52 protein-coding genes (2 of these 52 cut by a window edge) are annotated in these 57,160 nt (G+C 72.0%); 7 read left to right on the top strand and 45 right to left on the bottom strand.

The genetic code is table 11. From position 1 onward, the window contains the following. The 7 genes from ACFP1Z_RS24505 to pyrR form a co-directional block, all read right to left on the bottom strand. Window positions 1–763, bottom strand: the 5' portion of a protein-coding gene (locus tag ACFP1Z_RS24505) for a quinone-dependent dihydroorotate dehydrogenase (protein ID WP_390319481.1). The gene continues 359 nt to the left of window position 1, outside the view; 763 of the gene's 1,122 nt are visible here — the first part of the coding sequence; it begins with the start codon at window positions 761–763; its stop codon lies off the left edge, out of view. 78 nt (window positions 764–841) lie between these two features. Beyond that, window positions 842–4,153, bottom strand: coding sequence for a carbamoyl-phosphate synthase large subunit (carB, locus tag ACFP1Z_RS24500; protein ID WP_390319479.1), 3,312 nt, complete (start codon window positions 4,151–4,153; stop codon window positions 842–844). Then, window positions 4,146–5,285, bottom strand: a complete 1,140-nt coding sequence (gene carA, locus ACFP1Z_RS24495; protein WP_390319476.1) for a glutamine-hydrolyzing carbamoyl-phosphate synthase small subunit — start codon at window positions 5,283–5,285, stop codon at window positions 4,146–4,148. Before carA ends, carB begins: the two co-directional genes overlap by 8 nt. After that, window positions 5,282–5,890 carry a PH-like domain-containing protein gene (locus ACFP1Z_RS24490; RefSeq protein ID WP_390319474.1) on the bottom strand — a complete coding sequence of 203 codons (609 nt, stop codon included), beginning with the start codon at window positions 5,888–5,890 and terminating at the stop codon, window positions 5,282–5,284. The genes carA and ACFP1Z_RS24490 overlap by 4 nt, the downstream gene beginning before the upstream one ends. Further along, on the bottom strand, window positions 5,887–7,173 hold the full coding sequence (locus ACFP1Z_RS24485; RefSeq protein WP_390319472.1) for a dihydroorotase: 1,287 nt from the start codon (window positions 7,171–7,173) through the stop codon (window positions 5,887–5,889). The genes ACFP1Z_RS24490 and ACFP1Z_RS24485 overlap by 4 nt, the downstream gene beginning before the upstream one ends. A gap of 83 nt (window positions 7,174–7,256) precedes the next feature. Then, entirely contained in the window at window positions 7,257–8,213 is a 957-nt protein-coding gene (locus tag ACFP1Z_RS24480) for an aspartate carbamoyltransferase catalytic subunit (RefSeq protein WP_390319470.1), read from the bottom strand. A gap of 102 nt (window positions 8,214–8,315) precedes the next feature. After that, on the bottom strand, window positions 8,316–8,960 hold the full coding sequence (gene pyrR, locus ACFP1Z_RS24475) for a bifunctional pyr operon transcriptional regulator/uracil phosphoribosyltransferase PyrR (protein ID WP_390319468.1): 645 nt from the start codon (window positions 8,958–8,960) through the stop codon (window positions 8,316–8,318). A gap of 222 nt (window positions 8,961–9,182) precedes the next feature. Here pyrR and bldD point away from each other — a divergent pair, with 222 nt between their 5' ends. Next, on the top strand, window positions 9,183–9,683 hold the full coding sequence (bldD, locus tag ACFP1Z_RS24470; RefSeq protein ID WP_004948690.1) for a transcriptional regulator BldD: 501 nt from the start codon (window positions 9,183–9,185) through the stop codon (window positions 9,681–9,683). Window positions 9,684–9,912: 229 nt separating this feature from the next. Here the strand turns inward: bldD and nusB are convergent, their stop codons facing one another. The 15 genes from nusB to rpsD form a co-directional block, all read right to left on the bottom strand. Beyond that, complete coding sequence (gene nusB / locus ACFP1Z_RS24465) at window positions 9,913–10,353, bottom strand: transcription antitermination factor NusB (protein ID WP_390319466.1); 441 nt, start codon at window positions 10,351–10,353, stop codon at window positions 9,913–9,915. A 2-nt stretch (window positions 10,354–10,355) separates the two neighbouring features. Next, window positions 10,356–10,922 carry an elongation factor P gene (gene efp, locus ACFP1Z_RS24460; RefSeq protein ID WP_390319464.1) on the bottom strand — a complete coding sequence of 189 codons (567 nt, stop codon included), beginning with the start codon at window positions 10,920–10,922 and terminating at the stop codon, window positions 10,356–10,358. Window positions 10,923–10,969: 47 nt separating this feature from the next. Then, window positions 10,970–12,091: a M24 family metallopeptidase gene (locus ACFP1Z_RS24455; protein WP_390319462.1), complete on the bottom strand. Its 1,122-nt coding sequence runs from the start codon at window positions 12,089–12,091 to the stop codon at window positions 10,970–10,972. A gap of 50 nt (window positions 12,092–12,141) precedes the next feature. Further along, a complete protein-coding gene (locus ACFP1Z_RS24450; protein ID WP_390319459.1) occupies window positions 12,142–12,807 on the bottom strand; it encodes an AAA family ATPase in 666 nt (221 codons plus the stop codon). A gap of 149 nt (window positions 12,808–12,956) precedes the next feature. Further along, window positions 12,957–13,442: a type II 3-dehydroquinate dehydratase gene (gene aroQ, locus ACFP1Z_RS24445; RefSeq protein ID WP_390319458.1), complete on the bottom strand. Its 486-nt coding sequence runs from the start codon at window positions 13,440–13,442 to the stop codon at window positions 12,957–12,959. Then, window positions 13,439–14,551, bottom strand: a complete 1,113-nt coding sequence (gene aroB, locus ACFP1Z_RS24440) for a 3-dehydroquinate synthase (protein WP_390319456.1) — start codon at window positions 14,549–14,551, stop codon at window positions 13,439–13,441. The genes aroQ and aroB overlap by 4 nt, the downstream gene beginning before the upstream one ends. 7 nt (window positions 14,552–14,558) lie before the next feature. After that, window positions 14,559–15,098, bottom strand: coding sequence for a shikimate kinase (locus tag ACFP1Z_RS24435; protein WP_390319454.1), 540 nt, complete (start codon window positions 15,096–15,098; stop codon window positions 14,559–14,561). After that, a complete protein-coding gene (gene aroC / locus ACFP1Z_RS24430; protein WP_390319452.1) occupies window positions 15,095–16,279 on the bottom strand; it encodes a chorismate synthase in 1,185 nt (394 codons plus the stop codon). Before aroC ends, ACFP1Z_RS24435 begins: the two co-directional genes overlap by 4 nt. Window positions 16,280–16,435: 156 nt before the next feature. Beyond that, window positions 16,436–17,272: a shikimate dehydrogenase gene (locus tag ACFP1Z_RS24425; protein WP_390319450.1), complete on the bottom strand. Its 837-nt coding sequence runs from the start codon at window positions 17,270–17,272 to the stop codon at window positions 16,436–16,438. Next, window positions 17,269–18,870 (bottom strand): endolytic transglycosylase MltG, encoded by a 1,602-nt coding sequence (gene mltG, locus ACFP1Z_RS24420; RefSeq protein ID WP_390319448.1) that lies wholly within the window; start codon window positions 18,868–18,870, stop codon window positions 17,269–17,271. Before mltG ends, ACFP1Z_RS24425 begins: the two co-directional genes overlap by 4 nt. A 124-nt stretch (window positions 18,871–18,994) precedes the next feature. Continuing rightward, window positions 18,995–19,459 (bottom strand): Holliday junction resolvase RuvX, encoded by a 465-nt coding sequence (gene ruvX / locus ACFP1Z_RS24415; protein ID WP_390319446.1) that lies wholly within the window; start codon window positions 19,457–19,459, stop codon window positions 18,995–18,997. Window positions 19,460–19,463: 4 nt separating this feature from the next. Then, window positions 19,464–22,133 carry an alanine--tRNA ligase gene (gene alaS / locus ACFP1Z_RS24410; protein ID WP_390319444.1) on the bottom strand — a complete coding sequence of 890 codons (2,670 nt, stop codon included), beginning with the start codon at window positions 22,131–22,133 and terminating at the stop codon, window positions 19,464–19,466. After that, on the bottom strand, window positions 22,133–22,459 hold the full coding sequence (locus ACFP1Z_RS24405) for a DUF6167 family protein (RefSeq protein WP_390319509.1): 327 nt from the start codon (window positions 22,457–22,459) through the stop codon (window positions 22,133–22,135). The genes alaS and ACFP1Z_RS24405 overlap by 1 nt, the downstream gene beginning before the upstream one ends. Window positions 22,460–22,467: 8 nt before the next feature. Next, window positions 22,468–22,902 carry a DUF948 domain-containing protein gene (locus tag ACFP1Z_RS24400; RefSeq protein ID WP_390319442.1) on the bottom strand — a complete coding sequence of 145 codons (435 nt, stop codon included), beginning with the start codon at window positions 22,900–22,902 and terminating at the stop codon, window positions 22,468–22,470. A 338-nt stretch (window positions 22,903–23,240) separates the two neighbouring features. Beyond that, window positions 23,241–23,855: a 30S ribosomal protein S4 gene (gene rpsD, locus ACFP1Z_RS24395; RefSeq protein WP_390319440.1), complete on the bottom strand. Its 615-nt coding sequence runs from the start codon at window positions 23,853–23,855 to the stop codon at window positions 23,241–23,243. A 185-nt stretch (window positions 23,856–24,040) separates the two neighbouring features. Here rpsD and ACFP1Z_RS24390 point away from each other — a divergent pair, with 185 nt between their 5' ends. Continuing rightward, window positions 24,041–24,760, top strand: a complete 720-nt coding sequence (locus ACFP1Z_RS24390; protein ID WP_390319438.1) for a DUF2470 domain-containing protein — start codon at window positions 24,041–24,043, stop codon at window positions 24,758–24,760. A gap of 28 nt (window positions 24,761–24,788) precedes the next feature. Here the strand turns inward: ACFP1Z_RS24390 and ACFP1Z_RS24385 are convergent, their stop codons facing one another. From ACFP1Z_RS24385 to ACFP1Z_RS24370, 4 genes are all read right to left on the bottom strand, one after another. After that, entirely contained in the window at window positions 24,789–26,147 is a 1,359-nt protein-coding gene (locus ACFP1Z_RS24385; RefSeq protein WP_390319437.1) for a replication-associated recombination protein A, read from the bottom strand. 85 nt (window positions 26,148–26,232) lie between these two features. After that, window positions 26,233–26,883 (bottom strand): vitamin K epoxide reductase family protein, encoded by a 651-nt coding sequence (locus tag ACFP1Z_RS24380; protein ID WP_390319435.1) that lies wholly within the window; start codon window positions 26,881–26,883, stop codon window positions 26,233–26,235. Window positions 26,884–26,964: 81 nt separating this feature from the next. Next, window positions 26,965–28,227, bottom strand: coding sequence for a histidine--tRNA ligase (gene hisS / locus ACFP1Z_RS24375; protein ID WP_390319433.1), 1,263 nt, complete (start codon window positions 28,225–28,227; stop codon window positions 26,965–26,967). A 10-nt stretch (window positions 28,228–28,237) separates the two neighbouring features. Continuing rightward, complete coding sequence (locus ACFP1Z_RS24370) at window positions 28,238–28,960, bottom strand: MBL fold metallo-hydrolase (protein WP_390319430.1); 723 nt, start codon at window positions 28,958–28,960, stop codon at window positions 28,238–28,240. 199 nt (window positions 28,961–29,159) lie between these two features. Here ACFP1Z_RS24370 and ACFP1Z_RS24365 point away from each other — a divergent pair, with 199 nt between their 5' ends. Both ACFP1Z_RS24365 and ACFP1Z_RS24360 read left to right on the top strand, forming a co-directional pair. Then, window positions 29,160–29,981 carry a peptidylprolyl isomerase gene (locus ACFP1Z_RS24365; protein ID WP_390319428.1) on the top strand — a complete coding sequence of 274 codons (822 nt, stop codon included), beginning with the start codon at window positions 29,160–29,162 and terminating at the stop codon, window positions 29,979–29,981. Between the two features lie 291 nt (window positions 29,982–30,272). Continuing rightward, window positions 30,273–31,502 carry a DUF349 domain-containing protein gene (locus tag ACFP1Z_RS24360; RefSeq protein ID WP_390319425.1) on the top strand — a complete coding sequence of 410 codons (1,230 nt, stop codon included), beginning with the start codon at window positions 30,273–30,275 and terminating at the stop codon, window positions 31,500–31,502. Between the two features lie 61 nt (window positions 31,503–31,563). Here the strand turns inward: ACFP1Z_RS24360 and ACFP1Z_RS24355 are convergent, their stop codons facing one another. The 12 genes from ACFP1Z_RS24355 to ACFP1Z_RS24300 form a co-directional block, all read right to left on the bottom strand. Next, window positions 31,564–33,999, bottom strand: coding sequence for a RelA/SpoT family protein (locus tag ACFP1Z_RS24355; RefSeq protein WP_390319507.1), 2,436 nt, complete (start codon window positions 33,997–33,999; stop codon window positions 31,564–31,566). A gap of 351 nt (window positions 34,000–34,350) precedes the next feature. Then, window positions 34,351–34,917 carry an adenine phosphoribosyltransferase gene (locus tag ACFP1Z_RS24350; protein ID WP_390319423.1) on the bottom strand — a complete coding sequence of 189 codons (567 nt, stop codon included), beginning with the start codon at window positions 34,915–34,917 and terminating at the stop codon, window positions 34,351–34,353. Continuing rightward, window positions 34,914–36,047, bottom strand: a complete 1,134-nt coding sequence (gene secF, locus ACFP1Z_RS24345) for a protein translocase subunit SecF (RefSeq protein ID WP_390319421.1) — start codon at window positions 36,045–36,047, stop codon at window positions 34,914–34,916. The genes ACFP1Z_RS24350 and secF overlap by 4 nt, the downstream gene beginning before the upstream one ends. 1 nt (window position 36,048) lies before the next feature. Beyond that, the gene (secD, locus tag ACFP1Z_RS24340; RefSeq protein ID WP_390319420.1) at window positions 36,049–37,866 is read right to left on the bottom strand and encodes a protein translocase subunit SecD; all 1,818 of its coding nucleotides are present in this window, start codon (window positions 37,864–37,866) and stop codon (window positions 36,049–36,051) included. A gap of 152 nt (window positions 37,867–38,018) precedes the next feature. Further along, window positions 38,019–38,570 carry a preprotein translocase subunit YajC gene (gene yajC / locus ACFP1Z_RS24335; protein WP_390319418.1) on the bottom strand — a complete coding sequence of 184 codons (552 nt, stop codon included), beginning with the start codon at window positions 38,568–38,570 and terminating at the stop codon, window positions 38,019–38,021. 169 nt (window positions 38,571–38,739) lie between these two features. Beyond that, a complete protein-coding gene (ruvB, locus tag ACFP1Z_RS24330; RefSeq protein ID WP_390319416.1) occupies window positions 38,740–39,831 on the bottom strand; it encodes a Holliday junction branch migration DNA helicase RuvB in 1,092 nt (363 codons plus the stop codon). Window positions 39,832–39,957: 126 nt separating this feature from the next. Further along, window positions 39,958–40,584, bottom strand: a complete 627-nt coding sequence (gene ruvA / locus ACFP1Z_RS24325) for a Holliday junction branch migration protein RuvA (RefSeq protein WP_390319414.1) — start codon at window positions 40,582–40,584, stop codon at window positions 39,958–39,960. Beyond that, the gene (ruvC, locus tag ACFP1Z_RS24320) at window positions 40,581–41,132 is read right to left on the bottom strand and encodes a crossover junction endodeoxyribonuclease RuvC (protein WP_390319412.1); all 552 of its coding nucleotides are present in this window, start codon (window positions 41,130–41,132) and stop codon (window positions 40,581–40,583) included. The genes ruvA and ruvC overlap by 4 nt, the downstream gene beginning before the upstream one ends. A gap of 123 nt (window positions 41,133–41,255) precedes the next feature. Next, on the bottom strand, window positions 41,256–42,008 hold the full coding sequence (locus tag ACFP1Z_RS24315) for a YebC/PmpR family DNA-binding transcriptional regulator (protein ID WP_390319410.1): 753 nt from the start codon (window positions 42,006–42,008) through the stop codon (window positions 41,256–41,258). A 114-nt stretch (window positions 42,009–42,122) separates the two neighbouring features. Further along, window positions 42,123–42,707 (bottom strand): pyridoxal 5'-phosphate synthase glutaminase subunit PdxT, encoded by a 585-nt coding sequence (gene pdxT, locus ACFP1Z_RS24310; RefSeq protein ID WP_390319409.1) that lies wholly within the window; start codon window positions 42,705–42,707, stop codon window positions 42,123–42,125. A gap of 77 nt (window positions 42,708–42,784) precedes the next feature. Then, window positions 42,785–43,699, bottom strand: coding sequence for a pyridoxal 5'-phosphate synthase lyase subunit PdxS (gene pdxS / locus ACFP1Z_RS24305; RefSeq protein ID WP_390319407.1), 915 nt, complete (start codon window positions 43,697–43,699; stop codon window positions 42,785–42,787). A gap of 117 nt (window positions 43,700–43,816) precedes the next feature. Continuing rightward, window positions 43,817–44,359 (bottom strand): LemA family protein, encoded by a 543-nt coding sequence (locus ACFP1Z_RS24300; RefSeq protein ID WP_390319405.1) that lies wholly within the window; start codon window positions 44,357–44,359, stop codon window positions 43,817–43,819. A gap of 332 nt (window positions 44,360–44,691) precedes the next feature. Between ACFP1Z_RS24300 and ACFP1Z_RS24295 the strand changes: the two genes are divergently transcribed. Beyond that, window positions 44,692–45,384, top strand: coding sequence for a VC0807 family protein (locus ACFP1Z_RS24295; RefSeq protein ID WP_390319403.1), 693 nt, complete (start codon window positions 44,692–44,694; stop codon window positions 45,382–45,384). Between the two features lie 51 nt (window positions 45,385–45,435). Here ACFP1Z_RS24295 and ACFP1Z_RS24290 read toward each other — a convergent pair whose 3' ends face one another. The 3 genes from ACFP1Z_RS24290 to pgsA are packed head-to-tail and all read right to left on the bottom strand — an operon-like array spanning window position 45,436 to window position 48,295. Continuing rightward, window positions 45,436–46,596 (bottom strand): glycosyltransferase family 4 protein, encoded by a 1,161-nt coding sequence (locus tag ACFP1Z_RS24290; protein WP_390319401.1) that lies wholly within the window; start codon window positions 46,594–46,596, stop codon window positions 45,436–45,438. Beyond that, on the bottom strand, window positions 46,593–47,582 hold the full coding sequence (locus tag ACFP1Z_RS24285; protein ID WP_390319399.1) for a phosphatidylinositol mannoside acyltransferase: 990 nt from the start codon (window positions 47,580–47,582) through the stop codon (window positions 46,593–46,595). The genes ACFP1Z_RS24290 and ACFP1Z_RS24285 overlap by 4 nt, the downstream gene beginning before the upstream one ends. Continuing rightward, window positions 47,579–48,295, bottom strand: a complete 717-nt coding sequence (gene pgsA, locus ACFP1Z_RS24280; protein ID WP_390319397.1) for a phosphatidylinositol phosphate synthase — start codon at window positions 48,293–48,295, stop codon at window positions 47,579–47,581. The genes ACFP1Z_RS24285 and pgsA overlap by 4 nt, the downstream gene beginning before the upstream one ends. A 164-nt stretch (window positions 48,296–48,459) precedes the next feature. Between pgsA and ACFP1Z_RS24275 the strand changes: the two genes are divergently transcribed. After that, window positions 48,460–50,667, top strand: a complete 2,208-nt coding sequence (locus tag ACFP1Z_RS24275; RefSeq protein WP_390319506.1) for an elongation factor G-like protein EF-G2 — start codon at window positions 48,460–48,462, stop codon at window positions 50,665–50,667. Between the two features lie 237 nt (window positions 50,668–50,904). Continuing rightward, window positions 50,905–52,563 carry a hypothetical protein gene (locus ACFP1Z_RS24270; protein ID WP_390319396.1) on the top strand — a complete coding sequence of 553 codons (1,659 nt, stop codon included), beginning with the start codon at window positions 50,905–50,907 and terminating at the stop codon, window positions 52,561–52,563. A 32-nt stretch (window positions 52,564–52,595) separates the two neighbouring features. Here ACFP1Z_RS24270 and ACFP1Z_RS24265 read toward each other — a convergent pair whose 3' ends face one another. From ACFP1Z_RS24265 to thrS, 4 genes are all read right to left on the bottom strand, one after another. Then, window positions 52,596–53,846: a YncE family protein gene (locus tag ACFP1Z_RS24265; protein ID WP_390319395.1), complete on the bottom strand. Its 1,251-nt coding sequence runs from the start codon at window positions 53,844–53,846 to the stop codon at window positions 52,596–52,598. Then, entirely contained in the window at window positions 53,843–54,652 is an 810-nt protein-coding gene (locus ACFP1Z_RS24260; RefSeq protein ID WP_390319393.1) for a polysaccharide deacetylase family protein, read from the bottom strand. The genes ACFP1Z_RS24265 and ACFP1Z_RS24260 overlap by 4 nt, the downstream gene beginning before the upstream one ends. 92 nt (window positions 54,653–54,744) lie before the next feature. Beyond that, complete coding sequence (locus ACFP1Z_RS24255) at window positions 54,745–55,305, bottom strand: HIT family protein (RefSeq protein ID WP_390319391.1); 561 nt, start codon at window positions 55,303–55,305, stop codon at window positions 54,745–54,747. A gap of 139 nt (window positions 55,306–55,444) precedes the next feature. Continuing rightward, window positions 55,445–57,160 carry the 3' portion of a threonine--tRNA ligase gene (gene thrS, locus ACFP1Z_RS24250; RefSeq protein ID WP_390319389.1) on the bottom strand. The gene runs 261 nt beyond the window's last position, so 1,716 of the gene's 1,977 nt are visible here — the last part of the coding sequence; its start codon lies off the right edge, out of view; it ends in the stop codon at window positions 55,445–55,447.

Genomic DNA, 57,160 nt, shown 5'->3' with positions numbered 1-57,160 from the left:
CGACGGTGGTGTTGGTGGCGATGATGCCGTCCAGGCCCAGCTCGACGGCGAGGTCGGCGACGGCGTCGATGTCCTCGTCGGCCAGATCGGGGGCGATCTTGACGAGCAGCGGCACCCGGCGGGTGGTGACGGTGCGGTCGGCGGCCTCGCGGACGGCGCTCAGCAGCGGCCGCAGCTGGTCGACGGCCTGGAGGTTGCGCAGCCCGGGGGTGTTCGGGGAGGAGACGTTGACGACGAGGTAGTCGGCGTGGGCGGCCAGGCGCTCGGTGGAGGTCACGTAGTCGGCGACGGCCTCTTCCTCGGGTACGACCTTGGTCTTGCCGATGTTGACGCCGACGGTCGTACGGAAGACGGGGGCGCGGGCGGCGAGCCGGGCCGCGACGGCGGCGGAGCCGTCGTTGTTGAAGCCCATGCGGTTGATCAGCGCGCGGTCCGCGACGAGGCGGAAGAGGCGCTTCCTGGGGTTGCCGGGCTGCGGCTGGGCGGTGACGGTGCCGATCTCGACGTGGTCGAAGCCGAGCATGGCCATGCCGTCGATGGCGACGGCGTTCTTGTCGAAGCCGGCGGCGAGCCCGAAGGGGCCGTGCATGCGCAGCCCGAACGCCTCGGTGCGCAGCTCCTTGTGGCGGGGGGCGAGCACGGCGGCGGCGAAGGTGCGCAGCACGGGGATCCGGGCGAGGCGGCGGATCCAGCCGAAGGCCAGGTGGTGGGCCTTCTCGGGGTCCATGCGCTTGAAGATCAGGTCGAAGAAGAGACAGTACATTTCCAGCCTTCTTGAACGGGGTGCGGGGCGGGGCTCTCGCGAAGAGGGGGACACCTTCCGGTGTCCCCCTCCTGCGCCTTACGCCTCGCGGGCGGCGGTCAGCGCTCCGGCGTGTTCCTGGAGGGAGCGCACGCCCACGTCGCCGCGGGTGAGCGCCTCGATGCCCTGGACGGCGGCCGCGAGGGCCTGGACCGTGGTCAGGCAGGGGACCGCGCGGGCGACCGCGGCCGTACGGATCTCGTAGCCGTCGAGGCGGCCGCCGGTGCCGTACGGGGTGTTGACGATCAGGTCGACCTGGCCGTCGTGGATGAGCTGGACGATCGTCTTCTCGCCGTTGGGGCCCTCGCCCTCGCTCTGCTTGCGCACCACGGTGGCGTTGATGCCGTTGCGGCGCAGCACCTCGGCGGTGCCGGAGGTGGCGAGCAGTTCGAAGCCGTGGGCGACGAGCTCACGGGCCGGGAAGATCATCGAGCGCTTGTCGCGGTTGGCGACCGAGACGAAGGCGCGGCCCTTGGTGGGCAGTGCGCCGTACGCGCCGGCCTGCGACTTGGCGTAGGCGGTGCCGAAGACCGAGTCGATGCCCATGACCTCGCCGGTCGAGCGCATCTCCGGGCCGAGGACGGTGTCCACGCCGCGCCCGTGGATGTCGCGGAAGCGGCTCCAGGGCATCACGGCCTCCTTGACGGAGATCGGCGCGTCCAGCGGCAGGGTGCCGCCGTCGCCCTCCTTGGGCAGCATGCCCTCGGCCCGCAGCTCGGCGACGGTCGCGCCCAGCGAGATGCGGGCGGCGGCCTTGGCCAGCGGGACGGCGGTCGCCTTGGAGGTGAAGGGGACGGTGCGGGAGGCGCGCGGGTTGGCCTCCAGCACGTAGAGGATGTCCCCGGCCATCGCGAACTGGATGTTGATCAGGCCGCGGACGCCGACGCCCTTGGCGATGGCCTCCGTGGAGGCGCGCAGCCGCTTGATGTCGAAGCCGCCGAGGGTGATCGGGGGCAGCGCGCACGCGGAGTCGCCGGAGTGGATGCCGGCCTCCTCGATGTGTTCCATGACGCCGCCGAGGTAGAGCTCGTGGCCGTCGTAGAGCGCGTCGACGTCGATTTCTATGGCGTCGTCGAGGAAGCGGTCGATGAGCACGGGGTGCTCGGAGATCAGGCCCGCGTGCCGCTCCAGGTAGCCGGCGAGCGAGGGCTCGTCGTAGACGATCTCCATGCCGCGGCCGCCGAGCACGTAGGAGGGGCGGACCATGACCGGGTAGCCGATCTCGGCGGCGATCTCCTTGGCCTGCTCGAAGGAGAAGGCGGTGCCGTACTTCGGCGCGGGCAGCCCGGCCTCGGTGAGCACCCGGCCGAAGGCGCCGCGCTCCTCGGCGAGGTCGATGGCCTCGGGCGAGGTGCCGACGACGGGCACGCCGTTGTCCTTCAGGGCCTGGGCGAGGCCGAGCGGGGTCTGGCCGCCGAGCTGGACGATCACGCCCGCGAGGGGGCCGGCCTGCTGCTCGGCGTGGACGATCTCCAGGACGTCCTCCAGGGTGAGCGGCTCGAAGTAGAGCCGGTCGGAGGTGTCGTAGTCGGTGGAGACGGTCTCGGGGTTGCAGTTGACCATCACGGTCTCGTAGCCCGCCGCGCTGAGTGCGAAGGAGGCGTGGACGCAGGAGTAGTCGAACTCCACGCCCTGGCCGATGCGGTTGGGGCCCGAGCCCAGGATGATCACCGCGGGCTTCTCGCGGGGCGCGACCTCGCTCTCCTCGTCGTAGGAGGAGTAGAAGTACGGGGTCCGCGCGGCGAATTCGGCGGCGCAGGTGTCGACGGTCTTGAAGACGGGGCGGATGCCCAGGGCGTGCCGGACCTCGCGGACGACGTCCTCGCGCAGGCCGCGGATGCCGGCGATCTGGGCGTCGGAGAAGCCGTGCCGCTTGGCCTCGGCCAGCAGCTGCGGGTCCAGTTCGCGGGCCTCGCGCAGTTCCTCGGCGGTCTCGTGGATCAGGAAGAGCTGGTCGACGAACCAGGGGTCGATGCGGGTGGCCTCGAAGACCTCCTGCGGGGTGGCGCCGGCCCGGATGGCGGCCATGACGGTGTTGATCCGGCCGTCGGTGGGCACCTTGGCCTTCGCCAGCAGCTCGCTCCGCTCGCCGGGCTCGGTGACGAAGTCGAACTGCGAGCCCTTCTTCTCCAGCGAGCGCAGCGCCTTCTGCAGGGCCTCGGTGAAGTTGCGGCCGATGGCCATGGCCTCGCCGACGGACTTCATGGTCGTGGTCAGCGAGGAGTCGGCGGAGGGGAACTTCTCGAACGCGAAGCGGGGTGCCTTGACCACGACGTAGTCGAGCGTGGGCTCGAAGGAGGCCGGGGTCTTCTCGGTGATGTCGTTGGGGATCTCGTCCAGCGTGTAGCCGACGGCGAGCCGGGCCGCGATCTTCGCGATCGGGAATCCGGTGGCCTTGGAGGCGAGCGCGGAGGAGCGGGAGACACGCGGGTTCATCTCGATGACGATGACCCGGCCGTCCTCGGGGTTGACCGCGAACTGGATGTTGCAGCCGCCGGTGTCGACCCCGACCTCGCGGATGACGGCGATGCCGATGTCGCGCAGGATCTGGTACTCGCGGTCGGTGAGCGTCATCGCCGGGGCGACGGTGATGGAGTCGCCGGTGTGCACGCCCATCGGGTCGAAGTTCTCGATGGAGCAGACGACCACGACGTTGTCGTGCTTGTCGCGCATGAGCTCCAGCTCGTACTCCTTCCAGCCGAGGATGGACTCCTCCAGGAGGACCTCGGTGGTCGGCGAGAGCGTGAGGCCCTGGCCCGCGATGCGGCGCAGTTCCTCCTCGTCGTGCGCGAAGCCGGAGCCGGCGCCGCCCATGGTGAAGGAGGGGCGGACGACGACCGGGTAGCCGCCGAGGGTCTCGACGCCGGCGAGGACCTCCTCCATGGAGTGGCAGATCACCGAGCGGGCGGACTCGCCGTGGCCGGTACGGGCGTTGACGGCCTCGACGACGGCCTTGAACTGGTCGCGGTCCTCGCCCTTGTGGATGGCCTCGACGTTGGCGCCGATGAGCTCGACGCCGTACTTCTCCAGGGTGCCCGACTCGTGCAGGGAGATCGCGGTGTTGAGCGCGGTCTGGCCGCCGAGGGTGGGCAGCAGCGCGTCGGGCCGCTCCTTGGCGATGATCTTCTCGACGAACTCGGGGGTGATCGGCTCGACGTAGGTGGCGTCGGCGAGCTCCGGGTCGGTCATGATCGTGGCCGGGTTGGAGTTGACCAGGATCACCCGCAGGCCCTCGGCCTTGAGCACCCGGCACGCCTGGCTGCCGGAGTAGTCGAACTCGGCCGCCTGGCCGATGACGATCGGGCCGGAGCCGATGACCAGGACGGACTGGATGTCGGTGCGCTTAGGCACGCTGGCCCTCCATCAGGGAGACGAAGCGGTCGAACAGGTAGGCGGCGTCGTGCGGTCCCGCCGCCGCTTCGGGGTGGTACTGGACGCTGAAGGCCGGCCGGTCGAGCAGCCGCAGGCCCTCGACCACGTTGTCGTTGAGGCACACGTGGGAGACCTCGACCCGGCCGTAGGGGGTGTCGGCGGCCCCGTCGAGGGGGGCGTCGACGGCGAAGCCGTGGTTGTGCGCGGTGACCTCGACCTTGCCGGTCGTACGGTCCTTGACGGGCTGGTTGATGCCGCGGTGGCCGTACTTGAGCTTGTAGGTGCCGAAGCCGAGGGCCCGGCCGAGGATCTGGTTGCCGAAGCAGATCCCGAACAGCGGGGTGCCGCGCTCCAGGACGCCGCGCATGACGGAGACCGGGTGGTCGGCGGTGGCCGGGTCACCCGGGCCGTTGGAGAAGAACACGCCGTCCGGCCCGACCGCGTACACATCGTCCAGCGTCGCGGTGGCGGGCAGGACGTGCACCTCGACGCCGCGCTCGGCCATCCGGTGCGGGGTCATGCCCTTGATGCCGAGGTCGATCGCGGCGACGGTGAACTTCTTCGCGCCGATCGCGGGGACGACGTACGGCTCGGTGGTGGCGACCTCGGCGGAGAGGTCGGCGCCGGTCATCTCGGGGGCCCGGCGCACCTCGGCGAGCATGGTGCCCTCGTCGGGCAGGGAGTTGCCGGAGAAGATGCCCACGCGCATGGCGCCGCGCTCGCGCAGGTGCCGGGTCAGGGCGCGGGTGTCGATGCCGCTGATGCCGACGACGCCCTGGCGGACGAGCTCCTCCTCCAGCGAGCGCTTGGCCCGCCAGCTGGAGGTGGTGCGGGCGGGGTCGCGGACGACGTAGCCGGCCACCCAGATCCGCCCGGACTCGGGGTCCTCGTCGTTCACGCCGGTGTTGCCGACGTGCGGGGCGGTCATGACGACGACCTGGCGGTGGTAGGAGGGGTCGGTGAGGGTTTCCTGGTAGCCGGTCATGCCGGTGGAGAACACGGCTTCGCCGAAGGTCTCCCCCACGGCCCCGTAGGCGCGGCCGCGGAAGATCCGGCCGTCCTCCAGGACGAGTACGGCGGGGGCCTTGGCCCCCCGGGTGGAGGTCGTCATCGTGCGCCTTCCGTGTCGTGGTGGTGCGAAGTGGTCCGGGTGGTCCGGGCGGTCAGGGCCTCGGCCCAGGCGGTGTGCTCGGCGGCCCGGTCGGAGCGGAAGCCGGAGTCGATCTCCCGGTCGCCGTGCGCCCAGGTGATCACCAGCAGTCCGCCCTCGGTGAGGACCTTGCCCGCGATTCCCTTGTCGAGGCGGGCGCCGCGCAGGGCGTCCGCGGGGATGAAGAAGTCCTGCGCGCCGGGGCGCACGACGTGCACGCCCTGGTCGGTGAGGGTCAGTTCGGCCCGGCTGCGGGTGCCCAGGCCGCGGGCGACGATGCGGTCGAGCCACTGTCCGGCGGTGGTGGAGCCGTGGTAGCGGCCGCTCATGGTGAGCAGCGGCTCGCCCGGGTGCTCCGGTGCGGCGGGCAGTTCGGGCAGGTCGCCCTGGAGGGTGCCGCGCCACTTCCAGCCCTCGCGCATCAGCCAGTACAGGAGCGCGACGAACAGCAGCAGGCCGACGACCCAGCCGAGGCGGGCCGCCCAGTCGGTGACGGCCTGGGACTTCTTCTCGTCCGCGAGCCCGGCCAGGGCCAGGGGGATCAGGGGTGATGTCAGAGGTGTCACGCGAGCTTCCCGTCCACGACCGTCGCCCGGCCCCGCAGGAAGGTGTGGGTGACGCGTCCCGGCAGCTCGCGGCCCTGGTAGGGGGTGTTGCGGCTGCGGGAGGCGAAGCCCGCGGGGTCCACCTGACCACGGTATGCGGAATCGACGAGGGTGAGGTTGGCGGGCTCGCCCGGGGCGATGGGCCGCCCGTGGCCGGCCAGGCGGCCGATGGCGGCCGGGCGGAAGGACATCCGGTCGGCGACGCCGGCCCAGTCGAGCAGGCCCGTGTCGACCATGGTGTGCTGCACGACGGACAGCGCGGTCTCCAGGCCCACCATGCCCATGGCGGCGGCGGCCCACTCGCAGTCCTTGTCCTCGTGCGGGTGCGGGGCGTGGTCGGTGGCCACGCAGTCGATGGTGCCGTCGGCGAGGGCGGCGCGCAGGGCCAGCACGTCGGCCTCGGTGCGCAGCGGCGGGTTGACCTTGTAGACGGGGTCGTACGAGCGCACCAGCTCGTCGGTGAGCAGCAGGTGGTGCGGGGTGACCTCGGCGGTGACCTGCCAGCCCTTGGACTTGGCCCAGCGCACGATCTCCACGGAGCCGGCGGTCGACAGGTGGCAGACGTGCACGCGGGAGCCGACGTGCGCGGCGAGCAGCACATCGCGGGCGATGATCGACTCCTCGGCGACGGCGGGCCAGCCGGTCAGGCCCAGTTCGGCGGAGACGATGCCCTCGTTCATCTGGGCGCCCTCGGTGAGCCGGGGCTCCTGGGCGTGCTGGGCGACGACCCCGTCGAAGGCCTTGACGTACTCCAGGGCCCGCCGCATGATCACGGCGTCGTCGACGCACTTGCCGTCGTCGGAGAAGACCCGGACCCCGGCGGCCGACTCGTGCATCGCGCCGAGTTCGGCGAGCTGCCTGCCCTCCAGGCCGACGGTCACGGCGCCGACGGGCTGCACGTCGCAGTAGCCGGACTGCCTGCCCAGCCGCCAGACCTGCTCGACGACGCCGGCGGTGTCGGCGACGGGGAAGGTGTTGGCCATGGCGTGTACGGCGGTGTAGCCGCCGACGGCGGCGGCCCGGGTACCGGTCAGGACGGTCTCGGAGTCCTCGCGGCCGGGCTCGCGCAGGTGGGTGTGGAGGTCGACGAGGCCGGGCAGCAGGACGTGTCCCTCGGCCTCGACGACAGTGGCGCCGTCGGCGGACAGGCCGGTGCCCACGGCGGCGACGGTCTCGCCGTCGATGAGGACGTCCTGGGCGTCGCCGCCGAGCGGCCGGGCGCCGCGGATCAGGGTCTTGGTCATGGTCGGTGCATCTCCTCGGGGGCCGCGCGGGCGGCGGGGGGCGGGCGTCGTGGCGGGGCGCGGACGGTCGGGGGCGGGACGGCTCACGGGGTGGCCGGCTCGGCGCCGCCGAGCAGCAGGTAGAGCACGGCCATGCGGATGCTGACGCCGTTGGCGACCTGTTCGACGGCGGTGCAGCGGCCGGAGTCGGCGACCTCGGCGGTGATCTCCATGCCCCGGTTCATCGGGCCGGGGTGCATGACGATCGCGTGCTCCGGCATACGGGCCATGCGGTCGCCGTCGAGTCCGTAGCGGCGGGCGTACTCGCGCTCGGTGGGGAAGAAGGCGGCGTTCATGCGCTCGCGCTGGACGCGCAGCATCATCACGGCGTCGGACTTGGGCAGCACCGCGTCGAGGTCGTAGGAGACCTCGCAGGGCCACTGCTCGACGCCGATCGGCACGAGGGTGGGCGGGGCGACCAGGGTGACCTCGGCGCCGAGGGTGGTGAGCAGATGGACGTTGGAGCGGGCCACGCGGCTGTGCAGGACGTCGCCGACGACGGTGATGCGGCGGCCGGCCAGGTCGCCGCCGAGCCCGGCGTCGGGGCCGACGAGGCGGCGGCGCATGGTGAAGGCGTCGAGCAGGGCCTGGGTGGGGTGTTCGTGGGTGCCGTCACCGGCGTTGACGACGGCGCCGTCGATCCAGCCGGAGTTGGCGAGCCGGTAGGGCGCCCCGGAGGCGCCGTGCCGGATGACGACGGCGTCGGCGCCCATGGCCTCCAGGGTCAGGGCGGTGTCCTTCAGGGACTCGCCCTTGGAGACCGAGGAGCCCTTGGCGGAGAAGTTGATGACGTCGGCGGACAGCCGCTTGGCGGCGGCCTCGAAGGAGATGCGGGTGCGGGTGGAGTCCTCGAAGAAGAGGTTGACGACGGTACGGCCGCGCAGGGTGGGCAGTTTCTTGATCGGCCGGTCCGCGACGCGGGCCATCTCCTCGGCGGTGTCGAGGATGAGGACGGCGTCGTCGCGGGAGAGGTCGGCGGCCGAGATGAGGTGGCGCTTCATCCGGTTTCTCCGTGGGTGAGGAGGTGTGCGGGGGTACGGGCGGGCAGCCGGTGGGCATGCCGCGCTACGGGCCCTGGGGCACCGGGTCCGTGTGCGGGGTGTCTACTGCCCGTCGGCCGGAGCGGCCGGACGCGCGCCGAGGAGCACGCTGTCGCGGCCGTCCTCCTCGGTGAGCTGGACCTTGACGGTCTCCCGCAGCGACGTGGGGAGGTTCTTGCCGACGTAGTCGGCGCGGATGGGCAGTTCGCGGTGGCCGCGGTCGACGAGGACCGCGAGCTGCACGGCGCGCGGGCGGCCGAGGTCGCCGAGCGCGTCGAGCGCGGCGCGGATGGTGCGGCCGGAGAAGAGCACGTCGTCGACGAGGACGACCAGCCGGCCGTCGATGCCGGGGCCGGGGATCTCGGTGCGGGCCAGCGCGCGGGCCGGGCGCAGCCGCAGGTCGTCCCGGTACATGGTGATGTCGAGGGAGCCGACGGGCAGGGGCCGGCCGGTGATCTCCTGGAGCTTGGCGGCGAGCCGGCGGGCGAGGAAGACGCCGCGCGTGGGGATGCCGAGGAGCACCACGTCGTCGGCGCCCTTGGCGCGCTCGACGATCTCGTGGGCGATCCGGGTCAGGACCCGGGCGATGTCCGGTGCCTCCAGCACCGGGCGGGCGGCGGCGGTGACGGCGGAATCGCCGGAGTCACCCGTGCCGGCCGCGGAAACTGCGGAGCGCCGGGAATGGCGCGCACCACGGTTTGCGTCCATACGAAACGGACCTCCTTCTCCGCCTCACGGGACGGACATTAAAGGACGTCGGAATTACCGGTTTCACGGTACCAGGGTCCGGGCGCGTCCCTCGCCACCACCCCTGACGGGGGACGTCAGGGACCATTCGGCTTGACGAAGTCAGATTACGCTGCGTAACCTCACAGTGAGTTACCAGCCGCGCGGCGCAGCCGCACGTCTTTACAGCGTCCGGGGAGCTTTATGTCCAGCGAATACGCCAAACAGCTCGGGGCCAAGCTCCGCGCCATCCGCACCCAGCAGGGCCTCTCCCTCCACGGCGTCGAGGAGAAGTCCCAGGGCCGCTGGAAGGCCGTGGTAGTGGGGTCGTACGAGCGCGGCGACCGTGCCGTGACCGTGCAGCGCCTGGCCGAGCTGGCCGACTTCTACGGCGTTCCCGTGCAGGAGCTGCTGCCGGGCACCACGCCGGGCGGGGCCGCCGAGCCGCCGCCGAAGCTGGTCCTGGACCTGGAGCGGCTGGCCCATGTGCCGGCCGAGAAGGCGGGCCCGCTGCAGCGGTATGCCGCCACGATCCAGAGCCAGCGCGGTGACTACAACGGCAAGGTCCTCTCGATCCGTCAGGACGACCTGCGCACCCTCGCGGTCATCTACGACCAGTCGCCGTCGGTGCTCACCGAGCAGCTGATCAGCTGGGGTGTGCTCGACGCCGACGCGCGCCGCGCGGTGCAGCACGAGGACGCCTGAGTCCGCCGCTGAAACATCGACCGCCGGGGGCGGGAGAATCCGAAAGGTTCTCCCGCCCCCGGCGGTTTTCGTCTGCCGCCGTGCGGCGGGCGGGCCCGGCGAGGTCCGGTGCGGTGCGGGCGGTGCCCCGAAGGGACGCCGGGGCGGGTGCGCCGCGTGGGCACCCGCCCCGGCGCACCCCCGCGGCTGACGCACCGGGCTTCCGCCGCACCGGACGTCCGCGGCGCGCTCAGCGCTCCGCGTCGTCCCGCCGCAGGGTCGGCTTGAGCTCCTTGAAGCGGCCCAGCAGTCCGTTGACGAAGGCCGGCGAGTCGTCGGTGGAGAACTCCTTGGCGAGCTGCACCGCCTCGTCGATCGCCACCGCGTCGGGCGTGCCGTCCTCCCAGATCAGCTCGTGGGCGCCCAGCCGGACGATGTTCCGGTCGGCGACCGGCATCCGGTCCAGGTCCCAGTCGACCGCGTACGTGGCGATCAGCTCGTCGATGCGGGCGGCGTGCTGCGCGTACCCCTCGACGAGCTGCATCGTGTACTCGGTGACCGGCGGCTGCCGGACGTCGTTCCGCGAGTGCCGGACCCAGTCGGCGAGGACGGTCTGCACGGTGGTGCCGCGCTGGTCGGCCTCGAAGAGGATCTGGAAGGCGCGCTTGCGGGCCTTGCTGCGAGCGGCCACGGTTAGCTGTTCACCCGGCCGAGGTAATCACCGGTGCGGGTGTCGACCTTGATCTTCTCGCCGGTCGTGATGAAGAGCGGCACCTGGATCTGGTAGCCGGTCTCCAGGGTGGCGGGCTTGCTGCCACCGGTGGAGCGGTCGCCCTGGAGGCCGGGCTCGGTCTCGGCGATCGTCAGCTCGACGGCGGCCGGCAGCTCGACGTAGAGGACCTGGCCCTCGTTCTGCGCGACGACGGCCTCGAAGCCCTCGATGAGGAAGTTGGCGGCGTCACCGACGGTCTTGCGGTCGATGTGCAGCTGGTCGTAGGTGTCCATGTCCATGAACACGAAGTACTCGCCGTCCATGTACGAGAACTGCATGCCACGCCGGTCGACGTTGGCCGTCTCGACCTTCACACCGGCGTTGAAGGTCTTGTCGACCACCTTGCCGGAGAGGACGTTCTTGAGCTTCGTGCGCACGAAGGCGGGGCCCTTGCCAGGCTTGACGTGCTGGAACTCGACGACGGACCAGAGCTGGCCGCCTTCGAGCTTGAGCACCATGCCGTTCTTGAGGTCGTTCGTGGAAGCCACGGTTGCGGAATCTCCTGGACTGAAGCTGGGACCCCGAAGGCACGCGCCTACAGCGCGAGCAGCTCCTTGGTCGTAATGGTGAGTAGCTCGGGGCCGCCGTCCGCCTCCGGGCGGACGACGAGCGTGTCATCGATCCGGACACCGCCCCGCCCCGGGAGGTGGACTCCCGGGTCTACGGTGACCGGCACGCAAGCGTCCAGTTTACCCATGGCCGACGGGCCGAGCTGCGGGTCCTCGTCATTTTCGAGGCCCACGCCGTGTCCGGTGCGCGGCCCGACCCGCTCCCCGTGTCCCGCGGCCTCCAGCACCGAGCGGGCCGCGCGGTCGACGGCCCGGCAGGCGGCACCCGGCGCGAGGGCCTCCCGCCCGGCCCGCTGGGCGGCGAAGACCTGGTCGTAGAGCTCGATCTGCCAGTCGGCCGGGGCGGTGCCGATGACGAAGGTACGGGCGATCTCGCTGCGGTAGCCGCGGTACTCCGCGCCCAGCGCGACGCTCAGGAAATCGCCCTCCTCGACCCGCCGGTCGGTGGGTGTGTGCCCGGCGAGCCCGGAGTTGGGTCCGGTGGCCACCTGGGTGGGGAACGCGGGCCCGGCCGCCCCGTGGTCGACGAGGCGGCGTTCCAGTTCCAGCGCGAGGTGCCGCTCGGTGCGGCCGACGAGGATCGACTCCAGCAGTTCGCCGAGCGCCTGGTCGGCGATCTCGGCGGCGATGCGCAGCGCGGCGATCTCCTCGCTGTCCTTGACCAGGCGCTGCTGCTCGACGGCGGTGCCCAGGTCGGCGGTGCGCAGCCGGGGGGCGACCGAGCGCAGGGCGCGGTGCCGGGCGACGGTCAGATGGTGCTCCTCCACCGCGAGGGAGCGGGCGCCCGCGGCGGTGGCGCGTTCGGCGGCGGCGACGGCGGGGTCGCCGTCGGGGCTGACGAGGGTGTGCACCCGCAGTTCCTCGTCGGTGCGGCAGCCGGGGCCCGGGGCGGCGGCGGCCGCGCCGAAGGGCTCGACGGGGCAGAAGAGCGTGTCCTCGGCGGGGCCGACGAGCAGCGCGGCGCCGCCGGGGGCGGCTCCGGCCAGATAGCGGACGTTGGCGTGCCCGGTCACCAGGGCGGCGGCGTTCCCGGCCGCCTCGCAGCGCTCGCGCAGCCGCGCCCGGCGTGCGGCGTACACCTCGGACATGCTGTTGAGCCTACGGGTCGGGCCGCGCGCGGGCCGTTCCAGCGCGTCCGTCAGGGGGCGGCGGGCGCCCGGCTCAGGGCGTGGGCGACGGCCTCGTCGAGGAGGCGGGCGGTGGTGGCGACGTCGTGGCGGGAGTTGTCGATGATGGGCAGCCCGGAGCCGTACCAGCCCGCCATGCGGCCGTGGATGCGGGCGACCTCCTCGTCGCCGAGGCGGCGGTTGCCGGTGCGGCGGGCGTTGCGTTCGAGGACGATCTCCAGGCCCGGCAGCAGGACCACGGGCAGCAGTCCGGGGCCGATGTGCCGTTTCCAGCCGCCGAGGCCGACGGCGGGCCGGTCGGGGAAGACGGCGTCGTCGAGGATGCAGGAGATGCCGCCGGCGAGGAAGCCGCGGGCGGCGAAGCCGCAGGTGCGGCGGGCGAGGCGGTACTGGGCCTCGCAGTGCTCGTTCCAGCCCGAGCGCGGGTCGGCGAAGCCGGAGCGCACCCACTCGCGCACGTCGTCGAGGCTGATGTGGGCGGTGGGCGCGGCCCGGTGGTCCGCCCAGTACCGCGCGACGGTCGTCTTGCCCGCCCCGGCCGGCCCGATGAGCAGCACCGCGACGGCGGTGTGCGCCGCGCGGGCGGGCGGCGGTACGGGCAGGCCGGGGACCGGGGCGGGGCCCGGTGGCATCGGAGGGTGGGGCGGCGGCAGCGGCGGTCCCCCTGCGGGCTGCATCCGGTGGCACTCCGTCTCGTGGCTGGGCCGGCGTGGCGGCGGCCGGCGTCGGGCACGGGGAGCGTACCGGAGGCGGTGCCGCCGCGACGGGCCGGCCGACCGGCGACGCGCCCGGCGCGCGGCCCGCCGTCGCGCCGGGCGGGGGGCCGTCAGCGCGCGCTGTCGCCGAGTTCCTCGGCCAGGGCGCGCAGGGCCAGCCGGTACGAGCCGATGCCGAACCCGGCGACGGTGCCGCTGGCGACGCCGGCGATGACCGAGGTGTGCCGGAAGGCCTCGCGCGTATAGGGGTTGGAGATGTGCACCTCGACGAGCGGGGCGGTGCGCTGGGCGGCCGCGTCGCGCATCGCGTACGAGTAGTGCGTGAAGGCGCCGGGGTTGATGACGACGGGGAGGCGGCCGTCGGCGGCCTCGTGCAGCCAGCGGATCAGCTCGCCCTCGTCGTTGGTCTCGCGGACCTCGACGGCCAGGCCGAGCTCCTCGCCGAGCCGGGTGCACTCCGCGACCAGTCCGGCGTAGGAGGTCGAGCCGTAGACGTCCGGTTCCCGGGAGCCGAGCCGGCCGAGGTTGGGGCCGTTGAGGACGAGGACCCGGCGCGGGGCGTCCTTCCCGCTGTCCCCACCGTTCATCCCGCTCATGCGGCGATCTCCGCGTGGGCGGCGAGCAGCAGGGCCGGGTCGGGGCCCTCCAGTACGGCGGGCTTGGCCAGGCCGTCGAGGACGATGAAGCGCAGCAGGTCGCCCCGGGACTTCTTGTCGATCTTCATGGTCTCCAGCAGCCGGGGCCACTGGTCGCCGCGGTAGGTGACCGGCAGGCCCACGGAGGTGAGGATCGCGCGGTGCCGGTCGGCGGTGGCGTCGTCCAGGCGTCCGGCGATCCGGCCGAGTTCGGCGGCGAAGACCATGCCGACGGACACGGCGGCGCCGTGCCGCCAGTTGTAGCGCTCGTTCTTCTCGATGGCGTGCGCGAGGGTGTGCCCGTAGTTGAGGATCTCGCGCAGGCCCGACTCCTTGAGGTCGGACGAGACGACCTCGGCCTTGACGCGGATCGCGCGCTCGATCAGCTCCGCGGTGTGCCGGCCCGCGGGGGTGCGGGCGCCCTGCGGGTCGTCCTCGATCAGGTCGAGGATGACGGGGTCGGCGATGAACCCGGCCTTGATGATCTCGGCGAGGCCGCTGACGTAGTCGTGGACGGGCAGCGACTCCAGCGCGGCCAGGTCGCACAGCACCCCGGCCGGCGGGTGGAAGGCGCCGACGAGGTTCTTGCCCTCGGCGGTGTTGATGCCGGTCTTGCCGCCGACGGCGGCGTCGACCATGGCGAGCACGGTGGTGGGCACGGCGATCCAGCGCACCCCGCGCAGCCAGGTCGCCGCCACGAACCCGGCCAGGTCGGTGGTGGCGCCGCCGCCGACGCCGACGATGACGTCGGTGCGGGTGAAGCCGGACTGGCCCAGCGCCTTCCAGCAGTAGGCGGCGACCTCGGCGGTCTTGGCCTCCTCGGCGTTGGGCAGCTGGACGGCGATGGCCTCGTAGCCCTGCGCGGCGAGGTCCTCGCGCAGCACCTCGCCGGTCTGCGCGAGCGCCTCGGGGTGCAGTACGGCGACGCGCCTGGCCTTGGCGCCGACCAGGGCGGGCAGCTCGCCGAGCAGCTGCCGGCCGACCAGGACCTCGTACGGAGCCGTGCCCGCGGAGCCGGCGACGTGGATGCGGGTGACGGATTCGCCCGGAGTGGGGGCGGCGTCGGTCATGGGTTCCTCACTGCGGATCAGTGGTGTCGGGTGCGGTGGCCGTCAGGCCGAGCGCGTCGAGCACGGCGTCGGCGACCTGCTGGGGGGTACGGCCGCCGGTGTCGACGACGGCGCGGGCCACCTCGGTGTACAGCGGGCGGCGGGCCTCCATCAGCTCGCGCCAGCGCTTGCGGGGATTGACCGCGAGCAGCGGGCGCGGCACGTCCAGGCCCACGCGGTGCACGGCGTCGGCCAGTTGGACGTCGAGGAAGACCACCGGCAGGCCCGCGAGCAGCTCCCGGGTGCCGGGGTCCATGACCGCGCCGCCGCCGAGGGAGAGCACTCCGGGGTGCTCGGCGACGGCGTCCCGCACCGCCGCGCGCTCCAGCTCGCGGAAGTGCGGTTCGCCCTCGTCGATGAAGATCTCCGGAATGGGCTTCCCGGCCGTCTTCTCGATGTCGGCGTCGGTGTCCCGGTAGCCGGTGCCCAGCCGCTTCGCGAGCAGGGCGCCGATGGTGGACTTGCCCGCGCCCGGCGGGCCGACCAGGACGACGGCGGGCGGGGTCACTTGACGGCCAGGTTCTGCAGGTAGCCCTGGACGTTGCGGCGGGTCTCGGCGACGTTGTCGCCGCCGAACTTCTCGGCCACGGCGTCCGCCAGCACCAGCGCCACCATCGCCTCGGCGACGATGCCGGCGGCCGGCACGGCGCACACGTCGGAGCGCTGGTGGTGGGCCTGCGCGGGCTCGCCGGTGGCCACGTCGACGGTGGCCAGGGCGCGCGGCACGGTCGCGATGGGCTTCATCGCGGCCCGTACGCGCAGCAGTTCACCGGTGGACAGGCCGCCCTCGGTGCCGCCGGAGCGGCCGGTGGAGCGGCGCAGGCCGTCCTCGGTGCGGACGATCTCGTCGTGGGCCTTGGAGCCGGGCACCCGGGCGAGCTCGAAGCCGTCGCCGACCTCGACGCCCTTGATGGCCTGAATGCCCATCAGGGCGGCGGCGAGGCGGGCGTCGAGGCGGCGGTCCCAGTGCACGTGCGAGCCCAGGCCGACGGGCACACCGTAGGCGAGGACCTCGACGACGCCGCCGAGGGTGTCGCCGTCCTTGTGGGCCTGGTCGATCTCGGCGACCATCGCCTTGCTCGCGTCGGCGTCCAGGCAGCGCACCGGGTCGGCGTCGAGCCGCTCGACGTCGGAGGGCTCGGGGTACAGCCCGTAGGGGGCCTTGGCGGCGGCGAGCTCGACGACGTGCGAGACGATCTCGATGCCGGCCGTCTCCTTGAGGTAGGAGCGGGCGACGGCGCCGAGCGCGACGCGGGCGGCGGTCTCGCGGGCGGAGGCGCGCTCCAGGATCGGGCGGGCGTCCTCGACGCCGTACTTCTGCATGCCGGCGAGGTCGGCGTGGCCCGGGCGGGGGCGGGTCAGCGGGGCGTTGCGGCCCAGGCCGGCGAGCTCCTCGGGGTCGACCGGGTCGGCGGCCATGACCTTCTCCCACTTGGGCCACTCGGTGTTGCCCACCATGACCGCCACGGGGGAGCCGAGGGTCAGCCCGTGGCGGACCCCGCCGAGGAAGGTGACCTCGTCCTTCTCGAACTTCATCCGCGCCCCGCGGCCGTAGCCGAGCCGACGCCGGGCGAGGGCGTCCGCGACCATCTCCGTGGTGACCGGAACGCCGGCGGGCAGCCCCTCCAGCGTCGCCACCAGTGCCGGACCATGCGATTCCCCGGCCGTCAGCCAGCGCAACCTGCTCAACGGGACTCCTCTTTCGCGCCTCTCGGGACATGCGGCGACCCGGCCCGGGGCAGCGTCCAGCATCAGCTGGGGTAGCGGCCCCGGCCTGCCACCCTACGATCCTCCCATGCCACGCGGGCTTTCCCGGCCGCCGGTCCGTCTCGGGCGGCGGCTCCGTCAGGTCGCGCTCCGGGCGGCCAGGGCCGCCTCGCCCGCGGCGCGCATGGCCGCGAGGGGGGCGGGGCGGTGGCCGGTCATCTGCTCGACCTGGAGCACCGCCTGGTGGACCAGCAGGTCCAGGCCGCCCAGGACGGTGCCGCCGCGCGCCGACCAGGCGGCGGCCAGCGGGGTCGGCCAGGGTTCGTAGAGGACGTCGAAGAGGGTGCCGGGCCGCTCGGGGACGGCGCTGGTGAGGGCGTCGGTGGCTCCGGCGGGGGTGGTGGCGACGACCAGCGGCGCGGCGAACGCCTCGGCGGCGCGGGACCAGTCGGCGGTGCGTACGGGCACGCCCAGCCGCTCGCCCCACTGCCGCATCTCGGTGGCGCGGGCCTCGCTGCGCACGTAGACGGTGACCTCGCCGGAGCAGATCCGGGCGAGGGCGGCCAGGGCGGAGGAGGCGGTGGCTCCGGCGCCGAGCACGGCGGCGGCCGGCACCCGGTGCACGCCGCGTTCGCGCAGCGCGGCCGCGATGCCGGGGATGTCGGTGTTGTCGCCGAGGCGGCGGCCCTCGCACGTGAGGACGACGGTGTTGACGGCCTCGACGGCGGCGGCGGTCCCGCTGACCTCGTCGAGCAGCGGGATCACGGCCCGCTTGAGCGGCATCGTCAGCGACAGCCCGGCCCACTCGCCGCCCAGCCCGGCGAGGAAGCCCGGCAGGCGCCCCTCGTCGATCTCGAAGCGGTCGTACGTCCAGCTCTCCAGGCCCAGTTCCGCGTACGCGGCGCGGTGCAGCACCGGTGAGAGGGAGTGGGCGATCGGCGAGCCGAGGACCGCGGCCCGGTGGCGTGGTGTCATTGGCCGGCCTTCTTCTTCTCCTGCTCGTAGCGCTGGCGGTTCTTGTTCTGCTCCTCGTTCGTCACCGCGAACAGCGTCTCGTTCTCGTTGACGGACACGAAGTAGTACCAGGGGCCCTGGGCGGGGTTCATGGCCGACTTCAGGGCCTCCAGACCGGGGTTGCCGATCGGTCCGGGCGGCAGGCCCTTGATGCTGTAGGTGTTGTACGGGTCCTTGAACTTCCGCAGCTCGTTGACGGAGCCGGTGTTGAGCGTGGACTGGCTCCTGGCGTAGTTGACCGTGGAGTCGAAGTCGAGCAGGCCGAAGGTCTCCTTGTTGTCCGGCTTGAGCCGGTTGTAGACGACGCGGGCGACCTTGTCGAAGTCGTGCTTGTACTTGCCCTCGGCCTGGACCAGGCTGGCGACGGTGACGAGCTGCAGCGGGGACTGCAGGCCGAGTTCGCCGGCCTTGGCCTCCACGCCCTGCTCGGCGTAGTTCTGGCCGGCGCGCGCGACCATCTGCCGCAGCACGTCCTCGGGCTTGCCGCCCTTGGCCGCGCTGTACTGCGAGGGGAAGAGGAAGCCCTCCAGCGGGTCCTTGACCCTGGGGTCGGCGGTGGCCCAGGCGGGCAGCCCCAGGTTCTTCGCCTGGCTGCGCGCGGTCTCCTTGGTGGTGCCCGGCGCGAGTTCGAGCTTCTTGTCGATGGCCGCGTAGACGTCGGCGGCCCGCATGCCCTCGGGGATGGTCAGGGCGTTGAAGGTCTTGGGGTCGGTCATCATGCGGACCACCGCCTCGCCCGACATCTCCTTGCGCAGGGTGTAGACACCGGCCTGGATGGCCTTGCCCCTGGGGGACTTGCCCGCGGCCTCGGTGAAGGCGCCGACGCTCTTGACCACCCCGGCGTCGAGGAGCACCTTGCCCATCTGGGTCAGGCTGGAGTCCTTGGGGATCTCGACCTGGATCTCGCCGCTGCCGTCGCCGGAGTAGTCGGGCGCGGGGCCGAAGCGGCTCTGGTAGAACTCGTAGCCGAGATAGCCGACTCCGCCGACGGCGCCGAGGAGCACGACGGAGACCAGCAGACAGGCCGTGCCGCTGCGGCGCTTGTTCTTTTTCTTCTTGCCGCGCCGGTCGCGGCCGCGCCGGGACGGCTCCTGCGGGGCCGGGGCGGGCAGCAGGGCGTCGTCGGCGGGGGCGTCGGAGAACAGGGAGATGCGTTCTTCGCCGGGGTCGGTGGGCCAGGGCTCGCCGTGGGCGGGCGCCTGCTGTTCCTGGTACTGCTGCTGTTCCCGGTCCTCGCGCTGGTGGGGCGGGTAGCCGGTGGCGGTGGTGCCGTAGGGGTCGGCGTGCCCCGCGTAGGGGTCGGCGGCCTGCTGCCCGTGCTGTTCCGGCAGTCCGTGCTGCCCGGTGACCTCGCCGTGCCCGTAGCCCTGCCCCGGGTGTCCGGCGTAAGGACCCCCCGCGCCCTGCGAGGGGTCCCAGCCGTAACCCTGCTGCTGCCCGTAGGGGGGCTGTTGCGACTGCTGCTGCGGCGCCTGCTGTCCGCCGTATCCCTGGTCCCCGTAGTGGGGGTCCCCGGGATGCCACGGGTGGGAGCCGGGTCCCCGGCCGTACTCAGTCATCAATCCCCTAGAGCCGCACAGCGGCAGCCGATGGGCGCTCCGCGGAGCGCGATTCCGATGCCTGGTTCTGCCCCGAAGACATTCGAACAGCTGCCATGTCGCGCGGAACGTTACCGTATAGCGATCAGATGACCACTTCGACAGGCTCGCCCGGGGGCCGTCCGGAGGTCTTCTCGGTCTCCAGGGCGTTCTGCAGGATGACCACCGCCGCGGCCTGGTCCACGACCGAACGGCCCTTGCGGGAGCCGACCCCGGAAGCCCGCAGTCCCTGCGTCGCCGTGACGGTCGTCATGCGCTCGTCGACGAGCCGGACCGGCACCGGCGCGATGCGCCGGGCCAGCTCCCTGGCGAAGGCGCGCACCTTCGCCGCGGCCGGCCCCTCCCCGCCCTTCAGCGAGCGGGGCAGGCCGACGACGACCTCGACGGGCTCGTACTCGGCGACGATCGCCGCCAGCCGCCGGTGGGCCGAGGGAATGTCGCGTCCCGGTACGGTCTCCACCGGCGTGGCGAGGATCCCGTCGGGGTCGCACGAGGCGACCCCGATCCGGGCGTCCCCGACATCGACGGCGATACGCCTGCCGCGTCGCACGGGCTCAGACCGCTTCCGCGACGAGGCGCTCGACGGCGGCCATGGCCTCGTCGACGGCCTGCGGGTTCTGGCCGCCGCCCTGGGCGACGTCCGGCTTGCCGCCGCCCCCGCCGCCGAGGGTCTTGGCGGCGGTACGGACCAGCTCGCCGGCCTTGAGCCCGCGCTCACGGGCGGCCTCGTTGGTGGCGATGACCGTCAGCGGGCGGCCGTTCACGACGGTGAACAGGGCCACCACGGCGGCCCGGCCGCCCTGGATGCGGCCGCGCACGTCGAGGACGAGCTTGCGCAGGTCGTCGGCGCCGGTGCCGTCCGGCACCCGGCCGATGGCCAGCGCCACGCCGTGGACGTCCTTGGCGCCCTCGGCGAGGCCGGCGGCGAGCTGCAGCACCTTCTCGGCGCGGTAGCGCTCGATCTCCTTCTCGGCCTCCTTGAGCTTGGCGAGCATGCCGGAGATCTTCTCGGGCAGCTCCTCCGGGCGGCCCTTGACCAGCTCGGTGAGCTGGGCGACGACCGTGTGCTCACGGGCCAGGAAGCTGTAGGCGTCGGCGCCGACGAGGGCCTCGACGCGGCGCACGCCGGAGCCGATCGAGGACTCGCCGAGCAGCTTGACCAGGCCCAGCTGGGCGGTGTTGGCGACGTGCGTACCGCCGCACAGCTCCTTGGAGAAGTCGCCGATGGTCACCACGCGCACGCGCTCGCCGTACTTCTCGCCGAACTCGGCGATGGCACCGGCCTTCTTGGCCTCGTCCAGGCTCATGATCTCGGCGGTGACGTCGAGTTCGCGCGAGAGGACCTCGTTGATGCGCTGCTCGACGTCGGTGAGGACCGAGCCCGGTACGGCCGCGGGCGAGCCGAAGTCGAAGCGGAAGCGGCCCGGGGAGTTCTCCGAACCGGCCTGGGCGGCCGTCGGGCCGAGGGCGTCGCGCAGCGCCTGATGGGTGAGGTGGGTGGCGCTGTGGGCGCGGGCGATGGCCCGGCGGCGCCGCACGTCGATGGCGGCGTAGGCACCGGCGCCCACGGTGACCTCGCCGACCTGGACGACGCCCTTGTGGACGTTGACGCCCGGGACGGGCTTCTGCACGTCGCGGACCTGGATCACGGCACCGTTGTCGAGCCTGATCCGGCCCTGGTCGGCGAGCTGGCCGCCGCCCTCGGCGTAGAAGGGGGTGCGGTCGAGGACGACCTCGACCTCGTCGCCCTCCGTGGCGGCGGGCGAGGGCACGCCGTCGACGAGCAGGCCGACGACGGTGGCCTCGTTCTCGGTGAGCGTGTAGCCGGTGAAGTCGGTCTCGCCCGTGGTGTCGGCCAGTTCGCGGTAGGCGGACAGGTCGGCGTGGCCGGTCTTCTTGGCCCTGGCGTCGGCCTTGGCCCGCTCCCGCTGCTCCTTCATCAGGCGGCGGAAGCCGTCCTGATCGACCGTCAGGCCCTGCTCGGCGGCCATCTCCAGGGTCAGGTCGATCGGGAAGCCCCAGGTGTCGTGGAGCAGGAAGGCCTTGTCGCCCGGCAGGACCGAGCCGCCGCCGGCCTTGGTCTCGCTGACGGCGGTGTCGAGGATGTTGGTGCCGGCCTTCAGCGTCTTGAGGAAGGCGGCCTCCTCGGCGAGCGCGACGGTCTCGATGCGCTTGCGGTCGCTGAGCAGCTCGGGGTACTGCTCGCCCATCGTCTTGAGGACGACGTCGAGGAGCTCGGCGACGACGGGGCCGGTGGCGCCGAGGAGCCGCATGTTGCGGATGGCGCGGCGCATGATGCGGCGCAGCACGTAGCCGCGGCCCTCGTTGCCGGGGGTGACACCGTCGCCGATGAGCATCGTGGAGGTGCGCATGTGGTCGGCGACCACGCGCAGCGAGACGTCGGAGTCCCGGTCCCGGCCGTAGGGGACGCCCGTCAGCTCGCCGGCCTTGTCGATGACCACGCGCAGGGTGTCGGTCTCGTACATGTTGCGCACGCCCTGCAGGATCATCGCCAGGCGCTCCAGACCGAGGCCGGTGTCGATGTTCTTGCTGGGCAGGTCGCCGAGGATGGGGAAGTCGTCCTTGCCCTCGCCGGCGCCGCGCTCGTACTGCATGAAGACCAGGTTCCAGATCTCCACGTACCGCTCGTCGTTGACGGCGGGGCCGCCCTCGGGGCCGAACTCGGGGCCGCGGTCGTAGTTGATCTCGGAGCAGGGGCCGCAGGGGCCGGGGACGCCCATGGACCAGAAGTTGTCCTTCTTGCCCAGGCGCTGGATGCGCTCGGCGGGCACGCCGATGACATCGCGCCAGATCTGCTCGGCCTCGTCGTCGTCCTGGTAGACGGTGATCCACAGCTTCTCCGGCTCCAGCCCGTAGCCGCCGCCGGCGACCGGGGTGGTCAGCAGCTCCCAGGCGAGCTTGATGGCGCCTTCCTTGAAGTAGTCGCCGAAGGAGAAGTTGCCGCACATCTGGAAGAAGGTGCCGTGCCGGGTGGTCTTGCCGACCTCCTCGATGTCCGGGGTGCGGACGCACTTCTGCACGCTGGTGGCGCGCGTGAAGGGCGGCTTGACCTCGCCGAGGAAGTACGGCTTGAAGGGGACCATGCCCGCGGGGACGAGCAGCAGGGTCGGGTCGTCCGCGATCAGCGACGCCGAGGGAACGACGGTGTGTCCGCGCTCCTCGAAGAAGCGCAGCCAGCGGCGGCGGATTTCAGCCGACTCCATCAGTGGTCCTCTTTCCGGGTGAGCGAGTGGTGGGTGTGGGGCTGTTCGAGTGCGATCAGTCGGCGCTGCCCGGGAAGGTCCCGGCCGTCGGCCGCGGGCGCCACGGAGAGGCCGAGCGCGTCCTTCAGGGCGGCCTCCCGGTGGGCCATGCCCTCGCGCACGTCGAGGGCGAAGAGCTTGACGCGGCGGCCGGCGAGCACGGCGCGGTCGGCCGCCTGGAGAGCCAGGCTCTCCGGGGTGAGCTTGTTCAGCGTCCGGTTGACCTTGGTGGTGGCCCAGACACCGGCTGCTACACCGGTGGTGAACCAAAAAGCGCGGCGGAACATTTCCTCGGTCAACCCTTCCCACGGGTACGGCGGCCGCCGCGCCGGGCGGACGGCAGTTTCTGGCCAACGATCACGGTGCGTGCGTCCGTCGGCTCCTTGCCCGCGCGGCCCATCGCCCGCCGCACGCCGTAGCCGAACGCGGCGACCTTGACCAGCGGGCCGCCGAAGGCGGAGGAGACGGTCGAGGAGAGCGCGGAGGCGTTCGCCGTGACCTCCTGGACGTCCGCGGCGATCGAGTCGACGCGGGCGAGCTGGGTGTTGGCGGAGCGCACGGTCGCGGAGGCGTCGGCGAGCAGCGGTACGGCCTGCTCGGTGACCTCGGCGACCAGCTTCGTGGCCGCCTTGAGGGTCTGGGCCAGCCGGACCAGCACCAGGGCGAGGAAGGACACCAGGATGGCCCAGAAGACGGCCACGAGGATCCCGGCCACTTCTCCACCGGACACGCTGCACCGCTCCCTGCTGCTTCGTCGCTGTCTTCCCGCCGTGCGGCTGCTTGCGCGACGGCTGCCTGCCGGTGCGCCGGTCCGCTGTCGCGCGTGTGCACGGCGCCGGACGCCCGGTACGACCTTATCGCGCCGGGCCGAGCCGCCCGTACCGCATTACCGGCCCGTACGCACCGCGCGTGCCCGCCGGTTGGGCGCCGCCCTGTGCCGGGCACGCCCCGGGAAACGCGCGAGCCCGCCGGCTCCCCGGCCGCGGGGCCGGGAAGACAGCGGGCTGTGAGCGCGTCGGCGCGAAGGAGAGTGCTACTCCCCCGACTGCCTCTGGGCGATGCCCAGGGTCAGCGGGCGTAGTACTCGACGACCAGCTGCTCGTCGCAGATGACCGGGATCTCCTTGCGGTTCGGGTCGCGGTCCAGGCGGAAGGCCAGCGCCTGCAGGTTGACCTGGAGGTAGCGCGGGGTCTCGCCCTCACCGGCGTAGCCACCCTCGCGGGCGACCTGGAAGGGGTGCTTGCTGCGGCTGCGCTCGCGGACCATCACGACGTCGTCGGGACGGACGCGGAAGGACGGCTTGTCGACCTTCTTGCCGTTGACCTCGATGTGGCCGTGGACGACCATCTGGCGGGCCTGGTAGATGGTGCGGGCCAGACCGGAACGCAGCACGAGGGCGTCCAGGCGGCGCTCCAGCTCGACCACCAGGGCCTCACCGGTCTTGCCCTCGGCCTTCTTGGCGCGGTCGTAGGCGCGGGCCATCTGGCGCTCGCTGATGTCGTACTGGGCGCGCAGGCGCTGCTTCTCCAGCAGACGGACCTTGTAGTCGCTGTTCTGCTTGCGGCCACGGCCGTGCTCGCCCGGCGGGTAGGGACGGGCCTCGAAGTACTTGACGGCCTTCGGCGTCAGGGCGATGCCGAGCGCACGGGACTTCTTGACCTTGGGACGCGACTGGTTAGGCACGTTCTCCAGACCTCCGAAATAGGTTAGGTTAGGCTCACCTTACTCAAGGAGATCGCATGTCTCGCCCTGGGAAAACCACGCGCATCACAGACAGCACAGACGCCGACGCCGTACACGGCATCGGGATGACGGAGGTCCGATCAGCTCATGGTCAGCCGCGTCCCAGCGGGCTTGAAACCGCCCGGATGCCGTCAGCAGCCGAGCGCACACGAACTCTCGTACAGAGTACATCCTCCGCGGTGCTGCTCGTCCCGGGGGTCAACAGCGCGCGCCCGGAACAGCTCATGCCGCTCGCCCGCAGCGTGGGCCCGGACGGCGAGATCTTCCTGGTCCTCCCCGCCGACTCCCCCGTCGTACGGGCCGCGACCCACGCCCAGGACGACGAACTCACCGCCGTCCTGGAGATCACCGACGTGGCACCGGTGGCCGTGCCCCACCGGATCCGCGGCCGTGCCTGGATCACCGGCTGGCTCACCTGCGTGCCCGGGATCGCCGAGCCCGGCCGCATGATGCTGCGCCTGGAGGTCGGCGACGCGAGCGTGGACGACCTGTGGGGCGCCGAGGGCGTGGAACCGGAGGAGTTCGCGCGCGCCGAGGCCGACCCGCTCGTGGCCCACGAGGCGGAGCTGCTGCAGCACCTGTACTCCGCGCACGGGGAACAGGTGCGCACCCTGGGCCGCCTGCTGGGCGGCCGCGCGGGGCAGGCCGCGCCGGGCCCCTGCGAACGCGTCGTGCCGCTGGCCCTGGACCGCTTCGGGCTCCGGGTGCGCCTGACGCACGCCCACGGCGACTGCCGCCCCGCGGAGCACACCTTCGACGCGCGCTTCGAGTTCCCCGAGCCGGTGCGGGACATCACCGGACTGCGCCGCGCGATGCACGGCCTCTTCGAGGCCGCCGCCGGGTGAACCGGCGGCGGGGCGCCCCGGTCCGGGCTCAGCCGTCGCTCTCGCCGCGCAGCCGCGCCCGGACCCGCTCGGCCACCTCCGCGTAGCGGGCCTCGGCGCCGTAGCGCGTGGGCTCGTAGTAGCGCTTGCCGTGGACGGCGTCCGGCGCGTACTGCTGGGCGGCGATACCGCCGGGCAGGTCGTGGGGGTAGAGATAGCCCTGGGCGTGGCCGAGCCTGTCGGCGCCCTTGTAGTGCCCGTCGCGCAGATGCGGCGGTACGGGCCCGGCGAGGCCCGCCCGGACATCGGACAGGGCCGCGTCGATCGCCAGGTACGCCGCGTTGGACTTGGGCGCGAGAGCGAGGGCCACGACGACCTGGCCCAGCACGATGCGCGCCTCGGGGAAGCCGATCAGCGCGACGGCCTGCGCGCCCGCGACCGCCGTCTGCAGGGCGGTGGGGTCGGCCATACCGATGTCCTCGCTCGCGGAGATCATCAGCCGCCGGGCGATGAACCGCGGGTCCTCCCCCGCCTCGATCATGCGGGCCAGATAGTGCAGGGCCGCGTCCACGTCGGAGCCGCGGATGGACTTGATCAGCGCGCTGGCCACGTCGTAGTGCTGGTCGCCGTCGCGGTCGTAGGTCACCGCCGCCCGGTCGACGGCCTCCTCCAGGGTCGCCAGCGTGATCTCGCCCTCGCCCTTGGCCAGCGCCGAGCCCGCGCCGGCCTCCAGCGCGGTCAGCGCCCGCCGCGCGTCCCCGCCGGCGATCCGCAGCAGGTGCGCCTCGGCGTCCTCCGGCAGACTCACGGCCCCGCCCAGCCCGCGCTCGTCGGCCACGGCCCGGCGCAGCAGTCCGCGCAGGTCGTCGTCGGTGAGCGCCTGGAGGGTCAGCAGCAGGGAGCGCGAGAGCAGCGGGGAGATGACCGAGAAGTAGGGGTTCTCCGTCGTGGCCGCGATCAGGGTGACCCAGCGGTTCTCGACGGCGGGCAGCAGGGAGTCCTGCTGGGCCTTGCTGAAGCGGTGGATCTCGTCCAGGAACAGGACGGTCTCCTTGCCGTAGCCGCCGGAGGCGCGCCGGGCCCCGTCGATGACGGCCCGGACCTCCTTGACGCCTGCGGTGATCGCGGAGAGCTCCACGAAGCGCCTGTCGGTGGCCTGGCTGACGACGTGGGCGAGCGTGGTCTTGCCGATGCCGGGCGGGCCCCACAGGATCACCGAGGACGGGCCGGCGGGCCCGCTCCCGCCCTGGACCAGGCGGCGCAGCGGGGCCCCGGGCCCCAGCAGGTGTCCCTGGCCGACGACTTCGTCGAGGGTGCGCGGGCGCATACGGACGGCCAGCGGGGTGCTCGCCGGATGCTTCTCCTGGCGCTCCTCCGCTGCGGCGGTGAACAGATCGGGCTCCTCCACGCCGGAAACCCTAAGCCACCGTACTGACAACGCCGCCGGACAGGTGTCCGACGGCGTTGACCGAAGCGGTGCGAGCGGGGACGGCTCAGGCCGTGCCGCCCGTCCAGAACGACCACCACCGGGTGAGGATCAGCATCCCGATGACGCCCAGCCACAGCACGGGCACCACCCAGTGGAACTCCAGCAGCGCGCCGCGCAGCCCGGCGGGCACCCGGATGAAGCCGTGCCGGACGTTGTTCAGCGTCACGTACCAGAACATGACGATGGTGGCGACCCAGGCCAGGCAGCACCACAGGCACAGCGAGCCGATGACGTACAGCGACTGGTACTGCAGCCAGGAGACGAAGCCGACGCCGAACAGGCAGCCTGCCTCCATGCCCAGCCAGTACCAGCGGGGGAAGCGGGCCCCGGAGAGCAGCGCGAGGCCGATCGCGATGATCGCGCCGTAGCAGACCAGCCCCAGCATCGGGTTGGGGAACCCGAAGGCCGAGGCCTGCTCGCTCTTCATGATGCTGCCGCAGGAGACGATGGGGTTGAGGCTGCAGCCCGGCACAAAGTTCGGGTTCTTCAGCAGCTCCAGCTTGTCCAGGGTGATGACCCAGGACGCGAGCAGCCCCATCGCCCCGGTGACGACGAGCAGCAGCGCCAGGGCCCGGCTGCCGCCGGCGGACCCGGGCGCGGGTCCGCCCCGTTCGTCGCCGTCGGTGTCGGAGCGGTGGAGTGCCGAAGTGGTCATAGCGCCCTTGATCCCATCCGTCGGTGATTGCCGCCCATTGTGCACCAGCGGCCCGGTCCGCGGACCCGTGCGCCGGGTGACTCAGCCGTGCCTGGCGCGGAGCTCGTCCACGACCGCGTCGAGGGCGACGGGGGTCTGCTCGCCGGACTCCAGGTCCTTCAGCTGCAGGACTCCCTCGGCCAGGTCCCGCTCGCCGGCGACCAGCGCGAAGCGGGCACCGGAGCGGTTCGCCGACTTCATGGCGTTCTTCAGGCCCTTGCCGCCGTAGGCGAAGTCGGCCGCGAGCCCGGCCCGGCGCAGCTCGGTGACCACGCCGAAGAGCACCCGGCGGGCCTCCTCGCCCAGCGGCACCGCGTAGACCTCGGTGGGCACCGGCAGGTCGAGCTCGATGCCCTCGGCCTCCAGCGCGAGGACCGTACGGTCGACGCCGAGCGCCCAGCCGACGGACGGCAGCGCGGGGCCGCCGATCATCTCGGACAGGCCGTCGTAGCGGCCGCCGCCGCCCACCGCGGACTGCGAGCCGAGGCCGTCGTGGACGAACTCGAAGGTGGTACGGGTGTAGTAGTCCAGGCCGCGCACGAGCTTGGGGTCGTCCTCGAAGGCGATGCCGGCCGCGGTCAGCAGCTCGCGGACGCGCTCGTGGTACTCCTTGCACGCCTCGCACAGGTGGTCGCGGAAGAGCGGGGCGCCGACGAGCTGCTTCTGCACCGCCTCGCGCTTGTCGTCCAGGACGCGCAGCGGGTTGATCTCGACGCGGCGCCGGGTGTCCTCGTCGAGGTCGAGGCCGCGCAGGAAGTCCTGCAGGGCGGCCCGGTAGACGGGGCGGCACTCCTGGTCGCCCAGCGAGTTGAGCAGCAGCCGGAAGTTCTTCAGGCCCAGCGACCGGTAGGCGTCGACGGCCAGGATGATCAGCTCGGCGTCCAGCGCCGGGTCCTCGGCGCCGATGGCCTCGGCGCCGACCTGGGAGAAGTGCCGGTAGCGGCCCTTCTGCGGGCGCTCGTAGCGGTAGTACGAGCCGGAGTACCAGAGCTTGACGGGGAGGTTGCCGTCCTTGTGGAGGTTGGCCTCCAGCGCGGCGCGCAGCACCGAGGCGGTGCCCTCGGGGCGCAGCGCGAGCTGGTCGCCGCCCCGCGTGGTGAGGGTGTACATCTCCTTGGTCACGATGTCGGTGGACTCGCCGACGCCGCGGGAGAACAGCTCGACCTGCTCGAAGCCGGGGGTCTCGATGTAGCCGTAGCCGGCTCGCCTGAGGGGCTCGGCGATGGCCTCGCGGACGGCGAGGTAGACGGCGGAGGTCGGGGGCTTGAGGTCGTAGGTGCCCTTGGGGGCCTTGAACGTACTCACGGAAAAATCGTCACATTCCTCTTCGGGGGGCGGCGGTGGGACCGCTCCCGTGGCCGCGCTGCGCCTCGGCCACCTCCCGCAGGTACGGGTTGGTGGCGCGTTCGCGGCCGATGCTGGTCTGGGGGCCGTGGCCGGAGAGCACCACCGTGGAGTCGTCCAGCGGCAGGCACACGCGCGCCAGCGACCGGAGCATCTCGGCGTGGTCCCCGCCGGGCAGGTCGGTGCGTCCGATGGAGCCGGCGAACAGCAGGTCGCCCGAGAAGAACACCGAGGGGATCTCGGCGGTCTCGGGCAGCCGGAAGGTCACCGACCCCTTGGTATGGCCTGGCGCGTGCGCGACGGTGAACTCCAGACCCGCGAGCTCCAGCCGGGCGCCGTCGGCCAGCTCCTTGACGTCGTCGGGCTCGCCCACGGTCAGCTCGCCCAGCAGCGGCTGCCCGATGGAGCGGCCCAGGGCCCGCTCCGGGTCGCTCATCATGTAGCGGTCCTCGGGGTGGATCCAGGCCGGCACGTCGTGCGCGCCGCACACCGGGACGACCGAGGCGACATGGTCGATATGGCCGTGGGTCAGGACGACGGCGACGGGCTTGAGGCGGTGCTTGCGCAGTGCTTCCTCGACGCCCGGGGCCGCCTGGTGGCCCGGGTCGATGATCACGCACTCCTCACCCGCGGCCGGGGCGACCAGATAGCAGTTGGTCCCCCAGGCCCCGGCGGGGAACCCGGCAATGAGCACGTTCGTCCTTAGAGTTCGACCAGCGATGTGTCCTGCGGTGGTGCGGCCGGTGCCCCCGGTCGGGGAATCCGTCGGGGAACGCGGCCGTGACAGAGCCTACCGGCGGCTCCTCCGCCGCCGCGAACCCGTATACGGTACGGGCACCACATGCGCCACACGGCTCGCGACATGGACGAGACAGCACGAGGAGAAGAACCCCGTGGTCAGTAATGAGCAGCGGCGGCGGCAGCTCGCCCGGGAGAAGTTCGAGCGGCAGCAGGCCCGCCGCGAGGCGGCGCGGCGCAAGGCCCGCCGCCGCAACACGGTGGTCGCCGCCGGTCTCGCGGTGGTGCTGGCGGCCGGTGCGACCGCGTACGCGACGGGCGCCCTCTCCTCGGACAGCGGCGACACCAAGGACAACGCCGCCCCGCAGAGCCCCGCCGCGCAGACCAGCAAGGCCGCCGATCCCTGCGGCAAACCGGCCCCCGGCTCCCCCTCCACCAAGAAGTGGAAGTCCGAGCCGGAGATGACGATCGACAAGTCCGGCTCGTACGCGATGCAGCTGCAGACGACCTGCGGGACGGTCGACATCAAGCTGGAGGCCGACAAGGCCCCGCACACGGTCAACTCCTTCAACTTCCTGGCCGGGCAGGGTTTCTACGACCACAGCAAGTGCCACCGGCTGACCACTGCCGGGATCTACGTGCTGCAGTGCGGCGACCCGACGGGCAGCGGCACGGGCGGCCCGGGCTACACGATTCCCGACGAGAATCTCAAGGACCCGCGTCTGAAGGGCAATGTCTATCCGGCGGGCACGGTGGCGATGGCGAACACCGGGGCGGCGAACTCCGGCGGCAGCCAGTTCTTCCTCGTCTACCAGGACAGCCAACTCGACCCGAAGTACACGCCGGTGGGCACGATCGGCGAGGAGGGCATGAAGACGCTCAAGAAGATCGCGGACGCCGGCGAGCAGTCCGGCGCCGGCGACGGCGTCCCCAACGCGACGGTCGTCATCGACAAGGCGACGGTCGCCAAGTCCTAGGCGCGGCGGGCGAGTCGGGCCGGGAGCCCGCCCACCAGGGCGGGACCGCGGCCCGTTCGCGGTCGTTCCCGTGCGCGCACAGCGAAATTTCGGTCGCGCGGGATACGGACAGCCGGGCTGCCGGTCGCCTATGTTGGCGTTGTGCAGGGTGCCTGCTCCGGCGGCTGCGCGCACCCCTCGACACCGAATCGATCAAGCCGCCGAACCGGTCAGGGCGCGGCCCTGCCGTGACAACTGTGGACGATGCCCGAGGGGCCGCTACCGGCCCCGGCATCATGTGGAGGAGGCGCTGTGAGCAGCGACCCATGGGGCCGCGTCGATGAGACGGGGACCGTGTACGTGCGTACCGCCGACGGCGAGAAGGTCGTCGGCTCGTGGCAGGCCGGGTCGCCCGAGGAGGCGCTGGCCTACTTCGAGCGCAAGTATGAGGGCCTGGTCGTCGAGATCGGCCTCCTCGAACGGCGGGTCACCACCACCGACCTGTCGGCCAAGGACGCGATGACCGCGATCGAGCACCTGCGTACGCAGGTCGACGAGCACCACGCCGTCGGCGATCTGGAGGCCCTGCGCAAGCGGCTCGACGCGCTCGTCGCCACGGTCGACAAGCGCCGCGAGGAGCGCCGGGCGGCCAAGGCCAAGCAGACCGACGAGGCGCGGACGGCCAAGGAGGCGCTGGTCGCCGAGGCCGAGGAGCTGGCCGCGAGCGAGCAGTGGCGGGCGGCCGGGGAGCGGTTGCGCGCCCTGGTCGACACCTGGAAGGGGCTGCCGCGGCTGGACCGCAAGGCCGACGACGAGCTGTGGCACCGCTTCTCGCATGCCCGCTCGGCGTTCTCCAAGCGGCGCAAGGCGCACTTCGCGGCGCTGGACGCGCAGCGCGAGGAGGCCCGTAAAGCCAAGGAGAAGCTGGTCGCGGAGGCCGAGGAGCTCTCCGGGTCCACGGACTGGGGTCCGACGGCCGCCCGTTACCGCGAGCTGATGGCGGAGTGGAAGGCCGCGGGGCGCGCCCAGCGCGAGGCGGAGGACGAGCTGTGGGCCCGTTTCCGGGGCGCGCAGGACATCTTCTTCCAGGCGCGTGGTGAGGTCTTCGCCGAGCGCGACGCCGAGCAGCAGGGCAATCTGGCGCTCAAGGAGGAGCTGGCGGTCGAGGCGGAGAAGCTGCTGCCGGTCACGGACCTGAAGGCCGCGCGGGCCGCGTTCCGTTCGATCAACGAGCGCTGGGAGGCCATCGGCCATGTGCCGCGGGACGCCCGGGCCCGGATCGAGGGCCGGATGCACGCCGTCGAGCGGGCCATCCAGGAGGCCGAGGAGTCCGAGTGGCGGCGGACGAACCCGGAGGCGCGGGCCCGTGCCGCCGGGCTGACCGGGCAGCTGCAGGAGGCCGTCGAGAAGCTGGAGAGGCAGATCGAGTCGGCGCGCACGGCCGGGAACCAGGCCAAGGCCGACAAGCTCGCCAAGGAGCTGGAGGGCCGCAAGGCGCTGCTGGACCAGGCCCTGAAGGGGCTTGAGGAGTTCGGCGGCTGACCGGACCGCGGAGGAGAAGTAAGGGGCGTCGGCCATGGCCGACGCCCCTTACTTCATGGTCTTACGGTCTGCGTGCCGACGTCACGCGGTAGACGTCGTAGACGCCCTCCACGCCCCGCACGGCCTTCAGCACGTGGCCGAGGTGCTTGGGGTCGCCCATCTCGAAGGTGAAACGCGAGGTGGCCACCCGGTCGCGGGAGGTCTGCACGGCCGCCGAGAGGATGTTGACGTGCTGGTCGGACAGCACCCGGGTGACGTCCGACAGCAGCCGGGACCGGTCGAGGGCCTCCACCTGGATGGCGACGAGGAAGACGGAGGACTGGGTGGGCGCCCACTCCACGTCGATGATCCGCTCCGGCTGCTGGGAGAGCGAGTCGACGTTGACGCAGTCCGCGCGGTGCACGGAGATGCCGTTGCCGCGCGTGACGAAGCCGATGATGGGGTCGCCCGGCACCGGGGTGCAGCAGCGGGCCAGCTTGACCCACACGTCGTCGACGCCCTTGACGACCACTCCGGGGTCGGCGCTGGAGCGCCGCTTGGTGCGGCTGCGGATCGGGGCGCTCTCCTCGATGTCCTCGGTCGCCGCGTCCTCGCCGCCGAGGGCCTGGACCAGCTTCTGCACCACGCCCTGCGCGGCGACATGGCCCTCGCCGATGGCGGCGTAGAGGGAGGAGATGTCGGGGTAGCGCATCTCGTGGGCGAGCGTGACGAGCGAGTCGCCGGTCAGGATGCGCTGGATGGGCAGGTTCTGCTTGCGCATCGCGCGGGCGATGGCGTCCTTGCCCTGTTCGATGGCCTCGTCGCGGCGTTCCTTGGAGAACCAGGCGCGGATCTTGTTGCGGGCGCGGGGGGACTTCACGAAGCCGAGCCAGTCGCGGGAGGGGCCCGCGCCGGGCGCCTTGGAGGTGAAGACCTCGACCAGATCGCCGTTGTCCAGGGTCGATTCGAGCGGGACGAGCCGCCCGTTGACCCTGGCGCCTATCGTGCGGTGGCCGACCTCGGTGTGCACGGCGTAGGCGAAGTCGACCGGGGTCGCGCCGGCGGGCAGGGCGATGACATCGCCCTTGGGCGTGAAGACGAAGACCTCGTTGCGCGAGAGGTCGAAGCGCAGGGACTCCAGGAACTCGCCCGGGTCCTCGGTCTCCTTCTGCCAGTCCAGCAACTGCCGCAGCCAGGCCATGTCGTTGACGGTGTCCTGGTTCTTGCCGGTGTGCCGGGGCACATCGGTGCGGATCTTGGAGGCTCCGGCGACGGCGTCCTGCTTGTACTTCCAGTGCGCGGCGATGCCGTACTCGGCGCGGCGGTGCATGTCGAAGGTGCGGATCTGCAGCTCGACCGGCTTGCCGCTGGGCCCTATGACCGTCGTGTGCAGCGACTGGTACATGTTGAACTTGGGCATCGCGATGTAGTCCTTGAACCGCCCCGGCACCGGGTTCCAGCGGGCGTGGACGGTGCCCAGTGCCGCGTAGCAGTCGCGGACGGTGTCGACGAGGACGCGGATGCCCACCAGGTCGTAGATCTCGGCGAAGTCGCGGCCGCGCACGATCATCTTCTGGTAGACGCTGTAGTAGTGCTTGGGCCGGCCGGTGACGGTCGCCTTGATCCGGGCGGCGCGCAGGTCCGACTGCACCTCGTCGATGACGGTGGCCAGGTACTCGTCGCGCTTGGGGGCGCGTTCGGCGACCAGGCGCACGATCTCGTCGTACATCTTGGGGTAGAGGATCGCGAAGGCGAGGTCCTCCAGCTCCCACTTGATGGTGTTCATGCCCAGCCGGTGCGCCAGCGGGGCGTAGATCTCCAGCGTCTCGCGGGCCTTCTTCTCCTGCTTCTCCCGCTTCAGATAGCGCATGGTGCGCATGTTGTGCAGCCGGTCGGCGAGCTTGATGACCAGGACCCGGGGGTCCTTGGCCATGGCGACGACCATCTTGCGCACGGTCTCGGCCTGCGCCGCCTCGCCGAACTTGACCTTGTCGAGCTTGGTGACGCCGTCGACGAGCAGGGCCACCTGGTCGCCGAAGTCGCGGCGCAGGGTGTCCAGGCCGTACTCGGTGTCCTCGACGGTGTCGTGCAGCAGGCCGGCCATCAACGTCGCGGGATCCATGCCGAGTTCGGCGAGGATCGTGGTCACCGCGAGCGGGTGCGTGATGTAGGGGTCGCCGCTCTTGCGCTTCTGGCCCCGGTGCCAGCGCTCGGCGACCTGGTAGGCGCGCTCGATCTGGCGCAGCGTCGCGGCGTCGGCCTTGGGGTCGTTGCTGCGCACGATCCGCAGCAGCGGCTCCAGCACCGGGTTGTACGGGCTGGAGCGCTGCACCCCGAGGCGGGCGAGGCGGGCCCGCACGCGGCTGGAGGAGCCGGAGCGGGCGGTCGAACCCGGGGCGGGGCGGGTGAGGCCGGGCAGGGTGGCAGGGGTCTGCGGGGCGGAAGCGGGGGCCGGCCGGCCGGCGGGCGGGGCCGGGCGGGCCGGGGAAGCCGTGGCAGGACTCTCCGCCGTGCTCACGGGCGCCGGGGCGGTGGGCTCGGGCGTGCTCCGGGGGCTGCCGGTGGGCACCCCCGCGGCCGCCGCGGCCTCGTCAGTCGGCTGCTTGTCCGGTGTTGCGGCGGTGAGCGGGTGGGCCTCGTCTGGCAAGAGCACTCCTCAAGCGGGGTCCGGCCCGGTCAGGTCCGGACTGCCATCGTATCGAGCCCGGGCGCGCCGCTCCTCCTCCCGGGGACCGGGCGGGCCCCTGCCGGGGCTGCTCCGGCCGTCGGCCGACCTGTGCCGGGCTCGCACTCTTGAAGAACGCGAGGCGGGCACCGGATGCTTCCCGGTGCCCGCCTCGGTGCCGCTCCCGCGCTCGCGGGGCGGTGCTCAGACCGTGATCAGCGCGTCCAGCGGGGCGCCGTCCAGGGCGGCCTCCAGGCGCTTGCGGCCGGGCAGGAAGCCGAGCTCCATGAGCACGGCCACGCCCGCGACCTCGGCGCCGGCCCGGCGGACGAGCTTGAGGGACGCCTCGGCGGTGCCCCCGGTGGCCAGCACGTCGTCGATGACCAGGACCCGGTCGCCGGGGCGCAGCGCCCCGGCGTGGATCTCGATCTCGGCGGTGCCGTACTCCAGCGCGTAGGACTCGCCGAGCGTGGCCCCGGGCAGCTTGCCCGCCTTGCGCACCGGCACGAAACCGATGCCGGCGCGGACGGCCGCCGGGGCGCCGAGGATGAAGCCGCGGGCCTCCAGGCCGACGACCTTGTCGGCGCGGTGGCGCCGGCACAGGCCGGCGAGCGCTTCGGTGAGCGCGCCGAAGGCCTCGGCGTCGGCGAGCAGCGGGGTGATGTCCTTGAACGTCACGCCCGGCTTCGGGTAGTCGGGCACGTCGACGATGCGCGCGAGCAGCAGGTCCTGCAGGCTGTGGCCGACCGCAGCGGCCTCGTGGGCGCTCACCGGCGCTTGCCCGAGGTACGGCCGCGGCCGCCGCGGCCCCGGGCGTCGGGCTGGCTGCGCTGGCCGACGACCCCGGCGGCCGGGGCACCGGCCTCCTCGTCGTCGGCGTCCGCGCCGGCCTGCGTGTCGTCCTGCGGCTCCCCGGCCGTCCCCGCCTTGGCCGCGGCGGCGGCGCGCTTGGCGAGCACCCGCTTGGCCAGGGCCTTCATCTGCGGGTCGCGCTCCTTGAAGTCGGCGACCAGCGGGGTGGCGATGAAGATCGAGGAGTACGCGCCGGCCGCGAGGCCGACGAACAGGGCGAGGGAGATGTCGTTGAGCATGCCCGCGCCGAGGAAGCCGCCGCCGATGAACAGCAGTCCGGCGACCGGCAGCAGGGCGACGACCGTGGTGTTGATGGAACGCACCAGCGTGCCGTTGAGGCTGCGGTTGGCGATCTCGCTGTAGGTGAAGCGGCTCTGCTTGGTGATGTCCTTGGCACTCTCCTTCAGTCCGTCGAAGACGACGACGGTGTCGTAGAGGGAGTAGCCGAGGATGGTCAGCAGACCGATCACGGTGCCCGGCGTGACCTCGAAGCCGACCAGCGCGTACACGCCGACGGTGATGGTCAGGTCGTGGACCAGGGCGATCAGGGCGGCGAGCGCCATGCGCCACTCGAAGGCGATCGCGAGATAGATCACCACCAGGATCATGAAGACCGCCAGGCCCGTCCAGGCCTTGTTGGCGATCTGGTCGCCCCAGCTCGGGCCGACGATGTCGGTGTTGACGTTCTTCAGCGGGACGTCGAGCTTCTTGGCGAGCGCCGCCTGCGTCGTACGGGACTGCTCCGGGGTCAGGTCGCTGACCTGGATGCGCAGGGTGCTGTCGCCGAGCTTCTGGACGATGGCCGGGTGGCCGGAGGAGTCCTCCGCCGTCCGCTTGGCCTGCTCGGCGGAGACCGAGGTCTTCGGCGTGGTGAAGACCGCGCCGCCGGAGAACTCGATGCCGAAGTTCAGGCTGCGCACCCCCAGGCCGACGATGGCCGCGACGGTGATCAGGATGGAGATGCCGTACCAGATCTTCCGCTTGCCGACGAAGTCGTAGCCGACCTCACCGCGGTAGAGCCGGGCGCCGATGTTGCCGAGTTTCGACATCTCACGCCTCCTTGGGGTCGACGGTGGCGGAGGGACGGCGGCGGGAGGACCGCAGCGGCGGGCGGGCGCCGAGCCGCTTGGGGTCGAGCCCGGACCAGGGGTGACCGCCGGCGAAGAACTTGCGGCGCGCGAGGAGGGTCATGAGCGGCTTGGTGAAGAAGAAGACCACCACGACGTCGAGCAGCGTGGTCAGTCCGAGGGTGAACGCGAAGCCCTGCACCTTGCCGACGGTGACGATGAAGAGCACCGCGGCGGCGAGGAAGGAGACGAAGTCGGAGACGAGGATGGTGCGGCGGGCCCGCGGCCAGCCGCGCTCGACGGCCGGACGCAGGGTGCGGCCCTCGCGGATCTCGTCCCGGATCCGCTCGAAGTAGACGATGAAGGAGTCCGCGGTGATACCGATCGCGACGATCGCGCCGCAGACCGCCGGCAGGTTCAGCGCGAAGCCGATGGCCTGGCCGAGCAGCACCATGATCGTGTAGGTGAGGACCGCCGAGCACAGGAGGCTCGCCAGGGCGACGAGCGCCAGGCCGCGGTAGTAGACGACCAGGTAGACGATCACCAGCAGCAGGCCGATGGCGCCCGCGATCAGGCCGGCGCGCAGCTGCTCACCGCCCAGGGCGGCGGTGACGCTGGTCTCGGTGACGACGTCGAAGGAGAGCGGCAGCGCACCGTAGGACAGCACGTTGGCGAGGTCCTGCGCGCTCTGCTGGGTGAAGCCGCCGGAGATCTCGGCCTGGCCACCGGCGATCGAGGTGCTCACCGAGGGGGCGGAGACGACCGCGCCGTCGAGGACGATCGCGAACTGGTTCTGCGGCGGCGCCTTCGTGGCGAGCTGGCCGGTGACGTCGGCGAACTTCTTGGAGCCGGAGGAGGTGAACTTCAGCTGGACGATCCAGCCCTTGCCCTGCTGGCTGTCGAAGACGGCACTGGCCTTGTCGACTCCGGTGCCCTCGACCGAGACGGGGCCGAGGATCTCCTTGGCCTGACCGTCCTTGCGGCAGGTGACGATCGAGTCGGTCGGCTTGGCGGCGGCAGCGGCCTCGCTGGCCTTGGCACGGCCGGCGGGGGTGGTGCAGTCCAGCGCTTCGAGCTGCTTCTGCAGCGCCGTCATGTCCGGGGACGGGGTGGGCGAGGGCGACTTGTCGTCCTTGGACTTGTCGTCCTTGGACTTGTCGTCCTTGGCGTCGGCGGAGGCGACGGGCGTCGGCGAAGCCGAGCCGTCGGCCTTGAGCGCGTCGGTGACCGCCCGGCCCTGCTGCCCCGTCGAGGCGCTCGCCGAGGCGGAGGGAGAGGACGAGGACGACGGCTTGCTCTTGTCGCCCTGGTCCTTGTCCTTCTGGTCCTTGTCCTTGTCCTTGCCGTTCGCCGACGAGCTGGGGCTCGGCGTCGGCTCGGGCGCCTTGGTGGCGGGCACCTCGGACAGCACCGGCCGGAAGGTGAGCTGGGCGGTGGTACCGACCTGCTGGCGGGCCTGCTCCGCGTTCGTCCCCTTGGGGATGTTCACGATGATGTGGTTGGTGCCCTGGGTCTGCACCTCGGCCTCAGTCACGCCGAGACCGTTGACACGCCGCTCGATGATGCCGACGGCGGTGTTCATATTGGTCTCGTTGATCGCGTTGGGCTTGCCGGGCTGGTTCTTGGCCTCAAGCGTGAAGCTCGTACCGCCCGCGAGGTCGATGCCCAGCCGCGGCGTGGTGCGTCCGGAGGCGAACATCCCCCCGACGAGCGCCACGATGGCGATCAGGATCAGGACCAGGACTCTGCCCGGCCTGCCCTGGCCGCCCGGGGACCTGCGGCCCTTCTTCGGTGCTGCCACCTTGTCGTTTCTCCCTGTCCAACCGCCCGGCACGGATCTGTTTCGCCGGACGGCCACGAAATCGTTGTGGGGACGTGCCCCCCGCCGGAGCCTAGACCGTGAGGGAACCGCGGCGCGCCGCTCGGCGCGTGCTCCGCGGTTCCCTCAGGACGCTACTTGGCGTCGGCGTCGCCCTGCTTGCCGTCCTTGCCCTTGGCCTCGTCGGCGCCCTTGGCCTCATCGGCCTTGCCTGCCTTGTCGGACTTCGGCTCGGCGGCCTGCTGACCGGCCTCGGGGGCCGCGTCGGCCGGCTCGTCCTTCGCGGCGGCGCCCTTGGTGAGGTCGGTCTTCTTCTCGCCGGCCTGCTCGTCGGCGGCCTCGGTCAGCGAGGAGACGTCGTCGGGGACGACCGGGGTCTCGGCGTCGGCCTCCTCGGCGGCCTCGATGCCGTGGACGATGCGGTTGTACTCCGCGTCCTCCAGGACGGCGCCGATGGCGTTCTTCGCGTAGATGGCGTGGACGCCGGGGGCGACCTCCAGGAGGACGGTGTCGTCGTTGATCTCCTTGACAGTGGCGTACATGCCGCCGATCGTCCGTACACCTGTGCCCGGCTGCATCTGGTTGCGCATCTGCTCGGCCTGGCGCTGCTTGTTCTTCGCCGACCGGGTCATCAGGAACATGACCCCGATGATCAGGATGAACGGCAGGAGAGTCGCGATATTCACGGGACGGGGTTTCCTTCACACGACCGCGGTGGTCACGGCCTGGTCTTCGGGGCTGGTATGCCGCACCTTTCGACAGGGAACGGCATCGGCGGAGTCTAGGCGAGTCCGCGCCTTGGGAACAACGCCCAGGATGGCACCGTGGTTCCTGGGCGGACCAGCCCCCGCGCCGTCAGCCCTCGAAGAGTCCCTGTCGGCCGCCGCCCGGCACGGCCTGCGGCGGAGGGACGAGACCGAGGTGCTGCCAGGCCGCCGGGGTGGCCACGCGCCCCCGGGGCGTACGGGCCAGCAGCCCCTCGCGGACCAGGAACGGCTCGGCGACCTCCTCCACGGTCTCGCGCTCCTCGCCGACGGCCACGGCCAGCGTGGAGAGCCCGACGGGGCCGCCGGCGAAGAGTTTGAGCAGCGCGGTGAGCACGGCGCGGTCGAGGCGGTCGAGCCCGCGGCCGTCGACCTCGTACACATCCAGGGCCTGCGCGGCGATCTCGCGGGTGACCACGCCGTCCGCCTTGACCTGGGCGTAGTCACGCACCCGGCGCAGCAGCCGGTTGGCGATCCGGGGTGTGCCGCGCGAGCGGCCGGCGATCTCGGCGGCCCCCTCCCCCGCTATGCCGACGTCCAGCAGCCGGGCCGAGCGGTGCACGACGCGCTCCAGCTCGGCGGGCGCGTAGAACTCCATGTGCCCGGTGAAGCCGAAACGGTCGCGCAGCGGGGGCGGCAGCAGCCCGGCGCGGGTGGTGGCGCCGACGAGGGTGAAGGGCGGCAGCTCCAGGGGGATGGCGGTGGCGCCGGGGCCCTTGCCGACGACGACGTCGACGCGGAAGTCTTCCATGGCCATGTACAGCATCTCCTCGGCGGGCCGGGACATGCGGTGGATCTCGTCGAGGAAGAGCACCTCCCCCTCGGTCAGGGAGGACAGGATGGCCGCCAGGTCCCCCGCGTGCTGGATGGCGGGGCCCGAGGTGATGCGGATGGGGGCGCCCATCTCGGCCGCGATGATCATCGAGAGGGTGGTCTTGCCGAGCCCGGGGGCGCCGGAGAGCAGCACGTGGTCGGCGACCCCGCCACGGGCCCGTGCCGCGCGCAGCACCAGGTCGAGCTGTTCGCGGACGCGCTCCTGGCCGACGAACTCGCCCAGGTCCTTGGGGCGCAGGGCGGCCTCGACGGCCTGGTCCTCCCCGTCGGCGGCGCCGCCGACGATCCGGCCGCCCGCTGCGGGCGGGCCGGTCGGTGTCGCGGGTGCGGACTCGTCGTACGGGTTCACGGGCGAAACCTCATGGTTCGTGGCGGTTCGGGATACGGGCGCGGGCGGTCGCCCCGCCGTACGCGATCATGCCGTACGGCACCGGGGTGTACGGCGCGGGACGCCGGACCGGCCGGTGAACACGGCTCAGCGCGCCCGGTTCAGCGTCTGCAGGGCGGCCCGGAGCAGCTGTCCGACCTGGGGCTGGGCCCCGTCGGCGAGGGCCGCTTCGGCCTGGGGGGTCACGGCCGCGACGGCCTCGTCCGCCTCGCGGGCCGCGTAGCCCAGGCCGGTCAGCGCGGCGTGCAGCTGATCGCGCCAGCCCGCGGCGGCCGTGGCCCCGGCCGGGGACGCCGCCGTACCGGAGCCGGCCGGCTCGCCGAGGCGGTCCTTCAGCTCCAGCAGCAGCTTCTGGGCGCCTTTCTTGCCGATGCCGGGCACGGCCGTCAGGGCCTTCTCGTCCCCGGCGGCGAAGGCGCGGCGCAGCGCGTCGGGACTGTGCACGGCGAGCATGGCCTGGGCGAGGCGCGGGCCCACGCCGCTGGCGGTCTGCAGCAGCTCGAAGGTCTGCCGCTCGTCGTCGTCGGCGAAGCCGTACAGGGTCAGGGAGTCCTCGCGGACGACGAGGGAGGTGGCGAGCCGGGCCGGCCGGCCGACCCTGAGCTGCGCCAGGGTGGCGGGCGTGCACTGGACGGCCATGCCGACACCGCCGACCTCGACCACGGCGGTATCGGGCGCGAGGGCCGCGACGGGCCCGGAGACGAAGGCGATCATCGGATGCCCTTCGGGAGTCGTACGGGAACGGTGCCGCGGCGGTGTGCGGCGGCGATCTCCTGCAGTCTGTTGGTCACGGGCGCCCGCCAGATGTGGCAGATGGCCAGCGCGAGCGCGTCCGCGGCGTCGGCGGGCTTCGGCGGGGCGTCCAGCCGCAGCAGGCGGGTGACCATGGAGCCGACCTGGGCCTTGTCGGCCCGGCCCGAGCCGGTGACAGCGGCCTTGACCTCGCTGGGAGTGTGCAGGGCGACGGGCAGTCCACGGCGTGCCGCGCACAGCATCGCGACGGCGCTGGCCTGCGCCGTGCCCATGACCGTACGGACGTTGTGCTGGCTGAACACCCGCTCCACGGCGACGCACTCCGGCCGGTACTCCTCCAGCCACGCCTCTATGCCGCGCTCGATGAGCACGAGCCGCTCGGCGACGTCGGCCTCGGCCGGGGTCCGCACGACCCCGACGCCCGCCATGCTCAGCCGCCGGCCCGGCGTGCCGTCCACGACCCCGACGCCGCACCGGGTGAGCCCCGGATCCACGCCCAGCACCCGCATGCCGCCCCCTCCCTTCGATCACCTGCGCGCAGGCTATCGGCTGCCACTGACAACGCCCGGTCACGACGGCGGGCCGACGGGGGAACCACCCCGCCGGCCCGCTGTCGCAGCCTGTCGTGCGCCTTACGCGTCGACCTTGGCCATGACCTCGTCGGAGACGTCGAAGTTGGCGAAGACGTTCTGCACGTCGTCGCTGTCCTCCAGCGCGTCGATCAGCTTGAAGATCTTGCGGGCGGCCTCTTCGTCCAGCTCCACCTGCATGGTGGGCACGAAGTTGGCCTCGGCCGAGTCGTAGTCGATACCGGCCTCCTGCAGCGCGGTGCGGACCGCGACCAGGTCGGTGGCCTCGCTGATGACCTCGAAGTTCTCACCGAGGTCGTTGACCTCCTCGGCACCGGCGTCCAGCACCGCGCCCAGCACGTCGTCCTCGGTGAGCTCGCCCTTGGGGACGATGATGACGCCCTTGCGGTTGAACAGGTAGGACACCGAACCCGGGTCGGCCATCGAACCGCCGTTGCGGGTCATGGCGACGCGCACGTCGGAGGCGGCGCGGTTGCGGTTGTCGGTGAGGCACTCGATGAGCACCGCGACGCCGTTCGGGCCGTACCCCTCGTACATGATCGTCTCGTAGTCGGCGCCGCCCGCCTCCAGGCCGGCACCGCGCTTGATCGCGGAGTCGATGTTCTTGTTCGGCACCGACTGCTTCTTCGCCTTCTGGACGGCGTCGTAGAGCGTCGGGTTGCCGTCCAGGTCGGAGCCGCCCATCCGGGCCGCGACCTCGATGTTCTTGATCAGCTTCGCGAAGAGCTTGCCGCGCTTGGCGTCGATCACGGCCTTCTTGTGCTTCGTCGTAGCCCATTTAGAGTGGCCGGACATCCGCCTGTCTCCTTCGCGTAACCAAATTCTGTACGAACGACTGTGATCCTACCGGGATCCGGTCGGCCTCCTCGCCCCCGGACCCGGGAGCGGGACGGCCCGGGACGGGCATCCCTATGGTGCGCGCACCATGTCGACGAACAGCGCGTGGACCCGGTGGTCGCCCGTCAGCTCCGGGTGGAAGGACGTGGCCAGGACGTTGCCCTGCCGCACGGCGACGACGTGCCCGTCGTACCGCGCCAGCGTCTCCACCGCCGCGCCCGTGGACTCCGCCCAGGGAGCCCGGATGAAGACGCCCTCGACGGGGCCGCCGGCTATGCCCGCGACGTCGACAGCGGCCTCGAAGGACTCGTTCTGCCGGCCGAAGGCGTTGCGGCGCACGATCATGTCGACGCCGCCGAGGGTCTCCTGGTCGTCCCGGCCGTCGAGGAGCTTGTCCGCGAGCATGATCATGCCCGCGCAGGTGCCGTAGACGGGCCGCCCGTCGCGTACGTACGCGCGCAGCGGCTCCAGCATGCCGAAGACGACGGCCAGCTTGGAGATCGTGGTGGACTCACCGCCCGGGACGACCAGTCCGTCGACCTCGGCCAGCTCCTCGGGGCGCCGCACGGGGCGGGCGAGGGCACCGGCCGCGGCGAGGGCGACGAGGTGTTCGCGGACGTCGCCCTGGAGGGCGAGGACACCGATGGTGGGGGACACGGGAACCTCTCCGTTCGTGACAACGGCCGGTGGGCGGCCCGTACGGCGTACGGGCCGCCCACCGCCGGACTACGGGACTACCAGCCGCGGTTGGCGTACCGCTCGGCCTCGGGAAGGGTGTCGCAGTTGATGCCGACCATGGCCTCGCCCAGGTTGCGGGAGGCGTCCGCGATGACCTTCGGGTCGTCGTAGAACGTGGTGGCCTTCACGATCGCGGCGGCGCGCTTGGCCGGGTCGCCGGACTTGAAGATGCCGGAGCCGACGAAGACGCCCTCGGCGCCCAGCTGACGCATCAGCGCCGCGTCGGCGGGGGTGGCCACACCGCCCGCGGAGAACAGCACGACCGGCAGCTTGCCGAGCTCGGCGACCTCCTTGACCAGCTCGTAGGGAGCGCGCAGCTCCTTGGCCGCGGCGAACAGCTCGTTGTGGTCCAGGCCGCGCAGCCGGCCGATCTCGTTCTTGATCTGCCGGAGGTGGCGCACGGCCTCGACGACGTTGCCGGTGCCGGCCTCGCCCTTCGAGCGGATCATGGCCGCGCCCTCGGCGATGCGGCGCAGCGCCTCGCCCAGGTTGGTGGCGCCGCACACGAACGGAGTGGTGAAGGCCCACTTGTCGCTGTGGTTGACCTCGTCGGCCGGGGTGAGGACCTCGGACTCGTCGATGTAGTCGACGCCGAGCGACTGGAGCACCTGGGCCTCGACGAAGTGCCCGATCCGGGACTTGGCCATGACCGGGATCGACACGGCGCCGATGATGCCCTCGATCATGTCGGGGTCCGACATACGGGCCACGCCGCCGTCCTTGCGGATGTCCGCCGGGACCCGCTCCAGGGCCATGACCGCGACCGCGCCGGCGTCCTCGGCGATCTTCGCCTGCTCGGGGGTGACGACGTCCATGATCACGCCGCCCTTGAGCTGCTCGGCCATGCCGCGCTTGACGCGCGCGGTGCCGGTCTCGGGAGTGGCGGACGTGGTGTTGGGCGTGGTGGACACGTGGGGACCTCGCTCATCAAGGGCTTCGACGGTGCACCCCTGATACAAACCGGCCCGCGCGCGCGGCAAAAGGGCCAATCCGAGGCCGGTGGCTCCTCGGACCCGCCCTCACCTCGGTCAGTGGGCAGCGCGCTCACCGAGCACCGGCGGCGCCTCGTCGTCCATCTCGAAGGCCAGCGGGAACGGCGCGTGGCCGGCCAGCCGGAACCACCGCACCACCCGGTGCTTGCGCACGGCCCGCGCCGCGCGGACCGCGTCGTTGTGGAAGCGCCGGGCCATCGGCACCTTGCGCACCGCCTCCGCCAGCTCGCGCAGCGACTCCTCGCCGCCCGCCGCCCCGCGCACGGCCTCGGCCTGCTGCTCCTCGGCGAAGACGGCCCGCAGCGCCTGGCTCAGCTCGCTCTCCGCGACCTCGCGCTGCTCCTCCTCCGCCTGCCGGGCGGCGTGTGCGGCCTGGTAGAGCACGATCGAGGCGGCCGGGTCGAGGACCCCGGCGGTGCCGAGCTCCTGGGCGACCGAGGCGCGCCGCAGCAGCTGGGCGTCGAGCGCCGCGCGGGCCGCGTCGATGCGGCTGTGCAGGCGGTCCAGCCGGCCGGCGGTCCAGCTCAGGTAGACACCGATGAGGACCAGTACGACCGCGATCCAGATGAAAGTGCTCACGCGGGGTCACGTTACCGTCCGTCGCGCGGGCCGTTCCGGGGTCCGGACGCATCGGGGGAGGACCGGGCCGTGGCGGCCGTGCGGCAGCCGCTCCACCCGGGGGTGGAGAGCGCGGGCCGCGGACTTCCACCCGGACTCGGCCCTGGCTCCGATCCGCGTGCACCCGCCGCGTTCGTAACGTCGAGGCAGATGTCGCAGCGGTCGGCGGCGCGGGAGGCCCGCCGATTCCCGTGCATCGCCCGCGAAGTGACCACGGCTCGACCACGACTTGACCACGATTCGACCGCGACTCGACGGCGACTCGACCGCGACCACCGGTGACGGAGGCAGCCATGACACCCACGCGCACCCGCTCCAGGAGGACCTTCCTCGCCTCACTGGCCGTCAATGTCCTGCTGCCGCTCGGGCTGTACTACGTGGTGCGGGCGCAGGGGTGGGCGCAGTGGCAGGCTCTGCTGGCGAGCAGCGCGCTCCCGGCGGCGCACGCGCTGCTCTCCGCGGTCCGGCGCCGCCGGGCGGAGGTCTTCGACCTGTTCGTCGTCGGGCTGCTGGTGGTGTCGGCGGCGGCCTCACTGGTCAGTGGCGACCCCCGGGTGCTGCTGATCAAGGACGCGGTGCTCCCGGCGGCACTGGCCATATGGCTGCTGGGCTCCTTGCGGTTCGGCTCCCGGCCGTTCACCTTCCACTTCGGGGAACAGCTGCGGGACGCTTCCGCCCGGCAGGAGGCGGAGCGGCTGTGGGACAGCTCGGCGGAGTTCCGGCGGGCGCTGCGGGGGCTGACCGCGCTGTGGGCCTGCGGGCAGTTCCTGGACGCCTCGCTCACCCTCGTCGAAGCGCTGACGCTGCCGGTGGACGCGGCCCCGCTGGTGGGACGGCTGCAGTCGTTCGCGCTGCTGGGCCTGGTGGCCTTCCTGACGGTGCGTCGCAGTCACGCCTTCCGCACACGCCACGGGACGGCCCTGTTCGGGATACGGGCCCGGCCGGTGCCACCGGTCGCACGGGCGGAGCCGGCCGGCCTCTCCTGACGGCTCGCCGGGCTGGGCCCTGCGCGGTCCACGCGCGCGAGCCGCGCCGCGTCAGTCGCGGGCGAGCCCGAAGCGGGCGCGCAGACCGGTGCGTTCGTCGGTGGCCACGGAGGCCGCGCCGTCCGTGACCGTCTCGTAGACGGCCAGGATGTCGGCCCCGACCCGCGACCAGTCGAAGCGCTGGACGTGCCTGCTGCCGCGCTCGCTGAGCCCGGCCCGCAGGGCGGGGTCGCCCAGCAGCCGCACGGCCGCGGCGGCCAGGGCGTCGGCATCCTCGTTGGCGAACAGCTCCCCGGCCGCCCCCCGGTCGAGGACCTGCGCGAAGGCGTCCAGGTCACTGGCGAGGACGGGCGCGCCCGCCGACATCGCCTCGACGAGGATGATGCCGAAGGACTCACCGCCGGTGTTGGGCGCCACATACACATCGACGCTGCGCAGCAGCCGCGCCTTGTCCTCGTCGCTGACCATGCCGAGGAACTCGACGCGTTCGCGCACCGCGGGCGGCAGGCCGGCCACGGCCTCCTCCTCGTCCCCGCGTCCGGCCACCAGCAGCCGGGCACCGGGCCGCTCGGCGAGGATCTTCGGCAGGGCCCGCATCAGCACGGGCAGGCCCTTGCGCGGCTCGTCGATCCGGCCGATGAAGCCGATCGTGCCGCCCTGCCACTCGGGCCGGGGCTCGGCCCGGGCGAAGAAGCCGACGTCGACCCCGTTGGGGATGACCACGGCGTCCCCGCCCAGGTGCTCGACCAGGGTCCTGCGCGCGTACTCGCTCACCGCGATCCGCGCGCTGATCTTCTCCAGTGCCGGCTGGAGGATCGGATACGCCGCGATCATGGCGCGGGAGCGGGGGTTGGAGGTGTGGAAGGTCGCCACGATCGGGCCCTGCGCGGCCCAGCAGGTCAGCAGACCCAGGGAAGGGGAGGTGGGCTCGTGGATGTGGATGACGTCGAAGTCGCCGTCGTGGAGCCAGCGGCGCACCCGGGCGGCGGAGAGAAAGCCGAAGTTCAGCCGGGCCACGGAGCCGTTGTAGGGGACGGGCACGGCCCGCCCCGCCGAGACCACGAAGGGAGGCAGCGGGGTGTCGTCGTCCGCGGGCGCCAGCACCGACACCTCATGACCCAGCCGGATCAGATGCTCGGCCAGGTCCCGGATGTGGAACTGGACACCGCCGGGGACGTCCCAGGCGTACGGACAGACGATCCCGATCCTCAAGAGGACTCCCTCGTGTCCTGCCGGCCGTCCTGCTGCGCCGGCGCGGGCCGCCGGTCACGTCCGCCGGCCTCTCCCCCGCCGGGGAGGTCGGCGAGCCAGAGGCGCTGCAGCATGTGCCAGTCCTGGGGGTGCTCGGCGATCCCGGAGGCGAAGGCGTCGGCGAGCTGCTGCGTCATGACGGCGGCCTTCTCCGCCCGGGTCCCGGTCTCGGGCAGCTCGACGGGCGGGTGGACCCGGCCCTGCATCACCGGCGAGCGGTCGTACCAGAGGGTGACCGGCAGCAGCAGCGCGCCGGTGCGCGCGGCGAGCATCGCCGGCCCCGCGGGCATCTTCGTGGTCTCCCCGAAGAACTTCACCGGGATCCCGGAGGAGGACAGGTCGCGGTCGGCCACCAGGCACACCAGCCCTCCGCTGCGCAGCCGCCGGGCGAGGGTGCCGAAGGCGCTGCCCCCGGCGTGCGGGAGCACCTCCATACCGAGCCCCTCGCGGTAGGCCACGAACCGGTCGTAGAGCGTCTCGGGCTTCAGCCGCTCGGCGACGGTGGTGAAGGGGACCCCCAGGGTGGTGGTCACCCAGGCGCCCGCGAGGTCGTAGTTGGCCATGTGCGGCAGGGCGAGCACGACTCCGCGCCCGCTCTCCAGTCCCTGACGCAAGTGGTCCAGGCCCGCCACGGAGAAGCCGTTGCGCACGCGTTCCTCGCTCCAGGCCGGCAGCCGGAAGCTCTCCATCCAGTAGCGCATGTACGAGCGCATGCCCGCCCGGGAGAGCCGGGCCAGGCGCTCGGGGCCCGCGTCGGGCACGACCCGGGCGAGGTTCGCCTCCAGGCGCCGCACCCCTGTGCCGCGCCGCCTCCAGGCGAGGTCGGCGAGCTGCTGCCCGAGCCGTACGGCCACGGGTTCGGGCAGCTTCTTCACCCCGGCCCAGCCCAGGCCGTAGAGCGCGTCGGTGAGCTGTTCCTTGCGCTCCTTCACCGTGTGCTGCTTCACCGGGCATCGCCCCCGGGTGCGGGCTCCGCGTCCGCCTCCGCGGCCTCGCGCCGCACCGTCACCACGCGCTGCCCCAGGGTGATCAGAGAGCCGACGGCCACGATCCACAGCGCGATCGGCAGCAGCTTGTCCACGAGCGGCACCCCGAACGCGTGCAGTCCGGAGAGGCCGGCCGCCACCAGCGAGATCACCAGCCGCTCGGCGCGCTCGACCAGCCCGTTGACATTGACGGGCAGGCCGATGCTCTCGCCGCGCGCCTTGGTGTACGACACCACCTGGCCGCTCGCGAGACAGAAGATGGCGACCGCGCACATCAGCTGGCTCGCGCCGCCCCCCGCGTACCACAGCGCCATCCCGCCGAAGATCGCCGCGTCGGCGACCCGGTCCAGCGTGGAGTCCAGGAACGCCCCCCAGCGGCTGGAACGCCCCAGCTGGCGGGCCATGTTGCCGTCGACGAGGTCGGAGAAGACGAACAGGGTGATGACGATCGTCCCCCAGAAGAACTCGCCCTGGGGGTAGAAGACCAGCGCGCCCGCCACCACTCCGCCGGTGCCGATGAGGGTCACCGTGTCGGGGCTGACGCCCAGCCGGATGAGCAGGGCGGCGAACGGCGTGAGAACACGCGTGAAGAAAGCACGCGCGTACTTGTTCAGCATGGCCTTCCCGAAGGGTCGAATCGGGCCGGATGGCGAGCAGGCCACCGGCTGGCCCATCGTAGCCAGGCGCCCGGGGACCGCCGCGCACGCGTCACTCCCGTCGGCTCCCGTCCCGCCCGCGGCACGGGCACATGTGTACGCCTCCGTGTGCGATGTATGGACGCAGCGTTACCGCAGTGGAAAGCTCGACGTACCGCAGTGTCGACCGGGAGGCGGGACACATGGGCGAGAAGACGGGCACGTATCCAGGGGCCGCCGGCAGAGCAGCCGCGGCCGACCGGCCGAGCCACGTGCGCAACGTGGTGCTGGTCGGCCACAGCGGATCCGGCAAGACCACACTCGTGGAGGCACTGGCCCTCGCCACCGGCGCCGTGAACCGCGCCGGCCGGGTCGAGGACGGCTCCGCTCTGTCCGACCACGACGAGATCGAGCACCGCCAGCAGCGCTCGGTGCAGCTGTCCCTGGTCCCCGTGGAATGGGACGGCATCAAGATCAATCTGCTGGACGCCCCCGGCTACGCCGACTTCGTCGGCGAGCTGAGGGCCGGTCTGCGCGCCGCCGACGCGGCCCTGTTCGTCGTCTCGGCGGCCGAGGGCACCGAGGGGATCTCCGGCGCCACCCGCACCGTGTGGGAGGAGTGCGCCGCCGTCGGTATGCCGCGCGCGATCGTCATCACCCATCTGGAGGCGGCGCGCGCCGATTTCGACGAGATGACCGAGAGCTGCCGCGCGGTCTTCGGGGGCGACTCCCCCGAGAGCGTGCTGCCGTTGTACCTGCCGCTGCTCGGTCCCGAGGGCCCCGACGGGCACCGCCCCGTCACCGGTCTGACCGGCCTGCTCTCGCAGCAGGTCTTCGACTACTCCCCGGGCCGGCGCACCGAGAGCGCGCCCGCCCCCGACCAGCTGCCGCTGCTCCAGGCGGCCCGCAACCGGCTCATCGAGGGCATCATCGCCGAGAGCGAGGACGAGACCCTCATGGACCGCTATCTCGGCGGCGAGGAGATCGACGTCAAGACCCTCGTCGAGGACCTGGAACGGGCCGTGGCACGCGGCACCTTCCACCCCGTGCTCGCCGCCGCCCCCGCGCAGGAGGGCGCCAAGGAGGGCCTGGGCACCGTCGAGCTCCTGGAACTGATCACCGGTGGCTTCCCCACCCCCCTCGAACGCGAGATCCCCGCCGTCACCAGCCCCGACGGCCGCGGCAGGCCACCGCTCACCTGCGATCCCGCGGGTCCGCTCGCCGCCGAGGTGATCAAGACCTCCTCGGACCCCTACGTGGGCCGGATCTCCCTGATCCGGGTCTTCTCCGGCACCCTGCGGCCGGACGAGACCGTCCACGTCTCCGGCCACGGCCTGGCCGACCGCGGCCACGAGGACCACGACGTCGACGAACGCGTCGGCGCCCTGTCCGCGCCCTTCGGCAAACAGCAGCGGCCGCTCCCCCAGGCCATCGCCGGGGACCTCGCCTGCGTCGCCAAGCTCGCCCACGCCGAGACCGGCGACACCCTCTCCGCCAAGGGCGAGCCCCTGCTCATGGAGCCCTGGACGATGCCGGACCCGCTGCTGCCCGTGGCCATCCAGGCCCACAGCAAGGCCGACGAGGACAAGCTCTCCCAGGGCCTGGCCCGGCTCGTCGCCGAGGACCCCACCATGCGCCTGGAGCAGAACCCCGACACCCACCAGGTCGTCCTGTGGTGCCTGGGCGAGGCCCACCGCGACGTCGCCCTGGAACGGCTGCGCTCCCGCTACGGCGTCCGCGTCGACGTCGTCGCGCACAAGGTGTCCCTGCGGGAGACCTTCGCCTCCAGGGCCGCCGGCCGCGGCCGGCACGTCAAACAGTCCGGCGGCCACGGCCAGTACGCCATCTGCGAGATCGAGGTCGAGCCGCTGCCCGGCGGCTCCGGCATCGAGTTCGTCGACAAGGTCGTCGGCGGCGCGGTCCCCCGCCAGTTCATCCCCTCCGTGGAGAAGGGCGTACGGGCGCAGGCGGCCCGCGGCGTCGCCGCCGGGTATCCGCTCGTCGATGTCCGGGTCACCCTCCTCGACGGCAAGGCGCACTCGGTGGACTCCTCCGACGCCGCTTTCCAGACCGCCGGCGCCCTCGCCCTGCGCGAGGCCGCCACCGAGGCCCGCGTCCATCTCCTGGAGCCGGTCGCCGAGGTCCAGGTCCTCGTCTCCGACGACTACGTCGGCGCGGTCATGAGCGACCTGTCCGGGCGCCGCGGCCGTGTCGTGGGCACCGAACAGTCCGGCGCCGGACGCACCTTCGTCCGCGCCGAGGTGCCCGAGATCGAGATCGGCCGGTACGCGGTCGACCTGCGTTCCCTCTCCCACGGCACCGGCCGCTTCAGCCGCACGTACGTCCGCCACGAACCGATGCCCCCTCAGCTCGCCGACCGTATCCGCGAACAGGACGAGAACAACACGTAGTTGACCCACCCGACCCAGCCGGTCCACCCGGCGCCGGCCGACCCGGACCGACCGGCGCCGGCCCGCACCCCACCGGCCGCCCGCCCCAACTCCACCGGGGCGGGCGGCTTTGCGATCTCCTGGGACAGCCGGGCCGCACCCCGATACCCTGGTGGACGCGGACCAACACGTATGACGCGGGCGGTCGTCGGGCACAGGCCGCAACACCGGCACACGCGGCATTTGGGGGCTTGATCAGTGGCAGCAGGAGACGCGTTCGACTTCAGCCCCGGAGCGCAGATCCCGCTCTCGGGCGCCTCCGGCCAGACCGCGGCGACGCAGGCGCTCGCCTCCGCCGCCTACCGCGACGGTCCCGTCGACGAGCTCCTCAAGGCCAACTCCGACTGGGCCACCTCCGAGGTCAAACCCCCGCGTGTCTCCCTGTTCGAGCCCAATCTCGGCGAGGCCTTCTCCCGCGCCCTCCAGCTGCGTGTCCTCGGCGGCGGCCGCAAGCCCCTCATCCAGTCCTTCGGCCTCGACCCGCAGCCCGTCGTCGAGCACTGCCTCGCCGCCAGCCGCATCCGCAAGCAGCGCGACGCCCGCCTCACCCTCATCATGGCCGTCTTCGGCCTGCTCTTCCTGCCCGGTGTGCTGATCTGGCTCGGCGGCTTCCAGCTGCGCCGCATGCTCGCCGGCGCCCAGAACAAACGCACCGGCGCCCTCGGCATGGCCCTGCTCACCGTCCTCGCCGTCGCCGCCGTCGTCTTCCTGGTCAAACTCCCCTTCTCCGGCTTCTGGGCCTTCTACGTACGCGCCATGCTCATCGCCCCCCTCATCGGCGGCGCCTGGGCCAAGGTCATCTGCGAGCGCACCGCCAAGGACCTCCGCGACCGCTGGTCCGGCCTCCTCGCCGGCGGCGGCGTCGGCGCCAAGATCCCCGAAGCCGTCCCCCGCAACCCCGGCGAGACCGCCGCCGAGCAGCTGCGCCAGTCCCTGGAGCGCCTCACCGCCGAGCAGCACAGCAACGTCGTCTTCTACGCCGGCCCCAAGGGCATACTCGGCATGGGCACCCGCTGGGGCAGCTGGCAGCTCGCGGAGGAACTCGTGCCCGCCGACCCCGAGAAGGACATCAACCCCTTCCGCAGCTGGGACGTCATCCGCGCCGTCCACGACCAGCTCCGCCTTCTCGAACGCGGCCCCCTGCACACCGGCGGCTTCCCCACCCCCGACGTCAAGCACTGGGTCGTCTCCCCCATCGGCGAAGGCGCCAAGGCCGTCTCCCGCCCCGAGGGCACCGAAGCCGGCGCCTACCAGATAGGCGGCGCCGAACTCCAGAAGATCTGCAACGAGCAGCAGTTCGGCAGCGGCGACCGCCACTACCTCGGCGTCCAGTTCGTCCTGTGGGACGGCCAGCTCGTCATCACCCTTCTGATCACCGTCACCGTGCTGCACAAGACCCTGCGCATCGAGGTCACCGGCCACGCCCTCGGCCCCGTCCACCCCCTCTTCCTGGGCACCCCCTCCCCCCGCACCAAGACCACCTCCAAGACCATCAAGTTCTGGGAGACCCGCACCCGCCAGCTGCCCATCGTCCACGCCCGCGAAGTCGTCCGCCTCGCCGCCCGCGCCCCCCTCACCTACTACCCGCCCCTCCTGGAGTACTGGGGCGGCAAGCTCGTCCTGCCCGAACCCTTCGGCCTGCGCCACGCCTGGGCCGACAAGCCCTGGCGGCACCGCTTCATGGCCGACGACGCCCTGCGCGCCACCACCCCCGTCCTGCGCGTCGTCCACCAGGCGGCCCTGCGCGTCCTCTCCGAGAACGGCGTCAACACCGAGCGCTTCGGCAACCGCGCCAGCTTCCTCAGCGGCGCCGTCCAGGACCCCACCCCCCGGCAGGCCGACGTCTACAACGCCTGACCCGCCGTCAGCTCACCCGCGGTCACCGGGCCTCACCGGAAAATCCCGGTGTGGCCCAGCGAATACCGGCCCGGCTGCGGATACACCGCGAGCCCGTGCGGCCCCGCACCCACCGGGATCTTCGCGATCTGATGCCCGTCCCGGGTGTCGATCGCATACACCTCCGAGTCATAACGACCCGACAGCCACAGCACATTGCCGTCCGCCGACACCCCGCCCATGTCCGGGCTGCCCCCGTCCGGCAGCTCCCACTTCTTGACCAGTTTCCGCGACGGCAGATCCAGCACCGAGATCGAACCCTCCCCCCGGTTCGAGATGTACATCGACTTCGAATCCCGGCTCACATACAGCCCGTGCGCGCCCTTCCCCGTCGGCATCAGCCACGGCTGCGTGAACCGGTCCCCGTCCAGCACCCACAGCCCGTCGGCCATCATGTCCGCGATGTACCAGGTCCGGCCGTCCGAGGCCATCTTCACGTCCTGCGGCATCGCCCCCTCGAACGGCAGCTTCTGCTGACCGATCACCTTCATCCGCGCCGTGTCGACCTTCAGCAACTCCCCCGAGAACTCACAGGAGACGATGAAGTACCGCCCGTCCGCCGAGAAATCCGCGTGATTGACCCCACGGCACGACACCGGCACCGTCTTCATCCGCTTCATCGTGTGCGCGTCCCGGAACACCAACTCCTTGTCCATGGACGCCATCACCACCGCGTACTTCCCGTCCGGCGTGAAGTAGAGGTTGTACGGGTCGTGCACATCGACCGTCCTGCCCGCCCTGCCCGTCGCCGGATCGATCGGCGTCAGCGTGTGACCACGGTCGTTGTTCACCCACAGCGTCTTCAGATCCCACGACGGCACCACATGCTGCGGCTGCGCACCCACCGGAATCGTCTCGATCACCTTGTACGTCTTCGGATCGATGACACTCACCGTGTCCGACTCCGTGTTCGGCACATACACCCGCGACGGGAAGTCCTTCACCACCGGCGACAGCATGTTCGGCCGGTCCGCCGCGTACACGTCGTTCGGATCCAGCAGCGGCGGCATTCCCGGCAGTCCGTCGGGCACCGCCCTCTTCGGCTGCTGCTTCACCTCCTCGTGCGGGCGGCGGTCGGCGGCCTCGTCGTGCGTCCCCCCTCCGCACCCCGCGGCCAGCAGCGCCCCCACCACGGCGAACAGCACGGCCCGGCGCCTTCTCCGCGCGGACGGCCGGGAAGCACGGGAGGACCGGGGAAAGCGGGAAGAACGGACAGGACGGTGAAGCGAGGAGAGAGGGATCATCGCGTCAGCAGCTCCGTAGTCGTCACCGCACGCAGACCGCGGCGGTGGAGGCCGTCGAGGATCGCGGGCAGCGCGGCAACCGTGCCGTCGTGCCCGAAGTGCAGACTCACCACCGACCCGGGCCGCACCGCGCCCAGCACACTGTGCCGCACGGCCTCCGCACCCGGATCGGTGAAGTCCAAGGAGTCCACGTCGTACGACAGAACATGCGGATACCCCGCCTTGCGCGCCATCCGCACCACCCGCTCCGTCGCCCGCTGCGCACGCGACGGACGGAACCACCGCCCCACCCCACCCGTCAGCCGCCGCAACACCTCCGCGCACCGGGCGATCTCCGCATAGGCGGCGTCCGCCCTCATCGAGCAGATGTCGAGATGGCTCATCGTGTGATTGCCCAGCTCATGACCCCCGTCGAGGACACGGCGCGCCATCTGCGGCTGCTCCTCCAGCCACGAGCCGACCGCGAGCACGGTCACCCGCGCCCCGGCCCGCTCGGCCTCCGTCAGCAGCTCGCCCGCCGTGCGCGGATCGCCCTGGCCGTGAAAGGTGAGCGCCACGGCGTGGCCACCGCGGGGGCCGTGCTCGATCTGCGCGGGAAGCCCGGGCGGAAGCGGCGGCAGCGCGGCACGGGGAGCGGAAGGCTTCGGCGACGGCTTCTTCGAGGCCCGTACGGACGGAGTGGCCGGCCCGGCGACCCCGGCCCCGGCCCCCTCCTCCTCGGCCCGGCCGCATCCGGCGGCGGCCGCCCCGGCGAGTGCGCCACCGGCGGCCGCGCGCAGAAGAGAGCGGCGGTGAAGGAAGGTCACCGCTCCATTAGAACTTGCCTTTAGTAAGACTTGGGGATATTTGCCCGAATCGATGTGGCGCGTGTCCCCGGCACGCGGGCGGGAAAACGCCCCTAAACGGCAGGCCAGACGTCGGCGAGCATCTTCCTTGTGTCAGCGAGGAGTTGCGGAAGAATCTTGGTCCGGCCGACGACGGGCATGAAGTTGGTGTCCCCGCCCCAGCGCGGGACCACGTGCTGATGCAGATGGGCGGCAATGCCGGCGCCCGCGACAGAGCCCTGGTTCATGCCGATATTGAATCCGTGCGCCCCCGACGCGGCGCGCAGCGCGGTCATCGCCCGCTTGGTGAACTCGGCGAGCTCGACCGTCTCCGTCTCGTCGAGCTCCGTGTAGTCGGCGACGTGGCGGAACGGGACGATCATGAGGTGGCCGCCGTTGTAAGGGTACAAATTGAGCACCGCGTAGACGCGCTCGCCGCGGGCGATGATCAGCCCGTCCTCGTCGCTCTTCTCCGGAATCGCGCAGAAGGGACAGCCGTCACCGGCCCCGGGGCCGCTCGGCTTGTTCTCACCCTGGATGTATGCCATCCGGTGGGGCGTCCACAGACGCTGGAACGCGTCCGGCGTCCCGACCCCGATCTGCTGCTCCGGCTCACTCGTCATGGTGAGCAGCATATTCCCCGGTGGGGATGCGACGAGGGGCGGCCCTGGGGGCCGCCCCTGCCGTCAACCCCACTGATGTGGGGACCACGGCGCCTTGGCCTTGTGGTGATTCCTCATCTTCGGGTCACCCCCGCTGGTGCGGGGACCAGAATCACACCTGGACGCGGCGCTTGACCACATCAACGAGCTCGGCGATGGCCTGGTCACGCGGGATCCCGTTCTTCTGCGAACCATCCCGGTAGCGGAAGGAGACAGCGGCGTTCGAAACGTCCTCGTCACCGGCGATCACCATGAACGGGATCTTGGACTTCTGCGCGTTTCGGATCTTCTTCTGCATCCGGTCCGAAGACGAGTCCACCTCGACCCGCAGACCCTGCTTCCGGGCCTCAGCCGCGAACTCCTGCAGGTACTCGACGTGCGCATCACCGATCGGGATACCGACCGCCTGCACCGGCGCCAGCCACGCCGGGAACGCCCCCGCGTAGTGCTCCAGCAGCACCGCGAAGAAGCGCTCGATCGACCCGAACAGCGCGCGGTGGATCATGACCGGCCGCTGCCGCGAACCGTCCGCGGCGGTGTACTCGAGGTCGAAGCGCTCGGGGAGGTTGAAGTCCAGCTGAATCGTGGACATCTGCCAGGTACGCCCGATAGCGTCCTTCGCCTGCACCGAGATCTTCGGCCCGTAGAAGGCCGCGCCACCCGGGTCGGCGACGAGCTCCAGCCCCTGCTTCTCGGCCACCTTGCGCAGGGTCTCGGTGGCCTCCTCCCACACCTCGTCGGTGCCCACGAACTTGTCGGGGTCCTTGGTGGACAGCTCCAGGTAGAAGTCGTTGAGGCCGTAGTCGCGCAGCAGGTCCAGGACGAAGGTGAGCGTCCGGTCGAGCTCCTCCGCCATCTGCTCGCGGGTGCAGTAGATGTGCGCGTCGTCCTGTGTGAAGCCCCGGGCCCGGGTCAGGCCGTGCACGACGCCCGACTTCTCGTACCGGTACACCGTCCCGAACTCGAACAGCCGCAGCGGCAGCTCACGGTACGAGCGCCCGCGCGCGTCGAAGATGAGGTTGTGCATCGGGCAGTTCATGGGCTTGAGGTAGTAGTCCACGCCCTCGTCGAGCTGCATGGGCGGGTACATGCCGTCGGCGTACCAGTCCAGGTGGCCCGACTGTTCGAAAAGCTTCCCCTTCGTCGCGTGTGGGGTGTAGACGAACTCGTAGCCGTTCTCTTCGTGCTTCTTCCTGGAGTAGTCCTCCATGACCCGGCGGATGATGCCGCCCTTGGGGTGGAAGACGGCCAGGCCGGAGCCGATCTGCTCCGGGATGGAGAAGAGGTCCAGCTCGGAGCCGAGCTTGCGGTGGTCGCGCTTCTCGGCCTCGGCGAGGAAGTCCAGGTACTCCTTCAGCTCGCCCTTGGACGGCCAGGCGGTGCCGTAGATGCGCTGGAGCTGCGGGTTCTTCTCGCTGCCGCGCCAGTAGGCGGAGGCGTTCCGCATGAGCTTGAACGCCGGGATGATCCGGGTCGTCGGCAGGTGCGGCCCGCGGCACAGGTCGCGCCAGCACAGCTCGCCCGTCTTCGGGTCGAGGTTGTCGTAGATGGTGAGCTCGCCCGCGCCGACCTCGACGTCCGCGCCGTCGTCGTGGGAGGCGGAGCCCTTGAGGCCGATGAGCTCCAGCTTGTAGGGCTCGTTCGCGAGCTCCTCGCGCGCGGCCTCGTCGGTCACCACGCGGCGGGAGAACTTCTGCCCGCGCTTGATGATCTCCTGCATGCGCTTCTCGATGGCCTTGAGGTCATCGGGGTGGAAGGGCCGCTCGACGTCGAAGTCGTAGTAGAAGCCGTCCTTGACGGGCGGGCCGATGCCCAGCTTGGCCTCGGG

It is taken from the genome of Streptomyces gamaensis, assembly GCF_042656465.1.
Taxonomy (GTDB): domain Bacteria; phylum Actinomycetota; class Actinomycetes; order Streptomycetales; family Streptomycetaceae; genus Streptomyces; species Streptomyces gamaensis.
Note: the sequence above shows the minus strand (reverse complement) of the source record. Positions and strands in the feature narration are given on the sequence as shown.

Excerpts from the sequence above, each read along its gene's own strand:
- alaS (WP_390319444.1), bottom strand. The coding sequence starts at position 22,133 with ATGGAGTCGGCTGAAATCCGCCGCCGCTGGCTGCGCTTCTTCGAGGAG.
- ruvA (WP_390319414.1), bottom strand. The coding sequence starts at position 40,584 with ATGATCGCCTTCGTCTCCGGGCCCGTCGCGGCCCTCGCGCCCGATACC.
- ACFP1Z_RS24480 (WP_390319470.1), bottom strand. The coding sequence starts at position 8,213 with ATGAAGCGCCACCTCATCTCGGCCGCCGACCTCTCCCGCGACGACGCC.
- ACFP1Z_RS24315 (WP_390319410.1), bottom strand. The coding sequence starts at position 42,008 with ATGTCCGGCCACTCTAAATGGGCTACGACGAAGCACAAGAAGGCCGTG.
- ACFP1Z_RS24425 (WP_390319450.1), bottom strand. The coding sequence starts at position 17,272 with ATGACACCACGCCACCGGGCCGCGGTCCTCGGCTCGCCGATCGCCCAC.
- secF (WP_390319421.1), bottom strand. The coding sequence starts at position 36,047 with ATGTCGAAACTCGGCAACATCGGCGCCCGGCTCTACCGCGGTGAGGTC.
- ACFP1Z_RS24265 (WP_390319395.1), bottom strand. The coding sequence starts at position 53,846 with ATGATCCCTCTCTCCTCGCTTCACCGTCCTGTCCGTTCTTCCCGCTTT.
- ACFP1Z_RS24390 (WP_390319438.1), top strand. The coding sequence starts at position 24,041 with ATGCCGTCAGCAGCCGAGCGCACACGAACTCTCGTACAGAGTACATCC.
- ACFP1Z_RS24485 (WP_390319472.1), bottom strand. The coding sequence starts at position 7,173 with ATGACCAAGACCCTGATCCGCGGCGCCCGGCCGCTCGGCGGCGACGCC.
- aroB (WP_390319456.1), bottom strand. The coding sequence starts at position 14,551 with ATGACCGACGCCGCCCCCACTCCGGGCGAATCCGTCACCCGCATCCAC.
- aroQ (WP_390319458.1), bottom strand. The coding sequence starts at position 13,442 with ATGAGCGGGATGAACGGTGGGGACAGCGGGAAGGACGCCCCGCGCCGG.
- ACFP1Z_RS24455 (WP_390319462.1), bottom strand. The coding sequence starts at position 12,091 with ATGTCCGAGGTGTACGCCGCACGCCGGGCGCGGCTGCGCGAGCGCTGC.
- pgsA (WP_390319397.1), bottom strand. The coding sequence starts at position 48,295 with ATGGGCCAGCCGGTGGCCTGCTCGCCATCCGGCCCGATTCGACCCTTC.
- ACFP1Z_RS24405 (WP_390319509.1), bottom strand. The coding sequence starts at position 22,459 with ATGTTCCGCCGCGCTTTTTGGTTCACCACCGGTGTAGCAGCCGGTGTC.
- pyrR (WP_390319468.1), bottom strand. The coding sequence starts at position 8,960 with ATGGACGCAAACCGTGGTGCGCGCCATTCCCGGCGCTCCGCAGTTTCC.
- ACFP1Z_RS24295 (WP_390319403.1), top strand. The coding sequence starts at position 44,692 with ATGACACCCACGCGCACCCGCTCCAGGAGGACCTTCCTCGCCTCACTG.
- ACFP1Z_RS24275 (WP_390319506.1), top strand. The coding sequence starts at position 48,460 with ATGGGCGAGAAGACGGGCACGTATCCAGGGGCCGCCGGCAGAGCAGCC.
- ACFP1Z_RS24450 (WP_390319459.1), bottom strand. The coding sequence starts at position 12,807 with ATGCAGCCCGCAGGGGGACCGCCGCTGCCGCCGCCCCACCCTCCGATG.
- bldD (WP_004948690.1), top strand. The coding sequence starts at position 9,183 with ATGTCCAGCGAATACGCCAAACAGCTCGGGGCCAAGCTCCGCGCCATC.
- ACFP1Z_RS24255 (WP_390319391.1), bottom strand. The coding sequence starts at position 55,305 with ATGCTGCTCACCATGACGAGTGAGCCGGAGCAGCAGATCGGGGTCGGG.
- mltG (WP_390319448.1), bottom strand. The coding sequence starts at position 18,870 with ATGACTGAGTACGGCCGGGGACCCGGCTCCCACCCGTGGCATCCCGGG.
- ruvC (WP_390319412.1), bottom strand. The coding sequence starts at position 41,132 with ATGCGGGTGCTGGGCGTGGATCCGGGGCTCACCCGGTGCGGCGTCGGG.
- carA (WP_390319476.1), bottom strand. The coding sequence starts at position 5,285 with ATGACGACCTCCACCCGGGGGGCCAAGGCCCCCGCCGTACTCGTCCTG.
- ACFP1Z_RS24380 (WP_390319435.1), bottom strand. The coding sequence starts at position 26,883 with ATGACCACTTCGGCACTCCACCGCTCCGACACCGACGGCGACGAACGG.